38 protein-coding genes and 1 riboswitch (1 of these 39 cut by a window edge) are annotated in these 57671 nt (G+C 64.4%); of the genes, 17 read left to right on the forward strand and 21 right to left on the reverse strand.

What is annotated here, in order from left to right; all coding sequences use genetic code 11:
- Positions 1 to 109 precede the first annotated feature (109 nt).
- The gene (locus ABQU90_RS10300; RefSeq protein WP_323522211.1) at positions 110 to 781 is read right to left on the reverse strand and encodes a PA4824 family protein; all 672 of its coding nucleotides are present in this window, start codon (positions 779 to 781) and stop codon (positions 110 to 112) included.
- A 446-nt stretch (positions 782 to 1227) separates the two neighbouring features.
- Positions 1228 to 1752: a hypothetical protein gene (locus ABQU90_RS10305; protein ID WP_115513818.1), complete on the reverse strand. Its 525-nt coding sequence runs from the start codon at positions 1750 to 1752 to the stop codon at positions 1228 to 1230.
- Between the two features lie 248 nt (positions 1753 to 2000).
- On the opposite strand from ABQU90_RS10305, the gene ABQU90_RS10310 reads away from it, so the two are divergent.
- On the forward strand, positions 2001 to 4028 hold the full coding sequence (locus tag ABQU90_RS10310) for a sodium-translocating pyrophosphatase (RefSeq protein ID WP_323522210.1): 2028 nt from the start codon (positions 2001 to 2003) through the stop codon (positions 4026 to 4028).
- Between the two features lie 221 nt (positions 4029 to 4249).
- On the opposite strand, the gene ABQU90_RS10315 is transcribed toward ABQU90_RS10310, so the two are convergent.
- Complete coding sequence (locus ABQU90_RS10315; protein WP_323522209.1) at positions 4250 to 4732, reverse strand: hypothetical protein; 483 nt, start codon at positions 4730 to 4732, stop codon at positions 4250 to 4252.
- A 196-nt stretch (positions 4733 to 4928) separates the two neighbouring features.
- On the opposite strand from ABQU90_RS10315, the gene ppa reads away from it, so the two are divergent.
- Positions 4929 to 5465: an inorganic diphosphatase gene (gene ppa / locus ABQU90_RS10320; RefSeq protein WP_005990841.1), complete on the forward strand. Its 537-nt coding sequence runs from the start codon at positions 4929 to 4931 to the stop codon at positions 5463 to 5465.
- A 147-nt stretch (positions 5466 to 5612) separates the two neighbouring features.
- Positions 5613 to 6728, forward strand: a complete 1116-nt coding sequence (locus tag ABQU90_RS10325) for an HDOD domain-containing protein (protein ID WP_055848462.1) — start codon at positions 5613 to 5615, stop codon at positions 6726 to 6728.
- A gap of 297 nt (positions 6729 to 7025) precedes the next feature.
- Here the strand turns inward: ABQU90_RS10325 and ABQU90_RS10330 are convergent, their stop codons facing one another.
- From ABQU90_RS10330 to thiC, 4 genes are all read right to left on the reverse strand, one after another.
- Entirely contained in the window at positions 7026 to 9914 is a 2889-nt protein-coding gene (locus tag ABQU90_RS10330; protein ID WP_323522208.1) for a TonB-dependent receptor plug domain-containing protein, read from the reverse strand.
- Positions 9915 to 9962: 48 nt separating this feature from the next.
- On the reverse strand, positions 9963 to 10856 hold the full coding sequence (locus ABQU90_RS10335) for a helix-turn-helix domain-containing protein (RefSeq protein WP_055848457.1): 894 nt from the start codon (positions 10854 to 10856) through the stop codon (positions 9963 to 9965).
- 110 nt (positions 10857 to 10966) lie between these two features.
- Positions 10967 to 13306 (reverse strand): winged helix-turn-helix domain-containing protein, encoded by a 2340-nt coding sequence (locus ABQU90_RS10340; RefSeq protein ID WP_323522207.1) that lies wholly within the window; start codon positions 13304 to 13306, stop codon positions 10967 to 10969.
- A 418-nt stretch (positions 13307 to 13724) separates the two neighbouring features.
- Positions 13725 to 15602 carry a phosphomethylpyrimidine synthase ThiC gene (gene thiC, locus ABQU90_RS10345; RefSeq protein WP_323522206.1) on the reverse strand — a complete coding sequence of 626 codons (1878 nt, stop codon included), beginning with the start codon at positions 15600 to 15602 and terminating at the stop codon, positions 13725 to 13727.
- Positions 15603 to 15717: 115 nt separating this feature from the next.
- A riboswitch (TPP riboswitch) is annotated at positions 15718 to 15815 on the reverse strand.
- A 273-nt stretch (positions 15816 to 16088) separates the two neighbouring features.
- Here thiC and ABQU90_RS10350 point away from each other — a divergent pair.
- Entirely contained in the window at positions 16089 to 18059 is a 1971-nt protein-coding gene (locus tag ABQU90_RS10350; RefSeq protein WP_323522205.1) for a S9 family peptidase, read from the forward strand.
- A gap of 12 nt (positions 18060 to 18071) precedes the next feature.
- Here the strand turns inward: ABQU90_RS10350 and ABQU90_RS10355 are convergent, their stop codons facing one another.
- Both ABQU90_RS10355 and ggt read right to left on the reverse strand, forming a co-directional pair.
- On the reverse strand, positions 18072 to 19910 hold the full coding sequence (locus ABQU90_RS10355; protein ID WP_323522204.1) for a methyl-accepting chemotaxis protein: 1839 nt from the start codon (positions 19908 to 19910) through the stop codon (positions 18072 to 18074).
- 79 nt (positions 19911 to 19989) lie between these two features.
- Complete coding sequence (ggt, locus tag ABQU90_RS10360) at positions 19990 to 21699, reverse strand: gamma-glutamyltransferase (protein WP_323522203.1); 1710 nt, start codon at positions 21697 to 21699, stop codon at positions 19990 to 19992.
- 644 nt (positions 21700 to 22343) lie between these two features.
- Between ggt and ilvC the strand changes: the two genes are divergently transcribed.
- The 5 genes from ilvC (at position 22344) to ABQU90_RS10385 (ending at position 28120) form a co-directional block, all read left to right on the forward strand.
- On the forward strand, positions 22344 to 23345 hold the full coding sequence (gene ilvC / locus ABQU90_RS10365; protein ID WP_055848443.1) for a ketol-acid reductoisomerase: 1002 nt from the start codon (positions 22344 to 22346) through the stop codon (positions 23343 to 23345).
- Positions 23346 to 23389: 44 nt separating this feature from the next.
- Positions 23390 to 25111 carry an acetolactate synthase 2 catalytic subunit gene (gene ilvG, locus ABQU90_RS10370; protein ID WP_323522202.1) on the forward strand — a complete coding sequence of 574 codons (1722 nt, stop codon included), beginning with the start codon at positions 23390 to 23392 and terminating at the stop codon, positions 25109 to 25111.
- Complete coding sequence (locus ABQU90_RS10375) at positions 25095 to 25352, forward strand: ACT domain-containing protein (protein WP_055848439.1); 258 nt, start codon at positions 25095 to 25097, stop codon at positions 25350 to 25352. Before ilvG ends, ABQU90_RS10375 begins: the two co-directional genes overlap by 17 nt.
- 90 nt (positions 25353 to 25442) lie before the next feature.
- Entirely contained in the window at positions 25443 to 26561 is a 1119-nt protein-coding gene (locus ABQU90_RS10380; RefSeq protein ID WP_055848436.1) for a threonine dehydratase, read from the forward strand.
- Positions 26558 to 28120 carry a 2-isopropylmalate synthase gene (locus ABQU90_RS10385; RefSeq protein WP_055848434.1) on the forward strand — a complete coding sequence of 521 codons (1563 nt, stop codon included), beginning with the start codon at positions 26558 to 26560 and terminating at the stop codon, positions 28118 to 28120. Before ABQU90_RS10380 ends, ABQU90_RS10385 begins: the two co-directional genes overlap by 4 nt.
- Positions 28121 to 28746: 626 nt before the next feature.
- Here ABQU90_RS10385 and leuB read toward each other — a convergent pair.
- The 4 genes from leuB to leuC form a co-directional block, all read right to left on the reverse strand.
- Positions 28747 to 29820 carry a 3-isopropylmalate dehydrogenase gene (gene leuB / locus ABQU90_RS10390; RefSeq protein ID WP_323522201.1) on the reverse strand — a complete coding sequence of 358 codons (1074 nt, stop codon included), beginning with the start codon at positions 29818 to 29820 and terminating at the stop codon, positions 28747 to 28749.
- A gap of 37 nt (positions 29821 to 29857) precedes the next feature.
- Positions 29858 to 30643 carry a class I SAM-dependent methyltransferase gene (locus ABQU90_RS10395; protein WP_323522200.1) on the reverse strand — a complete coding sequence of 262 codons (786 nt, stop codon included), beginning with the start codon at positions 30641 to 30643 and terminating at the stop codon, positions 29858 to 29860.
- Positions 30640 to 31287: a 3-isopropylmalate dehydratase small subunit gene (gene leuD / locus ABQU90_RS10400; protein WP_115513830.1), complete on the reverse strand. Its 648-nt coding sequence runs from the start codon at positions 31285 to 31287 to the stop codon at positions 30640 to 30642. Before leuD ends, ABQU90_RS10395 begins: the two co-directional genes overlap by 4 nt.
- 66 nt (positions 31288 to 31353) lie before the next feature.
- Complete coding sequence (gene leuC / locus ABQU90_RS10405; protein ID WP_323522199.1) at positions 31354 to 32793, reverse strand: 3-isopropylmalate dehydratase large subunit; 1440 nt, start codon at positions 32791 to 32793, stop codon at positions 31354 to 31356.
- 122 nt (positions 32794 to 32915) lie between these two features.
- Here leuC and ABQU90_RS10410 point away from each other — a divergent pair, with 122 nt between their 5' ends.
- Positions 32916 to 33794, forward strand: coding sequence for a LysR family transcriptional regulator (locus ABQU90_RS10410; protein WP_055848419.1), 879 nt, complete (start codon positions 32916 to 32918; stop codon positions 33792 to 33794).
- A gap of 36 nt (positions 33795 to 33830) precedes the next feature.
- Here ABQU90_RS10410 and ABQU90_RS10415 read toward each other — a convergent pair whose 3' ends face one another.
- Together ABQU90_RS10415 and ABQU90_RS10420 are read right to left on the reverse strand one after the other, a co-directional pair.
- Positions 33831 to 34112, reverse strand: coding sequence for a hypothetical protein (locus tag ABQU90_RS10415; RefSeq protein WP_115554549.1), 282 nt, complete (start codon positions 34110 to 34112; stop codon positions 33831 to 33833).
- Between the two features lie 74 nt (positions 34113 to 34186).
- On the reverse strand, positions 34187 to 37213 hold the full coding sequence (locus ABQU90_RS10420) for a two-component regulator propeller domain-containing protein (protein WP_323522198.1): 3027 nt from the start codon (positions 37211 to 37213) through the stop codon (positions 34187 to 34189).
- Between the two features lie 335 nt (positions 37214 to 37548).
- Between ABQU90_RS10420 and ABQU90_RS10425 the strand changes: the two genes are divergently transcribed.
- The 3 genes from ABQU90_RS10425 to ABQU90_RS10435 all read left to right on the forward strand — a co-directional run bounded on the left by ABQU90_RS10425 (position 37549) and on the right by ABQU90_RS10435 (position 40390).
- Positions 37549 to 38202, forward strand: coding sequence for a TetR/AcrR family transcriptional regulator (locus ABQU90_RS10425; protein ID WP_055848412.1), 654 nt, complete (start codon positions 37549 to 37551; stop codon positions 38200 to 38202).
- Between the two features lie 128 nt (positions 38203 to 38330).
- Positions 38331 to 38987 carry a protein-L-isoaspartate O-methyltransferase family protein gene (locus ABQU90_RS10430; protein WP_323522197.1) on the forward strand — a complete coding sequence of 219 codons (657 nt, stop codon included), beginning with the start codon at positions 38331 to 38333 and terminating at the stop codon, positions 38985 to 38987.
- A gap of 20 nt (positions 38988 to 39007) precedes the next feature.
- Entirely contained in the window at positions 39008 to 40390 is a 1383-nt protein-coding gene (locus tag ABQU90_RS10435; protein ID WP_055848408.1) for a TolC family outer membrane protein, read from the forward strand.
- A gap of 560 nt (positions 40391 to 40950) precedes the next feature.
- Here the strand turns inward: ABQU90_RS10435 and waaA are convergent.
- Entirely contained in the window at positions 40951 to 42267 is a 1317-nt protein-coding gene (gene waaA / locus ABQU90_RS10440; protein WP_323522196.1) for a lipid IV(A) 3-deoxy-D-manno-octulosonic acid transferase, read from the reverse strand.
- 76 nt (positions 42268 to 42343) lie between these two features.
- Between waaA and ABQU90_RS10445 the strand changes: the two genes are divergently transcribed.
- Complete coding sequence (locus ABQU90_RS10445) at positions 42344 to 43264, forward strand: LpxL/LpxP family Kdo(2)-lipid IV(A) lauroyl/palmitoleoyl acyltransferase (protein WP_323522195.1); 921 nt, start codon at positions 42344 to 42346, stop codon at positions 43262 to 43264.
- A gap of 74 nt (positions 43265 to 43338) precedes the next feature.
- Here the strand turns inward: ABQU90_RS10445 and ABQU90_RS10450 are convergent, their stop codons facing one another.
- The 3 genes from ABQU90_RS10450 to ABQU90_RS10460 are packed head-to-tail and all read right to left on the reverse strand — an operon-like array spanning position 43339 to position 45974.
- Positions 43339 to 44673 carry an O-antigen ligase family protein gene (locus tag ABQU90_RS10450; protein ID WP_323522194.1) on the reverse strand — a complete coding sequence of 445 codons (1335 nt, stop codon included), beginning with the start codon at positions 44671 to 44673 and terminating at the stop codon, positions 43339 to 43341.
- Positions 44654 to 45766 (reverse strand): glycosyltransferase, encoded by a 1113-nt coding sequence (locus ABQU90_RS10455; protein WP_323522193.1) that lies wholly within the window; start codon positions 45764 to 45766, stop codon positions 44654 to 44656. The genes ABQU90_RS10450 and ABQU90_RS10455 overlap by 20 nt, the downstream gene beginning before the upstream one ends.
- A 10-nt stretch (positions 45767 to 45776) precedes the next feature.
- Entirely contained in the window at positions 45777 to 45974 is a 198-nt protein-coding gene (locus ABQU90_RS10460; RefSeq protein WP_055848389.1) for a zinc-finger domain-containing protein, read from the reverse strand.
- A gap of 711 nt (positions 45975 to 46685) precedes the next feature.
- Here ABQU90_RS10460 and ABQU90_RS10465 point away from each other — a divergent pair.
- The gene (locus ABQU90_RS10465; protein ID WP_323522192.1) at positions 46686 to 50027 is read left to right on the forward strand and encodes a GH92 family glycosyl hydrolase; all 3342 of its coding nucleotides are present in this window, start codon (positions 46686 to 46688) and stop codon (positions 50025 to 50027) included.
- 245 nt (positions 50028 to 50272) lie between these two features.
- Here ABQU90_RS10465 and ABQU90_RS10470 read toward each other — a convergent pair whose 3' ends face one another.
- Both ABQU90_RS10470 and ABQU90_RS10475 read right to left on the reverse strand, forming a co-directional pair.
- Positions 50273 to 52582: an NADP-dependent malic enzyme gene (locus ABQU90_RS10470; protein ID WP_055848385.1), complete on the reverse strand. Its 2310-nt coding sequence runs from the start codon at positions 52580 to 52582 to the stop codon at positions 50273 to 50275.
- Positions 52583 to 52780: 198 nt separating this feature from the next.
- Positions 52781 to 54127: a dicarboxylate/amino acid:cation symporter gene (locus ABQU90_RS10475; protein WP_055848383.1), complete on the reverse strand. Its 1347-nt coding sequence runs from the start codon at positions 54125 to 54127 to the stop codon at positions 52781 to 52783.
- A gap of 285 nt (positions 54128 to 54412) precedes the next feature.
- Here ABQU90_RS10475 and ABQU90_RS10480 point away from each other — a divergent pair, with 285 nt between their 5' ends.
- On the forward strand, positions 54413 to 55585 hold the full coding sequence (locus ABQU90_RS10480) for an OprO/OprP family phosphate-selective porin (protein WP_055848380.1): 1173 nt from the start codon (positions 54413 to 54415) through the stop codon (positions 55583 to 55585).
- Positions 55586 to 55790: 205 nt separating this feature from the next.
- On the forward strand, positions 55791 to 57671 hold the 5' portion of the coding sequence (locus ABQU90_RS10485; RefSeq protein WP_323522191.1) for a hybrid sensor histidine kinase/response regulator. Its footprint extends 759 nt past the window's final position; the window shows 1881 of its 2640 coding nt (coding positions 1-1881); it begins with the start codon at positions 55791 to 55793; the stop codon falls past the right edge of the window.

Here is a 57671-nt window from a genome sequence, read left to right on the forward strand (position 1 = left end):
CTGCTAGGTTTGCTGCGATTCGATTGCAGTCCGATTGCATGCAGATTGAAAGATGCCTAGGGCTGGAATTGGGCAGCCGCACCGGAGCGCGGCCACTGAAAGGAGAGTGTCAGGGCAACATCGCAAGGTTGATGCCAAGCGTGATCCAGCCACGTGGGGCGTTGAGGCGGTCGCGGCCGGCTACCAGGTCTATGCTGGATGCCCTGCCGACCATTCTGCGCAGTCCAAGTTGGCTACCTTCGCCGTTGTGGTCATCTCCGAATGCTTCGGCCAACAGGGTCCATGAACTGGTGATGTCGTGCTCCAAACCGATACCGACGTTTGTCGTATCCGGTTCGGCATGCGTCGCCACGGCACCGATGTTGAAGTGGATACGCGTGGAGGCATCGGCGCCCAACGACCAAGTCATGGGCAGCGTGGCGTAATAATTGCGCTGCTGCGGGTCCCGCCATGTACGCTGCGTCCCCACCGACAACGCCAGGCCCCAGGCGTGGCGTTCTGGATCGCGCAGCACCCGCTTGGCGCCCAGGTCGAGCAAGACCGGCCCGTGTCGCGAGTCGCTGAGCCCAAGCGCCAGTTCCGTACCCAAAACATTACACGCAGGTACCGCCGTGGCCGATGCACTACCTGGCGTTGCACGCCACCAGGCTTCCAGCTGGCATTGGCCACGCGGCGTGACGCCGGCGTCGTCGACCACCATGCTCGCCGCTGCGCGCACCGTTACCGGGTGCCACAGGGCGAAGAAGGCAAGCAGGCCCGAGGAACAACGCAATACCTTCATAGACGTTCTCAAAAATCAGCGTAGCTGCTGCGCGACTCGTTACAGCGCCAAGCGCAGCGGCATATCGTTGCCAGCGCCCATCAGATGCGGGCGACTGGCCTTCCGGGTCCGGAGTGTACGCGCGGCACAAGCCGATGCCGACCACTAAACCGCTAACCGGCGGCAACACGCGTTTTGGTTCGCAGTACCAGTGGTCACTCCAAATGCGCAGGGCAGTGACCATGCGTAAATGCAAGCCGGTACGACGGTGCTTCTTAAAGCTTGAGCGATGCTTGGATCACTGCGCCAATGTGGATACGCAAACAAGGCCGCGGCATCGATAGCAACACCGGCATCATTCCTCATCGATGCGTCAACTGCATGGCATGCCGCTACGAAGTCTCATGTCATGCGGATGCCCGCATCACTCAAGCAGCCGTAGTGCCCCAGCATTGATGCCGCAGAGGTTACTGGCAGGCCTTGCCTTCCATCGTCTGCTGCGCAGCAAACATCGGCACCTGCGGGATCTTGCCGGCGGCCGCTTGTTGCTTGGCATCTTCCAGGTAGATGCGTGACTGGCCTTGGCCGTCGAGCTGCGGTTTGGCATCGACTGGTTTGCGCCACACGCGCACGACCGCCTGTTGACTCGGGCAGGCCGCACTTGGGATGCGGATCACGTCGTTGAAGATCCAGCCCGACGCAACACTCGGTGTTGCCTTGGCGTAGTCCACAAAGCGCGCACGTGGCTGACAGGTGGGGCTGCTGCGCACAACCGAGAACGTGTAGGGCTGTGCAGCATTGCCGGTGAACACACCTTCCAAGCGGGCACAGGCTTCTGGAATCTGTCGCAAGGTGTGTACTGCACCGACGGCTTGCGCAGTGCCAGGCGGGCGTGCTTTCAACTCCGGCGTTGGATCTGCAGCAATTGCGCTACCGGTAAACAGCATGGCGGCCAGCACAGCGGCGTACCTGGACGCGGCATCGTTCGACATAGTTACTCCTGGATCGGCTCGGTCACGTTGACCGCAGGCTGTCATGTCGCGACTGAACGACGCGCCAAAGCCGCGGTGGTGGCACCCCTGCAAGCTGCGGCGCATACTCGATCGCGATCCGGCCACCTGAACATCGCGACGCGCATTACGGCCCTTGTGGCCGTCGAGTCCGTATTCGTTGTCACTCGTTGCGTGCGTCGCCCTTGGTTCGTCCCGACCGGATGACATCCATTCTCTTGGGAGGGGTCATGCTGGAACACTACGGGTTAGGGCTTGCGCTGGGCTGTGCGGTATTGGCAATTTTGTACGGGATCGTGTCGGCGCGCTGGGTGGTCGCGCAGCCAAGCGGTAACGCGCGCATGCAGGAGATCGCCGCGGCGATCCAGGAAGGTGCACGCGCCTATCTCAATCGGCAGTACCTCACGATTTCGATCGCCGGCGGCGTGCTGTTCGTATTGGTCGGGCTGTTTCTGAGCTGGTACACGGCGATTGGATTCGCGCTCGGCGCGGTGCTGTCGGGGTTGGCCGGCTATATCGGCATGAACGTCTCGGTACGCGCCAACGTGCGCACTGCCGAAGCCGCACGGCATGGCATCGGCCGTGCGATGGATGTGGCATTCCGGGGCGGCGCCATCACCGGCATGTTGGTGGTGGGACTGGGCTTGCTGGGCGTGGCCGGTTATTACGCCGTGCTGCAGGCCATGGGGTTGCCGCTGGAGCAGAACCTGCATGCCTTGGTCGGCCTGGCGTTTGGCTCATCGTTGATCTCGATCTTCGCGCGTCTGGGTGGCGGTATCTTCACCAAGGGGGCGGACGTGGGGGCGGATCTGGTTGGCAAGGTCGAGGCCGGCATCCCCGAGGACGACCCGCGTAATCCTGCGGTGATTGCCGACAACGTCGGCGATAACGTGGGCGACTGCGCGGGCATGGCAGCGGATCTGTTCGAGACCTACGCCGTCACCGTGATCGCCACCATGCTGCTCGGCAGCCTGACCCTGGCCGAAACCGGGCCGCATGCCGTGCTGTATCCGCTGGTGTTGGGCGGTGTCTCGATCATCGCCTCGATCGTGGGCGCGGCCTTCGTCAAGGTCAAAGCAGGCGGCTCGATCATGGGGGCGCTCTACAAAGGCGTGATCGTCTCCGGCGTGCTGGCTGCGCTGGCCTATTGGCCGATCACCCAGAGCTTGATGCGCGACAACAGCCATGGCGCGACGTCGCTCTATGCGTGCGCATTGATCGGCCTGGTGCTCACTGGCCTGATCGTGTGGATTACCGAGTACTACACCGGCACCCAATACGCACCGGTGCAGCATGTCGCCTCTGCCAGCACCACCGGACACGGCACCAACATCATCGCCGGCCTCGGTATCTCGATGAAATCCACCGCACTGCCGGTGATCGCGGTGTGCGCAGCGATCTGGGGTGCGTTTCACTTTGGCGGCCTGTATGGCATTGCGACCGCTGCCACGGCGATGCTGTCGATGGCCGGCATGATCGTGGCGCTGGATGCGTATGGCCCCATCACCGACAACGCAGGTGGCATCGCCGAAATGGCCGAACTGCCACCGGAAGTGCGCGCGATCACCGATCCCTTGGATGCCGTCGGCAACACCACCAAGGCGGTCACCAAAGGCTACGCGATCGGCTCGGCCGCTCTAGCGGCGCTGGTGCTGTTTGCCGACTACACCCACAACCTGCAGGCGGCCAATCCCACGGAGGTCTTCGCCTTCGATCTGTCGGACCACACCGTGATCATCGGTCTATTGATCGGCGGATTGATCCCCTATCTATTCGGCGCAATGGCAATGGAAGCGGTGGGCCGCGCGGCGGGCGCAGTGGTCGAAGAAGTGCGCCGTCAGTTCCGCGAGATCCCCGGCATCATGGCCGGCACCGCCAAGCCGCAATACGACCGCGCGGTGGACATGCTGACCCGCTCGGCGATCCGCGAAATGATCGTGCCCTCGCTGTTGCCGGTGGTGGTCCCGATCGTGGTCGGGCTGTTGCTGGGGCCACGGGCACTGGGTGGATTGTTGATCGGCACCATCGTGACCGGGCTGTTCCTGGCCATTTCGATGACCACCGGCGGCGGAGCCTGGGACAACGCCAAGAAGTACATCGAAGACGGCCATTTCGGCGGCAAGGGCAGCGAAGCGCACAAGGCGGCGATCACCGGCGACACCGTCGGCGACCCGTACAAAGACACTGCAGGGCCGGCAATCAATCCGTTGATCAAGATCATCAACATCGTGGCGCTGCTACTGGTGCCGCTGCTGTAGCACGGCATGCCCGCAGGGATCTCGGACCTGCGGCCATATGGCCGCAGGTCATTGCACGGGAAAGCTGGCTACCGCGCCGGACAATACTGACGTCACTGCCTCTCCAGCGAACGTATTGGCGATCGTTTGGCGTCCCTGCGGCACTGCGAACGTGCGCCGTCACAGGCGACAACGTGGCAGCAACGACACCCGCCGTTGCCATGTCTCAAAGACCGCCAATCTCAAAGACAGCCAATCAGGCCATCGTAGATCGGCGGCGCGCCGCCCGGCAGCGGCTCGAACAAGGGGTTGGTCACCGCAAGCACACGATACATCTCGTCCAGGCGCGTACCGGCTTTCAGGGGCGCCGTGCAGCGCCAGACCCGGCTGTCGGAGCGGAGATAGCCGCTACGCGGATCGACACTGATCTCGCTCGCACCGAAGGTCCAGATGCAGCTGCGCACCACGCCGGTGACGCGGTGGACCGAGCAACGAAAGCGCAGCGGCTGGTAGTCGCTGAATTCGCCTCCACAAAAGGTGTCGCCGCAAATATTGTCGAAATCACGGTCCAGGCGCTGCTCCAGATCACTGAAGGCCTCCCAGCCCTCCCCATTGGCCGGCCAGTCCACCGCGTCCACGTAGGCGGGCAGTGGCGTTGCCGCAGCGGTCACCTGGGCAGTGAGGGACAGCAGCAGTACGAGGAGCAAGCGTGCGAGCCTGAACATGGCGTTTCCCGAGCAGTGGATGAGCCTGCAGCGTGCGCCGTGTCCCCAGGCCCTACGATCAGCCGGCTGCCCGTGATGAATGCAGGCTATGCCGCATCGGACCCTCAGAAGATTGCCCATTCAGTGTCGCTGCAGCGCAACAGCCGAACGCGTAGAATCGTGCTCCACACACTGCTGACGCTTCGGAGCTACCCGCATGGGCCTTGAACTGGTCACCTCTGGCAAGAATCTGCCGGAAGAAATCAACGTCGTCATCGAAATCCCCAAGGATTCGGAGCCGGTCAAGTACGAAGTGGACAAGGCCAGCGGCGCGATCTTTGTCGACCGCATCCTGTCGACCCCGATGCGTTACCCCTGCAACTACGGCTACGTGCCCAACACCCTGTGCGGCGACGGCGATCCGGCCGATGTACTGGTGGTCCTGCCGCTGCCGCTGGTCCCGGGGTCGGTGGTGCGCTGCCGTCCGGTCGGCGTGCTGCGTATGAGCGACGAGGCCGGCAGCGACGAAAAGATCCTGGCGGTGCCGATCGAGAAGATCTTCTCCGGCTACGCGCACATCGAAGATATCAACCAGGTGTCCAGCCACTGGATGGAGCGCATCGGTCACTTCTTCGAGCATTACAAGGATCTGGAGAAGGGCAAGTGGGTCAAGCTCGACGGTTGGGGCGGTGCGGCCGAGGCCAAGCGCATCCTGGTCGAATCGGTGGAACGCTATAATTCCGACGCGCCCTGAGCCGTTGGCCGTAACACTGCTCCGCACTTGCGGAGCGACCGGGATCACGCTTTTGCCGTGATCCCGGTGACCGCCGCCGGTAGATTGGGTACATTGCCGAGTTGCGTTTGGCCGGCGTCTACCGCCGGTGACTTCTGGGGAAGTGTCTTGCGTATTCTGTTTGTTGGGGACGAAGCCAGTCTTCCGTCCGACCTGGTCGACTACGTCGCCGATCTCGGCGACCAGTGGCAGGCGCAGCAGGTGGCCGATGGAAATTCGGCGATCGAAGCTGCCGCCTTGTCGCCATTCGATGCCGTCATCGTTGCCCCGGTGTTGCCGGACCTGACTGCTGCCACGTTGCTGGGGCAGATCCGTACGCTGCGCCCGGACACCATCCGCATCGCGCTGATTGATGCCCAGGACGGCCAGCGGACGCCGCCGGCCCGCATCATCGGCGTGGCCCATCGTTTCCTGCCGATGCCGCTGGCGCCGGAAGTGCTGCTCGAAGCCGTCACCAGCCTGGAAGAACTGCGCGACCTGCTCAGCAATCCGCGCTTGCGCGCGGCGATAGGCCGCATCGAAAAACTGCCCTCGCCGCCGCATCTGTATCTGAGCCTGATGCATGCGCTGGAAGAGGACGATGGCGCCGATGCGGCCGACATCGCCAAGCTCATCGCCGGCGACCCGGCGATTGCGGCCAAGGTGCTGCAGCTGTGCAATTCGGCGTTCTTTTCCGGCGGACGCAGCATCACCGACCTGCGCACCGCGGTCACCCGCCTGGGCGTGGCGACGCTGCGCGACCTGGTGCTGGCCAGCGAAGTGTTCTCGGTACAGACGCTGACCCCGGCCGAGCGTAGCGCGATGCAGCGCCGCGCCCTGCTCTCTTCGCGACTGGCGGCGAAAGTGTTGCCCCCCACCAGCGCCGAACTCGGCTCCACCGCCGCCTTGCTGGCCGACATCGGCCTGCTGTTGCCGGGCGTGCGCGACGAGCGCGAACCGCCACTGGAAGGCGGCGACGAGCGCCTGGGCCATACCGAAGCCGGCGCGTATCTGCTGGGCCTGTGGGGCCTGCCGATGCCGATCATCGAAGCGGTGGCGTTCCACCGCCATCCGCAGCGCTCCAGCCTGCGCAGTTTCTGGGTGACCGGTGCGGTGCACGTCGCCACGGCACTGGCCAGCGGCGAGACGGTGGACGAAGAGTATCTGTCCAAGGTTGGCGTCATTTCGCGACTGCCGACCTGGCGCGAGCAGGCCGAGACGTTGCTGGGGCTTGCCGAAGCGTGAGTTGCCGCACCACTTGGTGCGAATAGCGAAACGATAGAGGCGCGAGAGATTCGCGCCTTTTTCGTTGGCGCTGCAGATAGCGCGGAGGGGTGCAGCAGCCCTTTGCAGCGTGCAGCGTTCGCATGGTTGCCCTGGACAACGGGATACACCCTTCCAGATGGCTATGCAGGTTTCTACGCAGCGCTGGCGCACGACACCACGCATGAGCGTTGTGTTCGTCGCATCCCGGCATCAGCAATGACGGACATAAAAAAAGCGGGCCTTTCGGCCCGCTTTTTCGTTACGACGCTTCGATGATCAGAAGCGCTGGTTGTACTGCACGAACAGGAAGCGGTCGTAATCCAGCATCGGATCGATCGCCGCAGTGCTGCTGTTGGTGATCGAGTAGGTCACCGGCGGCTGCTTGTTCCAGATGTTGCGGGCACCAACGGTCACGCTGCCATCCCACGGAGCCTGCCAAGTGACAGAGACGTCCTGATAGGAGATCGAGCCCTTCTTGTTGGAACCGGTACCGCCGCCCCAGCCCGGATTCGGGGTCTGGTAGTTCGGGTTGTTGCACTCGATGCCTGCCGCTGCATCCCAGCAGTAATCGCGGAAGCCGCCGTAGTAACGCAGGTTCCAGTTGGCCGACAACGCGCCCAGCGACCAGTCCAGACCCAAGGTGGCACGCACGCGCGGGAAGTTCCAGTAGCCGGCGGAGTTTGCCCACTCGGCACCAGCTTCTGCCTGCGACTTGTAGGTCGCCAGGTAGTTGGTGTCCAGGTTGACAGCGAACTTACCGTACGCGGTTTCCGGCATGCGGTAACGCACACCGAAGTTATAGCCTTCGGTTTCCAGACGGCCCAGGTTGACGTTGCCGCGGCTCAGCGTGGTGACCTGGCCGGTGACAGCGTCGCGACCGTAGTCGGCGCAGTAGCTGGCCAGATTGTTGAGGTAGCAGTTGTTCAACACATCATTGGCCGACAGGGCGGTGATGATGTTGGAGATCGAAATGCGGTACCAGTCCAGCGAGAAGTCCAGGCCCTGCACCCAATGCGGGCTGTAGACCATGCCCACGGTGCGGGTGATGCTGTACTCGGGTTCGAGTTCGGCATTGCCCACGCCAGAGTTGAACGGTGCGTTGCCCTGCACGTCGCGACGCGTGACCGCGTTGCCCGCGGTATCGGTCTGACGGAAGCCAGCCGGCAAGCCTTCGCCAGCGCAACGTGCTGCCACGCCCGCGTTGCCCAGCGAGCCGAAGGTGGCGTCGCACGGATCGGTGAAGGTATCGAACGTCTGCGAGCCGCCACCGAAGGTGTCCGACAGGGTCGGCGCACGGAAACCGGTGCCGTAGGTACCGCGCACCAGCAGGTCGTCGATCGGCTTCCAGGTGAAGCTGAACTTGCTGTTGGTGGTGTCGCCGAAGCGGCTGTAGTTGCTGTAACGGGCGGCCACGTCGAACGACAGCTCCTTGGCGCCCGGCAGATCCTTCAGCACCGGAATCAACAGCTCCAGGTAGGCTTCGTTGGTCTGGTAGCGACCTTCGGTGGCCTGTGCCGCCAGGTCGGTGGTGTAACCGGCACTGGACAGCTGATCCGGATAGTCGTAACCGCTGATTTCGCGGTGCTCGACGCCTGCGGCGAAGCCCAGCTCACCGGCCGGCAGATCGAACAGACCACCGGTGACGTTGGCGGTCCACTGCTTGCTCAGGCTCTGCTGCGTGGCCTGACCCAGTGCATTGATGTACTGCAGCGCGTTCGGCGTGGAGGCCGACGGGCCACCCAGGATGTTGAACGGGGTGCACTGGCCCAGCGCATTGCTGGTACCTAGCGCGATCGGAGCCGCTGCGGTACCGCACTGCACCTGACCCTGTGCATTGAGGAACGACGGGCCCAGTGCCTTCTGCAGCGCCAGCAAGTTGATATTGCCGCGCGAAACCTGCGTCACATCGTACTTGTTGTAGTTGAAGCCAACGTCCCAGTTCCAGCCGTGGCTGCCGACGTCGAACACGCCTTCCAGCGCTGCATCGAAATGCAGGGTCTTGACGTTGCTTTCGGTGGTGCGCGGCAATTCAACCGTACGGCGGAACCAGCTGTTGATGTCCTGGCCAACCGGGTTGTAGTAGCTGCTGCCACTGATCGCCACCGGGAACTGCGGCTGCGAAGAAGCCTGCAGCGGGTAGCCGGCGATCTGACGGTTCGAGTCGCGCTCGGAGTACATCGCGGTCGACTTGAAGGTCACGCTGTCGGTCAGGTTGTAGCTGCCGGTCGTGAAGATCGACTTGTTGCGGCTGGACTGCTGCAACATCATCTGGTCGACGGAATTGAAATAGTCGTCGGTGGTGATGTCGTTGTGGTAGTTGGCGATGTTGCGCGAATCCGCACCCACGCCACGGCCGTCGAACGAACCGGTGTGGTTGAGGATGTAGGTCTGGTCGTTGGAGGTGAAGCGACCCCACGGGCCGGTTGCACTCAGACCATCTTCGATGTGGTTCGGGCCGGCCGAGTAACGGGTCAGCGTGCGGTCCTTGGCCCACACCGGGTCTTCGTTGGTGTAGTTGACGCCGAACACCAGCGAGGCGCGGTCGGTGGTGGTGCCGGCGGTGAAGGAGTACTGCTCCTTGGAACCGTCGCCACGACCGTTCTGGCCGAAGTACGCCGAGGCTTCTGCACCGTCGTAGTTCTGACGCAGGATGATGTTGACCACACCTGCAACAGCGTCGGAGCCGTAGATCGCCGAGGCGCCGTCCTTCAGGACTTCGATGCGCTCGATCAGCGAGCTCGGGATGGTAGACATGTCGGTCAGGCCGTTCAGGCTGCTGGTCCAACGCTTGCCGTTCACCAACACCAGGGTACGGTTCTCACCCAGGTTGTAGAGGTTGACGTACTGGCCGCCCTGTTCCGGATCCGAGGTCAGCACAGCAGCCTTGCTGTAAGTCTGCGTACCGGCAATCGACAGGTTCTGGAGGATGTCACCAACGCTCACCAGGCCGGACTTCTGAATGTCCTGCTGGGAGACGGTGAAGACCGGCTGTGCGGTTTCGACGTCGACCGAGCGGATGCGCGAGCCGGTGATTTCGATGCGGTCCAGCGTCGTGGTCGACGGGGCGGACTGCTCTTGTGCGTTGGCGGCAAAAGCCGGCGTCAACGCGATCGCAATACCGGCGGGCAACAGGCCCAGCCGCACTGCGGAGGTGCGAAGGTTCATCAATCTCTCCAGGGTTCGTTAGTGGCGCGTTAAGCGCCCCCGTGCAAATTACGTTTGCGTGAACGCCGTCGCTTTGCGCGTCACGTTCCGTGGCTTTGCCGAATCTGGCGGATTGGTCGTCTGCTCGCGATAACGCGATGCGGAGACGCCAAAACGCGCACGAAATGCGCGTGCGAAGCTGCAGCAATTGTCGAAGCCGCTTGCGGCCGCAACCTCACCGATCATCATCGAGGTATCGCGCAGCAAGTCGGAGGCTCGCTCCAGCCGCAAACGTGCCGACAACGCCTGCGGGCTCTCTTCGTACAGGCTCTGGAATGTCTTGGAGACGTACCAACTGGAGAAGTTGGTCAGCTGCGCCAGTTCGCTGATACGCACCACGCGGTCGCTGTTGCCTTCCAGATAGAGCCGGGCCCGCTGCATGCGGCCGAACACTTGACGGCGGCGGCTACGCGAGCGACCCGGGCAACGCTGCTCCTGCTCGACGAAGTCGCGCTGCATCGCCGCCAGATGCAGCAACAATGGGCGCGCGGATGCGCTGCCGCTCTGCAGTGCCGCGTTACGCCACAGCCGCAACGCAATGCGCAGGTCGCTGCGCGACAACTGACTACGGCCCGGGTACAGCGTGGCGTCGGTCAACTCGGCCAAGGACTGCAAGCTGGTGCCATCCAGGCTGACGCCAACGCACAGCGCGCTGCGATCTGCCTGCACGGTGGGATGCGAATCCTTGTCGAAGGCGATCCAGTCGCCGGCGCGCAGCCGGAAACGACCTTCCTTGGACTCCACCCAGGCACGGCCACGTAACTGCACCCACAAGGTGAATGTCGCAGCGGCAGTGCGGATGCTGCCAAGACGCGAGACGGCCAGACAGGTGGTCGATGTCGAGTCGCTGGCACCGTCCAGGCAGAGTGCGAGCCCGCGATCGGCAGTGATGACCTGTTGCATGTTGGCAGCCCCTTGTACAAAAGAGGGCGTAGTGTTTTGCCGAATCTGGCGTGAGTCAGGACGTTTCGACGAAGCTCTGCCGAAATTGCCACGAAGCCTTTCCGAAGGAGTTACGAGGCTATTTTTCTCAACATCATCAACAGGTTGGAGATAAAGCCGACGGACACCGATGGCTGCTCCGGCAATGCCATGTAGGCGATCGCGCTGCCGTCTTCTTCGGCCAGCGCCACATACATCGCACCGCTGCGCTGATCCAGGCTGAAACCGTTGATGGTGGTGAACTTCGCCGCGTCCAGGCACTGCGCGCGACCGCCGCCGAGCGCACTGTCGTGCGTGGCGCAACTGTCATTGGACGACAGGTAATGCACCTGACCCTGGGTTCCCGGCGCCCAGCTGCGATAGCGCCAACGCGATGGTTGCTGCGCGTCCACCGGCTGCACTGTATCGGCAGCCAGGGTTGGCGCAACCTGCCACAGCCCTGCCCCACTCAGATGCGTGAAAAGCACCTGCCCACTGATGCGATCCAGGCGCAGTTGCGAGACATCCTGCAGCGTGGCCAAAGCGCGCCAGGGGCTGCTGCTGCGGTCGTATAGCGTGGCAAAGGTATGACCATCGTCGGCCGCGGCCACGACCAGCAACCGGTTGGGATCGGGAAGATGGATCGCCTGCAATGGCCGCGCTTGCGGGACCGGCAGGCGTACCGTCTTGCCGGTGCTCGGAGTCACTTCAAAGAGCGCAGCGTGTCCATCGGCGTCGCTGCCGCTGACCAGCACTTGCTGCGAATCGGCCGACCAATCGGCAGCCTGTCGCGCATCCGGGCGGATCCCTTCGATCAACCGCACCGAGCCAGGATTGGTGACATCGCCCCACCACAACCCATACGCACCGGAGCGATTGGACGCGAAGATGAGCTGATGCCCGTCGGGCGCAATCATTGGTTGATCGTCGCGCCCATTGGAGGGAAACAGGCGACGCCGGATGTAGCCACCATTCATGGGGTCGTGGATGACCTGATACACCCCGAATTGCGGCTTGCGCTGCACGAAGACCAGATGCCCGTGCGCCACGTCCGGCGCCTGCGCATCGTCCACGCCCAGATCGTGCAGGCTGCGAGCGACCAGATCGAGCCGATACAAACGCGCTTCGCTATCTACGCGACGCCCGAAGATCAGGCCACTGCCGTCCGGCAACCAGCTCCAACCACGGATATCGGCATTGTCGTGGGTCAATCGCTCCGCGCTGCCGCCTTGCGCGGGTATCCGCCACAGATCGCCCAGCTGCGGATTGCGCAGAAACACAATCCATTGCCCGTCCGGGGAATAGCGCGGTGCGTAGTCGAAGTCGGTCGGTTGCGCGCTGTACGTCAATCCCTGCCATTGCCCGGTCTCAAGATCCAGACGCCGGATTCGGGGCGCACCTTGCGGTCCGGTCATGCTGCCGAACAACAACGCGCGGCCGTCGGGCGACCAGCTGAAACTGAGCATGTCCGCGCCATCGCAGCGCACCACCTCGCGGGCTGCAGACTCACCTGCCGCAGCAGCGATCATGATCCTGCAACTTCCATCCGGCGATTGCCGGGAAAACGCGATTTCGCGCCCATCCGGCGACCAGGCGGGCAGTCGATCCGAGATGCCGGGCGCAGGCGCTTCCAGCACGCGCGGATACGCGTTGTCGGTCGTCTTGATCAGGATCGAGGTCCCCTGCCGATCGCTGGTCAGCGAGGCGTAGGCCACCCTGCTGCCGTCGGGCGAGAGGCTGGGCGTTAGGTCGAATCCGCCGCCTGCGGTGATGACCTGGTACGGCCGCTTGGGGCTGCCCGGAACAGCTGCCGACGTTGCGCCCTCGGTTGCCGGGGCACGCAACCACAGCGTGCGTGCCGCAAGGCCTAGTACCACCACCAGCGCCAGGCTGGCCACAGCCAGTGCCATCCAGCGACGTCGGCGCGGCGTCATTGCTGCAGCAGGCAACGGCGCTGCAGCCTGTTCCGGCGTGCGATGACTGGCCTCAGCCGCAGTGCTCACCGCATCTGTAGCGAACGGCGCGTTCTGCATGGACTGCTGCACGCCAGGCGACGCAGGCGTGGATGCGGTCTGCGCCTGCATCGCCGGCACATCCGCGTACGCCTCCCACGCCACCGGCGCCATCAGGCGGTACCCGGTCTTGGCAATCGTCTCGATGTACTCGGAACGCTGACTGCCGCTACTGGCAAACGCTTTGCGCAGCTGCGTCACCGCCTGGGTCACGACATCGTTGGTCGGCAGGGTATCCGGCCACACCTCGGCGAGCAGCTGCTCGCGCGTGACCACCTGCCCTGGCTGTCGTGCCAGGGTCAGCAGCACCGCCAACGATTTGGGAGGCAATCGCAACGCCCGCCGCGCGCCCGGTGCGTGCACTTCGCGCGAGGCAACGTCGACCACACACTGCCCGACACGCAGCCGGCCAGATGACATTGCAGTAGCAGGAGGAACACTCATCGGCAAAGACACGCATCGGCATGCAAGGACTACAAAGACGCATCGCACTGAGTGCGAAACGCCAAATTCAGCAAAGGACCACGACCAACTGTGTCATGCATCCAATTGGTGCAAATTTTACTCTATGCCTCGTTGCTTCCTATGACAGGCGGCGACGTCAGGCTCTCTCTCTCTCGCCGACGAATTCAAATAATTACGATGTTCCCTTCGCGCCTTCTGGCGCGATTTTTTTATCTGCGATTCAGCTAAAACGCCGCAAAGCCTTATCTGTTGTAACCGCTTGCAGCGCGATCGCATCGCGGCACTTGCGCGCAGCGATGCGATCTGGTCAACCAAAGCTGAATTTTTGATAAGCGGGCCGTGCGCTACGGGCAACCCAATGCAGGTCTGCGGACTAGGAGGCGCGATAGACCTGCGCGCCCTGCGCCAGAAACTGCGAGGCCTTCTCTTCCATGCCAGCCGACAAGGCGTGCTCTTCGCCCATGCCATGTTCGGCCGCGTAGTCGCGCACATCTTGGGTGATCTTCATCGAACAGAAGTGCGGCCCGCACATCGAACAGAAATGCGCCAGCTTGTGCGCGTCCTTGGGCAGGGTTTCGTCGTGAAATTCCTTGGCCTTTTCCGGATCCAGCCCGAGATGGAACTGGTCGTCCCAACGGAACTCGAAGCGCGCCTTGCTCAGCGCGTTGTCGCGCACCTGTGCGCCTGGATGTCCCTTGGCCAGATCGGCCGCATGCGCGGCAATCTTGTAGGCCATGATGCCGTCGCGCACGTCCTGCCGATTGGGCAGGCCCAGATGCTCCTTGGGCGTGACATAGCAGAGCATCGCGGTGCCGAACCAGCCGATCATCGCCGCGCCGATCGCGCTGGTGATGTGGTCGTAGCCGGGCGCGATGTCCGTGGTCAACGGCCCCAAGGTGTAGAACGGCGCTTCGCCGCATTCGCGCAGCTGCTTGTCCATGTTTTCCTTGATCAACTGCATCGGCACATGACCCGGTCCTTCGATCATGGTCTGCACGTCGTGCTTCCAGGCGAGTTTGGTCAACTCGCCCAGCGTCTCCAGCTCACCGAACTGCGCGGCGTCGTTGGCATCGGCGATGCAACCAGGACGTAACCCATCGCCCAGCGAAAACGCCACGTCGTAGGCCTTCATGATCTGGCAGATATCTTCAAAGTGCGTGTAGAGAAAGTTCTCCTTGTGGTGCGCCAGACACCACTTGGCCATGATCGATCCACCACGCGACACGATGCCCGTCACCCGCTTCGCAGTGAGCGGCACATAGCGCAACAGCACACCGGCGTGGATGGTGAAGTAGTCCACGCCCTGCTCTGCCTGCTCGATCAAGGTGTCGCGAAAGATCTCCCAGGTCAGTTCTTCCGCACGACCATCGACTTTTTCCAGCGCCTGATAGATCGGCACCGTGCCGATCGGCACCGGCGAGTTACGGATGATCCACTCGCGCGTTTCATGGATGTGCTTGCCGGTAGAAAGATCCATCACCGTGTCGCCGCCCCAGCGGATCGACCACACCAGTTTCTCCACTTCCTCGGCAATGCCAGACGACACCGCGCTGTTGCCGATATTGGCGTTGATCTTGGTCAGGAAATTGCGACCGATGATCATCGGTTCGCTTTCCGGGTGGTTGATGTTGTTGGGCAGGATCGCGCGGCCGCGGGCGATTTCGTCGCGCACGAATTCCGGCGTGATGCGTTGCTGGATCGACGCACCGAACGCTTCGCCCGGATGTTGCTTGCGCAGCATCGCATCGGTCACCGCCTCCAGGCGCTGGTTCTCGCGGATCGCCACGAACTCCATCTCCGGAGTGACGATGCCACGCCGTGCGTAATGCATCTGGGTGACATTGGCGCCAGCAAGCGCCACCCGCGGCAAGCGCCGTGTGGGGAAGCGCACCGCATCCAGCCGCGCATCGTGTTCGCGGCCGCGCCCGAAGTGCGAACTCAAGGTGTCCAGCGCCACCGTATCGCCACGTTCGGCAATCCAGTCGGCACGCAACGGCGCGAGGCCGGCAGCAAGATCGATCGCCGCCTGCGGATCGGTGTACGGCCCGGAGGTGTCGTAGACGCTGAGCGGCGCATTGTCTTCGCCGCCGAACAGCGTCGGCGTACGCGTCAATACGATCTCGCGCATCGGCACCTGCAGGTCGGCACGCGAGCCGGAAACGAAGATCTTGCGAGAGCCGGGGATCGGCTGGGTCACAGCCTCGGACAACGATTGGGCTTGTTGTTGCAAAACGGTGGGCGCGGCATTCATGGCGTTCGTCCTGTGTGCTGGAAAACCAGCACCAAGGGCGCTGGCTCTGCGAAGAAGTCGCAGTGCGGACGAAGCGGCGGCGCTCAACACTCAGGTGCCCGTGCAGTCACGGACCCTCGCATCTAACGAAGCTTCCCTACGCCGGTATGAGCCGGATCAGGTTCGAAGGGACTATCTCAACCGCAGCGCACTGCGGTACCCCCACTTCGGCGGCGATTAAACCACATCGCCGATACCGGCAGCATGCGCGGTTGCGTGGATGCCGCACTGACGCGCCGCGTGGAAGCTGCCCGATGAACGCAGGAGTGCAGTTGACATGCCCAGACATGTTCACGGCACATCGGCTGGCTAGCGTGGCCGCACAACAACCAGAAAACTGCTCTCTCTCCCTTGCCGCCGTACTCCGGCGGCATTTTTTATCGGCCACTTGCAGCCGCCGGCTACGTTTCGTTATCGTCGCGTGAAACACAGGGATGGACGACGCGAATGCAATGGATGCAACGGTGTGCGTGGATCGCAGTAGTGCTGATCGGGGCGGTGGGACCTGGCGCAGCGGCCGAGCCGCTACCGGCGGAAGCATTCGTCGAATCCGGCCCCATCTCCTCGCCCGCGATGTCGCCGGACGGCAAGCACCTGGCGGTCAGCGCCGATCTTGGGGATGGCAGCTACGCGCTGGTGGTGTATCGCATCGCCGACATGCAATCCACCACCATGCTGCGCCTGCCGCGCTACGAGTTGCCGGTGCGCATTGCCTGGGTCAGCGAGCGGCGGCTGGTGATCGGCAAGGGCCGCAAGCTTGGCTCGCTGGAAGAACCTGTGCCGATGGGCGAGATCATCGCCACCGATCTGGATGGCGGCAATCAGCGCTACGTCTACGGCTACCAGCAAAGCACGCGCAATGCGGGGCTGGAGCGCGGCTTCGGCTACATCGAAGGGCTGCCGAGCCGGCGTAATGGGCACTTCTACATGCGGCGGCTGTCGCTGGATTCGCGCCATTCGATGCTGTACGACGTGGACGCGAGCACCACCACCCACCGGCTGATGGCCGACATCGACGTGCCGCGCCTGAGGTTCGTGCTCGACAACGATGATGTGGCGCAGTACGCCTACGGCACCGATGACGACGACAATTCGCTGCTGTTCCGCCGCAACGGCAACGGCTGGACGCCACTGACGCAGGTCCAGGCCAACTGGCGCCCGATTGCGTTTGCCGAACAGCCCGGTCGTGTCTATGGCTGGTACAGCGTCTCCGGCGGCCCGGCGGCATTGGTGTCCAGCGATCCGGACGGCCAACAGCGCAGCGTACTGGCGTCCGATCCGTTCTACGACGTGGATGATCTGCAATGGAGCCCGGCACCCTATGCACCGTTCGCGGCCCGACTGGGACCGGGCCGGCCCGCGCTGCGCTATGTCGCGCCCGACAGCGCACCGGCGCAGTTGCATCGCAGCCTCAGCGAGACCTTGGCGGGTCAGTACGTGGATTTCGTCAACTTCACCGAAGATGGCAGCGCCGTGCTGTTGAAGGCCTATAGCGACCGCGATGCCGGCGCCTGGTACATCTTCAATCGCCCGACCAATACGCTCAAGCTGGTCATCAAGGCCCGTAGCGCCCTGCCCGCAGCACTGATGGGCGAGCGGCGGATGGTGAAGTTCAAGGCCCGCGACGGGCTGATGCTGGACGGCGTACTGACCGTTCCGGCAGCGGCCGGCCAGGGCGCGTCCCTGCCGATGATCCTGCTACCGCATGGCGGCCCGCATGCCGACGGCGACGGTTGGGCATTCGATACCGATGCGCAATTTCTCGCCAGCCGCGGCTACCTGGTGCTGCAGGTCAACTATCGCGGCGGCACCGGCCGCGGCAATGCCTTCGAACGCGCGGGCTACCGCCAGTGGGGAGAAAAGATCCAGGACGATCTGGTGGATGGCGTGCGTTGGGCGATCGACCAGGGCCTGGCCGATCGCTCGCGCATCTGCAGCTACGGGGCCAGTTTTGGCGCGTACGCGGCGATGATGGTGCAGGTGAAGGCGCCGGACCTGTTCCGCTGCGCGGTGGGGGTGGCCGGCATCTACGACCTGCAGATGATGTACACCAAAGGCGACATCAATCAGAGCGCGTCCGGCACCAATTACCTGCAACGCGTGATCGGCCGCGACGCAGCCGACCTTGCCGCGCACTCGCCGGTTTCGCTGGCCGAGCGCATCAAGGCACCCGTGCTGTTGGTCCACGGCGAAGAGGACGAGCGTGCGCCCTTTGCCCAGGCCAAGAGCCTGCGTGCTGCGCTCACGCGTAGCGGCAACGCGCCCGAATGGATGGCGGTGCCCAAGGAAGGCCACGGGTTTTACAAGGACGCCAATCAGATCGCCTTTTACCGCACCCTAGAAGGCTTCCTGGCCAAACAGTTGGGTAAGCCGACAACCGCAGCGGCGGGCGGCACCACGCCGACCACGCCGCAATAACGCCAGCTCACGTCACTCCAGCGTATAGCCCACCCGCAGGCCGCCCCAATGCTTGCGGCCGACGAAGATCGGGGCAGACAGATCGAACATGATCTGGCCGGTATCGCGGCGGTAGACCTGCAGGCGGTATGGGTCGGTATGTGCACCGACGCTGCGGCCAACGCGGTCGGAGAACTTGCGCTTGGTGCGGTTGCCGACCAGATCGCGCTTGGGGTCGCCGGTCAGTGGCTGGGTGAAACGGAGATTGTGGGTAGGCACATAGCCGTCGGGATTGGCGCAGATCGCAAACACGATCCACGGATGCGCATCCAGCAAGGGCTCCTGCAACGGAGGCAGCACGTGATCGCACACCGCGTCGAATTCGGTGCTGAACTTGGGCGGCTCCACACCGGCAATCGGGGTGTAGGCGCGCGCGAACAACGCCGCTTCGTCGATCTGCCCACGTGCGATGGCCTGCGCCAATGCAGTACCGATCTTGCCCGCCGTGGCGACGGCGAGTTCCTTGACGCGCGCGTGCCTGGGCACCTGCAGCGGATCGGCCGGCAGGCGGAACAGGCCCACGCAGTCGCGCAAGGTTTCGGTGCCGCGTTCCAGCGCTTCGCTGCGTTCGGCCACGTGCGCGGCGTGCTGCAGATTGCTGCGGCCCAGCGCCACCACCCCATCCACGGCACGCTCGATGCCGCGAATTTCGCCGTCCTGCGCCTGGATGCGCCCGGCCACCGTGGTCATCGCGCTACTGGCCTGCCCGAGCACGCGGGTGATGCCATCGAGCACCGCCTCGGTGCCGCGCGCAGAGGCCGCGCCCTCGCCGACCGCAGCGCTGGTTTCGGCCAGGATCGCGCGCACATCGCGCGCCGCCGCAGCGGCACGTTCGGCCAGACGGCGAATCTCGGTGGCGACCACCGCAAAGCCGCGCCCGGCAGCGCCGGCATGCGCCGCTTCGATACTGGCGTTGATCGACAGAATATTGGTCTGAAACGCCACCGAGTCGATGACTTCGATGACCTCGCCGGCACGTGCCGCGCGGCGTTCCACTTCGTGCATGGCCTGGCCCAGCGCATGTGCCGCGGCCACGCCTTGCCGCGCGCTTTCATCGGCGCTGGCGGCCAGCGCGATGACCTGGGCCAGCTCGGCATTGACGTCCTGCAGGCTAGACGACAGCCGCTCCACTGCAGTGCGTGCACCGTCCAGCGCCTCGGTTTGCGCCTGCGACTGGCGCACCATCTCGTCGTTTTCGGCCACCAACGGCGGGACTTCGGCGGCGATTTGCACCGACAGCGCCACTGCCTGGCGGATCGCTTCGGCCAGATTGCCGAAGCCGGCCTGCAGCCGGCGCCCCATGTCGGTGTCTGCCAGACCAGGCGGGAGCAGCAGTTCCAGTTCGCAGCCAGCCAACGCCTGCGCGGTGCGCTCCAGCACGGTGCGGTCTTCGTGTTCGGCCTGCAGGCGCGCCACCAAGGGCTGCAACAGCGGGGAGATCGGCACCGGGCGGCTACCGTCGGCCAGCCGCGTGGCTTCGCGCAACAAAATGGCGGTCTCGACATGCGGCAACGACAGCATCCAGCCGCCGTGCTCGCGGTCGCGGACGTAACGCACGCGCCGGGCCGGGTCGTCGCCCGGTGCAGCCCACACGCCTTCGTCACCAACCAGATCGGTGGCGCTCAATCCCCACAGCACGGATACCGGCAGACCGTCCAATTCAGTGGCGGTCTTGCCAAGCACGTCGAGGCCGGCGCGGTTGCAGGCCACCACACACGCCTCCGCCGACAGCCGCAGCAAGGCGACCGGCGCGTCGGGAAGGAGGGCCGCACGCGTGTGCGACGGCAGGTCAGGCGATTGCATCGAGCTCATGGGGATTCCTAAACCATCAGTGTCGTTAGCGGCGCGCGGCGGACAGAATTGAGCGGCGTACTCATCCGTGGCGGCTTGCTCAGTAGCCGGCGGCCTGCCCGTCCTTGCGGCTTTCCGAGGCGCCGTAATACACGCCGTTGGCCGGGTCGCGCGCGATCGCCTGATAGCCGCCATACGGGCCGTCGGCAAAGATCACCCGGTGGCCTTTGCGCATCAACGCGCGAATGGTGTCGTAGGAGAATCCGGTTTCCAGATTGACCTCACCGCCATCGCTCATCGCGGTGGCCTGCCCGGTGGGCTCGGTGGAGCCCTCGTGCTGGATGCGCGGCGCGTCGCCGGCTTCCTGCAGATTCATATGAAAGTCCACCAGGTTCATCACGATCTGCACGTGCCCCTGCGGCTGCATCGCTCCGCCCATCACGCCAAAGCTCAACCACGGCTTGCCGTCCTTGGTGACGAACGCCGGGATGATGGTCTGGAACGGCCGCTTGCCCGGCGCGTAGCCGTTGGGGTGGTCCTTCTTCAACACGAACATTTCGCCGCGGTCCTGCAGGATGAAGCCCAGCCCCGGTGGCGCCATGCCGCTGCCCATGCCGCGATAGTTGGACTGGATCAGCGACACCATCATGCCGTCGGCATCGGCCACGGTCATGTAGATGGTGTCGCCCTCTTCCAGTTGTTTGGGCGTGCCGGGCTGCACTTCCTTCAAGGCCTTGTCCATGGAAATGAGCGACCGGCGCTGGGCGGCGTACTCCTTGGACACCAGCCTGGCCAGTGGTGCCGGCTGGAAGGCAGGGTCGGCATAGAAGCGCGCACGGTCGGCAAACGCCAGCTTCTTGGCCTCGGTGAACAGATGCACATGCTCGGCCGAGCCGAACGGGATCTTGGAAAAATCGTAGCCTTCCAGGATGTTGAGCATCTGCAACGCCGCGATACCCTGGCTGTTGGGCGGCAGCTCCCACACATCAACGCCGCGGTAATTGGTGCTGACCGGCTCCACCCATTCGCCCTGATGGCTGGCCAAGTCCTCGTAGCTCAGGTAGCCGCCATTGGCCTTGAAGTAGGCGCCGATGGTGCGTGCGATCGGCCCCTTGTAGAACGCGTCGCGGCCGCCGTCGGCGATCTGCTGCAGGGTGTTGGCCAGGTTCGGGTTCTTCCACAGCTCGCCCTTGCGCGGGGCATGCCCGTCGATGGTGAACTGCTCCTTGAAGCCTGGGTATTGCGACAGCCGCGGCACCGAGCGGTCCCAGTAATAGGCAATGGTTTCGGCCACCGGGTGGCCTTCGCGCGCGTAGCGGATCGCCGGCGCCAGGTTCTGCGCCATCGGCTTGCGCCCGAAGCGCTCATGCAGTGCGAACCAGCCATCCACCGCGCCCGGTACCGACACCGGCAGCGGCCCGGTCGGCGGAATGTCCTTCAGCCCGCGCCGCTGAAACTCGGCCAGGGTCAGCGACTTGGGCGAGCGGCCCGAGCCGTTGTAGCCGTAAAGCTTGCTGGTCTTGGGATCCCACACAATGGCGAACAGATCCCCACCCACCCCATTGCCGGTCGGCTCCATCAAGCCCAACGCCGCATTGGCGGCGATTGCCGCGTCCACCGCCGAACCGCCGTTTTTCATCACATCCAACGCGATCTGGGTGGCCAGCGGTTGCGAGGTCGCCGCCATCGCATGCGGGGCGATCACTTCGGAGCGGGTGGCGAAGGCTTGCCCGGTGACACGGTCGGCGGCGCCAAGAGGCGGCGCAAGCAGCGCCAGAGCAGACACCAATAAGACGGGTACGCGACGCATGATCAAGAGCTCCCCCATGACACAACGAATGAAACACCAACCATAACAGCGGCCTCCGTCGCAGCGTTCGATCCCGGTCGCACTGAGGCGATAAAACCGCGCAGTTGGTGATGCAGGTTGGCGTTATTGACACGCCGTCGATCCGGTTTCAGCAGAAACCATGCTGCTGCCATGCGGCTTCGCGCTAAGCGCATGCTGCCAATACAGATGTTTCACCCGCAAGGGTTGACACCTCACCGGCGGCGATGGTTATCTCAGTCCATGCCGCACCGCCCCACCACCTCGAACGCTTTGATGTCCGCGCCCTTCGGCGCGTTGGCAGCGTCGCTTCTCGTGCTCGTACTTATTACCTCGCCAACCGATGCGGGACGAGACTTCGTGTAGGCAACAGACACACAAGGCTTCGATCAGACCCCGCACCGGCAACGGCGCGGGGTTTCGCGTTTCAGGGACCCCCAAAAGTTTCGAATGACATGAAGGACATCACTGACATCGCCGCACCGTCTTCCATCAGCGCAAGCCATTGCGCTGCTGCAAGCGTCTGCATGCGCAGCGTTTTCGCTCATCCCCGCTTTGCTCGGCCGACCAGCGTCTGCGCTGCCAGCTGATCTCTTTCTCACTGCCAACCCCGCAAGGATTACTTCATGAGCAACGACACCCAACCGAAAATCGCGATCATCGGCTACGGCAGCCAGGGCCGCGCGCATGCGCTGAACCTGCGCGATTCCGGTTTCGACGTCACCGTCGGCCTGCGTCCCGGTGGCCCGACCGAATCCAAGGCGCAGGCCGATGGCTTCACCGTGGTGGCGCCGTCCGACGCGGTGAAGACCGCCGACCTGGTCGCGATCCTGACCCCGGACATGGTGCAGAAGAAGCTCTACGAAGAGGTCATCGCACCGAACATGAAACAAGGCGCCTGCCTGCTGTTCGCGCATGGTTTGAACGTGCATTTCGACATGATCAAGCCGCGCGCCGATCTGGACGTGGTGCTGGTTGCGCCCAAGGGCCCGGGCGCGCTGGTGCGTCGCGAGTATGAAATCGGCCGCGGCGTGCCGTGCATCTATGCGGTGTACCAGGACACCAGCGGCAAGGCCGAGCAGTTTGCGCTGACCTATGCCGGCGGCCTGGGCGGCGCGCGTGCCAACATCATCAAGACCACGTTCAAGGAAGAGACCGAAACCGATCTGTTCGGCGAGCAGGCCGTGCTGTGCGGTGGCGCCTCGTCGCTGGTACAGGCCGGTTTCGAAGTGCTGGTGGAAGCTGGCTACCAGCCGGAAATCGCGTATTACGAAGTACTGCACGAACTGAAGTTGATCGTGGACCTGTTCTACGAAGGCGGCATCACCCGCATGCTGGAATTCGTGTCCGAAACCGCACAATACGGCGACTATGTCAGCGGCCCGCGCGTGATCGACGCCAGCACCAAGGCGCGCATGAAGGACGTGCTGACCGACATCCAGAACGGCACCTTCACCAAGAACTGGGTCGCCGAATACGAAGCCGGCCTGCCGAACTACACCAAGTTCAAGCAGGCCGATCTGGAGCACCCGATCGAGGAAGTGGGCAAGAAACTGCGCGCCAAGATGGTCTGGCTCAACGGCGAACAGCAAGCTGCTGCCACACCGGCGAATCAACAAGCGGCATAACGCCGCCGCATCCCCCACCGCTTAACACCGAAGGTTCGCAACGCATGAATACCTCCGCACACAGCACGCCCCGCAATGGCGCGCGCTGGCTGACGCAGGCCCTGGAAGCCGAGGGCGTGGAAACGCTGTTCGGTTATCCGGGCGGCACCATCATGCCGTTCTACGACGCCCTGGTGGATTCCAGGCTCAAGCACATCCTGGTCCGTCACGAACAGGGCGCCGCCCTCGCCGCCAACGGCTACGCCCGTGCCAGCGGCAAGGTGGGCGTGTGCGTGGCGACCTCCGGCCCGGGCGCGTCCAATCTGGTCACCGGCATCGCAGACGCGATGCTCGACTCAGTGCCGATGGTGTGCCTGACCGGCCAGGTCGCGACGCCCTTGCTGGGCACCGATGCGTTCCAGGAACTGGACGTGTTCGGCATGACCATGCCGATCGTCAAGCACAGCTTTCTGGTGCGCAGCGTGGATCAGTTGCCGGAGATCGTGCGCGATGCGTTTCGCATCGCGCGCGAAGGTCGCCCGGGCCCGGTGTTGATCGACTTGCCGAAGGACGTGCAGATCGCCGATGCCTCGCATCTGCCCGAGCATGTGCCGGCCGCAGTGCTGCCGCCACCGGCACCGTCGGACGCGAAACTGGCCGACGCGCTGGCAGCCATCGCCAGCGCCGAGCGCCCGGTGGTGTACGGCGGTGGCGGGATTGCACTGGCCGATGCGGTGGAAGCATTCCGGCGCTTTGTCGAAGCCACCGGCATCCCGACCGCGCTGACCTTGCGCGGGCTGGGTGCGTTGCCGCACGCGCATCCGGATTACCTGGGGATGCTGGGCATGCACGGCACGCGGGCCGCCAATATGGCGATCCAGGAATGCGATCTGTTGGTGGTGGTCGGTGCCCGTTTCGACGACCGTGCCACCGGCAAGTTGAGTGAATTCGCACCGTTCGCACGCGTCATCCATCTGGATGCCGATGCCTATGAAATTTCCAAGCTGCGCACTGCCGATATCGCCGTACCTGGCGATGTGGCAACCAGTCTCAAGGCATTGAGCGCAGCACGCGGCAACTGCCAGGCATGGCGGACGCGCTGCTTTGCCAATCGCGAAAAATTCGGTGCGCGTTACGACGCGCCCGGTACCGATATCTATGCACCGGCGCTGCTGAAGCGCCTGAGCGAAGTGGCCCCGCCCGACACCATCATCGCCTGCGATGTGGGGCAGCATCAGATGTGGGTGGCCCAGCATTGCCGCTTCAACGATCCGCGTAATCACCTCACCAGCGGCGCGCTCGGCACCATGGGCTTCGGCCTGCCAGCGGCGATGGGCGCGCAGTTCGCCTGCCCCGATCGCACCGTGGTGCTGGTCTCCGGCGACGGCAGTTTCATGATGAATGTGCAGGAGCTGGTGACCATTGCGCGCTGCAAGCTGCCGGTGAAGATCGTGCTGCTCGACAACAGCTCGCTGGGCATGGTGCGGCAGTGGCAGGAGTTGTTCTTCGCCGAGCGCTACAGCGAGATCGATCTGTCCGACAACCCGGATTTCGCCGCGCTGGCGCAAGTGTTCGGTATTCCGGCCAAGCGCATCATCGCGCGCGGCGATGTCGATGCAGCGCTGGCGGAGTTGCTGGCCCAGCCGGGCCCCGGCCTGCTGCATGTGGCCATCGACGCACGCGCCAACGTGTGGCCGCTGGTGCCGCCCAATAACGCCAACAGCACCATGCTGGACAGCAATCCCGCACACGCGGTCAAGGAGACGACACATGCGTTACCGGCTTGACCTGGTGCTGAAGCCGGCCGAAGGCGCATTGGTGCGCGTGATCGGCATGACCGAGCGCCGCGGGTTTCGCCCGTGCGCCATCCAGGGCGCCGCCGCGCCCGACGATGCCGGGCGCTGGCATTTGCAGCTGGACGTGGACAGCAGCAGGCCGCCGGAAACACTGCGCCTGCAGCTGGAAAAGGTCTACGACTGCGAGTCGGTGGTGATCACGGCGCTGGAAACGGTCGAGGCGGCCGCATGACCACCCAGACCTCGGGCATGCAGACTTCGCGCGACCATCAGACTGCCATCCGGAGGTGTCTTCTTCCGGATCGGCCGCGCGCGTGCCGCAATGCCTGATTCCGGCCGCTCCTCTTCGCAGGAACCAGACGTAAGCGACGTGGCCGTCAGCGTGGCCGACGTACTGGCCGCACAGGCGCGTCTGCGCAAGTACTTGTCGCCGACACCACTGCACTACGCCGAGCGTTTCGGCGTGTGGCTGAAGCTGGAAAACCTGCAGCGCACCGGCTCCTACAAGGTGCGCGGTGCATTGAATGCATTGCTGGCGGGACTGGAGCGCGGAGACGAGCGCCCGGTGATCTGCGCCTCGGCCGGCAACCATGCGCAAGGTGTGGCGTGGTCGGCGTATCGGCTGGGCGTGCAGGCCATCACGGTGATGCCGTACGGCGCTCCGCAAACCAAGATCGCCGGCGTCGCGCACTGGGGCGCCACCGTGCGGCAACACGGCAACAGCTACGACGAAGCGTTTGCGTTTGCACGCGAGCTGGCCGACCAGAACGGCTATCGCTTCCTGTCGGCCTTCGACGACCCGGACGTGATTGCCGGGCAAGGCACGGTCGGCATCGAACTGGCCGCGCACGCACCGGATGTGGTGATCGTGCCGATCGGTGGCGGCGGCCTGGCCTCCGGCGTGGCGCTGGCGTTGAAATCGCAAGGCGTGCGCATTGTCGGCGCGCAGGTCGAGGGCGTCGATTCGATGGCGCGTGCGGTGCGCGGCGACTTCCGTGAAATCACCCCCGTCGCCACGCTGGCTGACGGGGTCAAGGTCAAGATTCCCGGCTTCCTCACTCGCCGCCTGTGCGCGAGCCTGCTCGACGACGTAGTGATCGTGCGTGAGGCCGAACTCCGCGAAACCCTGGTGCGTCTGGCACTGGAAGAACACGTCATCGCCGAAGGCGCTGGCGCCCTGGCATTGGCCGCCGGTCGCCGTGTTGCAGGCAAACGCAAATGTGCGGTGGTCTCTGGCGGTAATATCGACGCAACCGTTTTGGCCGCACTCTTGTCCGAGGTGCGGCCGCGTCCGCCACGCAAACCGCGGCGTCGCAATACCGAGCGACTTCGCAACGAACGCAGCGTCAAGCCTCCACCCCAAACACCCGCTCTTTCCCGCCCATCCGCAGTCGCTTCAACGCCTGTCACCGCCATCGCCGTAGAGGAGTCTTCCTGGTGAACACGACCGTATCCAACCAGACCCCGCGTATCCGAATTTTCGACACCACCCTGCGCGACGGCGAGCAATCCCCCGGCTGCAGCATGACGCCCCAGCAAAAGCTGGTCATGGCGCGCGCGCTGGACGAACTCGGCGTGGACATCATCGAAACCGGGTTCCCGGCCAGCTCGCACTCAGACCGCGAAGCTATCGCGATGATCGGCCGCGAGCTGCGCCGCCCTACCCTGGCGGTGTTGTCGCGCTGCCTGCAGGCCGATATCGAAACCTCGGCAAAGGCGCTGGAAGCTGCGGCCAACCCGCGCCTGCATGTGTTCCTGTCCACCAGCCCGCTGCATCGCGAGCACAAGCTGCGCATGAGCCGCGAGCAGGTGCTGGAGTCGGTGCACAAGCACGTGACGCTGGCGCGCGGTTACATCGATGACGTCGAGTTCTCTGCCGAAGACGCCACCCGTACCGAAGAAGATTTCCTGGCCGAAGTCACCCGTGTGGCGATTGCGGCCGGGGCCACCACGATCAACCTGCCCGACACGGTGGGCTTCACCACGCCGGAAGAAATCCGCGGCATGTTCGCGCGGCTGATCGCCAGCGTGGAAGGTGCCGACAAGGTGATCTTCAGCGCGCACTGCCACAACGATCTGGGTCTGGCGGTGGCCAATTCGCTGGCGGCCATCGAAGGCGGCGCGCGTCAGGTGGAGTGCACCGTCAACGGCATCGGCGAGCGCGCCGGCAACTGTGCGCTGGAAGAAATCACCATGGCGCTGAAGGTGCGTGGTGCGTTCTACAACATCGATTCGGCGATCAACACTCCGCGCATCGTGTCGACCTCGCAGTTATTGCAGCGCCTGGTTGGCATGCCGGTGCAGCGCAACAAGGCCGTGGTCGGCGGCAACGCCTTTGCACATGAATCGGGTATCCACCAGCACGGCATGCTGCGTCACCGCGGCACCTACGAAATCATGCGCCCGGAAGATGTGGGCTGGGAATCGTCGCAGATGGTGCTGGGCCGCCACAGCGGCCGCGCAGCGGTCGAGCAGCGCCTGCGTGCGCTGGGGTATCTGCTGGAAGAGGAAGAGGTCAAGCTGGTCTTCGAACAGTTCAAGGCCCTGTGCGAGAAGCAGCGCGTGGTCACCGATGCCGATCTGCAGGCATTGATGCAAGACGCCACCGTGCAGGAAGGCTACCGTCTGGCTTCGATGACCATCAGCGACGTCGGCAGCCGCGCGAACGCGTTGGTGGAGCTATCGGATCCGGATGGCAATCGGGTGGCGGAAACCGCGCAGGGCAATGGCCCGGTTGATGCCTTGTTCGGTGCATTGGCGTCCGCCACCGGCGTGAAGCTGGAGCTGGACAGCTACCAGGTGCACAGCGTGGGCATCGGCGCGGATGCACGCGGCGAAGCCAGCCTGAGCGTGCGCCACGATGGTGTGGAGTACGAAGGCACCGGCACCAGCAAGGACATCATCGAGGCCAGCGCACTCGCTTGGCTGGATGTAGCCAACCGACTGTTGCGCCAACGCGAGCGCGGCGTGGTTGCTGGCAAGACGGCTGCGGTGGCGTAACGACGCACCGACTGACAGTTTGCAACAGACCTGACGGCCAGCGGAGCGATCTGCTGGCCGTTTTGGTTCTTGGGCTTTGGGTTTTGACTTTTGGCTTTTGGCTTTTGGCTTTTGGTTTCGTATCCAGCCTTGCCTCACTCGCTGTTAACGCTTGATGCGTGGTTGTTCAATCTTGTGCTGGCACCGACAGTCAAGGTGTTTTTGCTCTTCGATCCGCAGCATTGAAATGAAAGCGCGGTGTCGTCTCCGGGGTCGGGACCATGTGGCGGCATGGATGCCGCCACTGAGCCTCCAGGGACGGATTTACGGCGTGTCCCGACACCGGAGACGGCACCGCGCCACCGGCATATCGACACACGAAGTCTGTCAGTTCCGGGCGGAAGCAAAGATTTACTGAGGGGCGCTTGCACGCGCGCCGCCGTGGGACACGCCGCAAGTACGTCCATGTAGCAACTGTGTTGGTCAGGACCTCAATCCGCGACCTTTGATCGGTTTCCTTCGGGCGTGTCCCGACACCGGATGCGGCGCCGCTCACCGATGGACCCCGCAAAAACGAAAGCGGCCATCGCCCAAACAGGACGATGACCGCCAGTACGTTCGACAAAACGATACATCCAACCAACGCTTTACAGCGCAGTCACCACCGCATCACCCATCGCGACCGTGCCAACCTTGGTCGTGCCTTCTGACCAGATGTCGGCGGTGCGCAGACCCTGGTCGAGTACCTTGCCGACGGCCTTCTCGATCGCATCCGCAGCGGCAGCCTGCGCGAAGGTGTAGCGCAGCATCATTGCCACCGACAGGATGGTCGCGAGCGGATTGGCGATGCCCTGCCCTGCGATATCCGGCGCCGAGCCGTGACACGGCTCGTACATGCCTTTGCTGTTGGCATCCAGCGAGGCCGAAGGCAGCATGCCGATCGAGCCGGTGAGCATCGACGCCTGGTCGGACAGAATGTCGCCGAACATGTTGTCGGTCACGATCACATCGAACTGCTTGGGCGCGCGCACCAATTGCATGGCCGCGTTGTCCACGTACATATGCGATAGCGCGATGTCCGGATAGTCTTTGGCGACTTCTTCCACCACCGCGCGCCACAACTGGCTGGAGGCCAACACGTTGGCCTTGTCGACCGAGCACAGTTTCTTGCCGCGTAACCGCGCCATCTCGAAACCGGCCTTTGCGATGCGACGTATCTCGCTTTCGCTGTAGGGCAAGGTGTCGTAGGCCTGACGCTCGCCATTGTCCAGCGTGCGATTGCCGCGCGGCTGGCCGAAGTAGATGCCGCCAGTGAGCTCGCGCAGGATCAGCAGATCCAGTCCCGCAACAACTTCCGGCTTGAGCGTGGAGGCATCGGCCAACTGCGGATACAACAGCGCCGGACGCAGGTTGGCGAACAAACCCAGCTGCGAGCGGATCTTGAGCAACCCACGCTCCGGGCGCAGCGATGGATCGATGCTGTCCCATTGCGGCCCACCCACGGCGCCCAGCAGCACCGCGTCGGCAGCGCGCGCGCGCTCCAGCGTTTCGTCGGCGAGCGGGCTGCCGTACTTGTCGTAGGCCGCGCCACCCAGTTCGTCGTATACCAGGCTGAAACCCAGGCCATGTTGTGCGTCGACCCGCGTCAACACCTTGACCGCTTCGGCCATGATCTCCGGGCCGATGCCGTCGCCAGGAAGAATCAAAATCTGCTTGCTCATGCAATCCTCGTGAGTTGGTGCCGTAGCAACCTGAAAATCAACGTGCTGCCCATACCACCAGCACGTCACTGCTGAAGGAGCCATCGGCTGCAATCTGAAAGTAATCGCGTACCTCGTCTACCGCCGCGTCCTGCAACCCGCGAATGGCTGCGCGCAACACCTCGGGCGTGCGCATGCGGTCGACCCAGCTCAGATAGTCCAGCTGTAGCCGTTGGCAATGATGACGCTGCACCTGCAAGCCGGCATCGCCCAGCATCTGCAACCACTGCGCAACACTGTAGTCGCGCACGTGACTGGTATCGCGCAACACCTCGATCGCCTGCAGGTGCGTGTCCAGCAATGGCAACCCCGGCGCGACCACATCGATAAAGGCGGCAACGCCGCCGGGACGCAACACGCGCCGCACTTCGCGCAGTGCCTGTCCCACGTCGCTCCAGTGATGCGCCGAGTAGCGGCTGACCACTGCATCCAGGCTGCCGGTCTCGAACGGCAAGCGCTCGGCAACACCTTGCACAGTGCGCACTTGCGTCAGCCCACGCTCGGCGGCGGTAGCCGCCACGACGTTTAGCATATCGGCAGACAAATCGTAGGCCACCACCTCGGCCATCAGCGGCGCCAGCTGGAAACTCACATGCCCGGCCCCGCAGCCAAGATCGAGCAATCGCCCGTTGCGATGACCCGCCAGGCCAGCGCGGAGCTCGGCGAACTCAGCGCCTTGCGCATGCACGTCGCTCTGCAGATACGCGTGCGCCTGCGACCCGAACTGCGCAGCGACATGTTCGCCCAGCGCCCCCGTATCGGCGGTGTTGGCAATCGCGTTCACTGCAGTGCGCCGAACAACCACGGTTGGCGCGCGCGATGGCCTTGTTCGAAGCGGCCGATTGCATCGGCGTCCTGCAAGGTCAGGCCGATGTCGTCCAGCCCGTTGAGCAGGCAGTGTTTGCGGAATGCATCGACCTCGAAGCTGTACTCCACGCCGTCGGGGCGGCGCACGCGTTGTGCGGCCAGGTCCACGGTGAGTTGATAGCCCTCGGTGGAAAAGCATTGCTCAAACAAGGCGTCGACTTCTGCTTCGGTCAGCACAATCGGCAGCAGCCCGTTCTTGAAACTGTTGTTGAAGAAGATGTCGGCAAAGCTCGGGGCAATCACCGCGCGAAACCCATATTCGTCCAACGCCCAAGGCGCATGTTCACGCGAGGAACCGCAGCCGAAATTCTTGCGTGTCAGCAACACGCTGGCGCCTTGATAGCGCGGAAAATTGAGCACGAACTCCGGGTTGATCGGCCGCTGGCTGTTATCGCGCCCAGGCTCGCCGATATCCAGATAACGCCACTCGTCGAACAGGTTCGGACCGAAGCCGGTGCGTTTGATCGACTTGAGGAATTGCTTGGGAATGATCTGGTCGGTATCGACATTGGCGCGATCCAGCGGCGCCACCAGTCCGGTGTGTTGCGTGAAAGGAGTCATAGAAAGGCCGGGAATTGGGAGTGGGAAATAGGGAATAGGCAGAGCGGAACGGGGCGTGGCGATTCCCTATTCCCGATTCTCGATTCCCTGCAGCTCACGCACATCGACAAAGTGGCCGCTCACCGCCGCCGCTGCAGCCATTGCCGGGCTGACCAGGTGGGTGCGGCCGCCGGCGCCCTGGCGGCCTTCGAAATTGCGATTGGAGGTGGAAGCGCAATGCTCGCCGCTGCCGAGCTTGTCCGGGTTCATCGCCAGACACATCGAGCAACCCGGCTCGCGCCATTCGAAACCGGCCTCCAGAAAGATCTTGTCCAGGCCTTCGGACTCGGCTTGGGCCTTGACCAGACCCGAGCCCGGCACCACCAGCGCCTGCTTGATCGTGGACGCCACCTTGCGGCCCTTGGCCACTGCGGCGGCGGCGCGCAGGTCTTCGATGCGCGAGTTGGTGCACGAGCCGATGAACACTCGATCCAGGTGGATGTCGGTGATCGACTGATTGGCCTTCAGGCCCATGTATTTGAGCGCGCGCTCGATCGAGTCGCGCTTGGTCGGATCTTGTTCGGCTGCCGGGTCAGGTATCTGCTGATCCACCGCCAGCACCATTTCCGGCGAGGTGCCCCAGCTCACTTGCGGCTTGATGTCTTCGGCACGCATCTCCACCACGGTGTCGAAGTGCGCCCCCGGGTCGGAGACCAGCGTCTTCCACAGTGCAACGGCGGCATCCCAGTTCGCATCCTTGGGCGCGAACGGGCGACCTTTGACGTACGAAATCGTCTTGTCGTCCACCGCCACCATGCCCACGCGCGCACCGGCTTCGATGGACATGTTGCAGATGGTCATGCGCCCTTCCATCGACAGCGCTTCAATAGCGCTCCCGGCAAATTCCAGGGCGTGCCCGTTGCCACCGGCCGTGCCGATCTTTCCGATCACCGCCAGCACAATGTCTTTGGCAGTCACGCCGAACGGTAGCGTGCCGTCGACACGCACCTGCATGTTCTTCATCTTCTGGGCGATCAGGCATTGCGTGGCGAGCACATGCTCGACCTCGGAGGTACCGATGCCGTGCGCCAGCGCGCCGAACGCGCCATGCGTGGAGGTATGCGAATCGCCGCAGACCACGGTCATGCCCGGCAAGGTGGCGCCCTGCTCGGGGCCGACCACATGCACGATGCCCTGGCGCGCATCGTTCATTTTGAACTCGAGGATGCCGAAGTCGTCGCAGTTCTCGTCCAGGGTCTGTACCTGCAGGCGCGAGACTTCATCGCTGATCGACTCCAGGCCGCCCTGCCGCTCGGCGCGCGTGGTCGGCACGTTGTGGTCGGGTGTGGCGATGTTGGCGTCGATGCGCCACGGCTTGCGGCCGGCCAGACGCAGTCCTTCGAAGGCTTGCGGCGAGGTCACTTCATGCAGGATGTGGCGGTCGATATAGATCAGCGACGAACCGTCGTCGCGGCGCGTGACCTCATGCAGGTCCCACAATTTGTCGTACAGGGTCTTGGCAGTCATCGCGGCGATCCGGTGAAGTGGCGGTTGGTGGGTGCACCATTTGGCTGCATTCGATGCTAGGAGCTTGCCTTCGATAACGCAAATTCATATTGTTTATTCAACAAATGAAATTCAGGAATGGCATGGATCTGGCGAGTCTCAGCGCTTTCGTCGCAATTGCTGACAGCGGCAGCTTTTCGGCGGCCGGTGAAGCGCTGCATCTCACCCAGCCCGCGGTGAGCAAACGCATCGCCTTGCTGGAGGGGCAATTGTCGGCTCGGCTGTTCGACCGCCTGGGCCGCCAGGTGGTGCTGACCGAGGCCGGCCAAGCCTTGTTGCCGCGCGCCCAACGCATCCTTGCCGAACTGGAAGACACGCGCCGTGTGCTGGAGCACCTGGGCGCGTCGGTTGGCGGGCGCTTGAGTCTAGCCACCAGCCACCACGTCGGCCTGCATCGGCTTCCTGCATTGCTACGCAACTTCGCCGCGCAACACCCGCAGGCCGCACTAGACATCCAGTTTCTGGATTCTGAACTGGCCTATGCGGCGGTGCTGCGCGGCGAGGTGGAACTGGCGGTGACCACGTTGGCGCCGGACACGCGTGCACCGCTGCGTGCGCAACCGATCTGGCACGACCGTCTGCAATGCGTGGTGGCCCCCGACCACCCGTTGGCCGCATTGCGCAAGGTGACGCTGGACGATGTGGTGGCGCATCCGGCGGTGCTACCCGACCCCGGCACGTTTACCCATCGCATCGTCGCCGGCCTGTTTGCCGAGCGCGGCCTGGTGCCGCACCTGCGCATGACTACCAACTATCTGGAGACGATCAAGATGCTGGTCTCGGTGGGGCTGGCGTGGAGCGTCCTGCCCGAACGCATGATCGATCACCAGATCGTGGCGCTACCGCTGGCCGATGTGGCGTTATCGCGCGAACTGGGATGCGTCACGCATGGCGGACGCACCTTGTCGCGTGCGGCGCAGGCGTTTGTTGCGTTGTTGCAGTTGCAGGCGGAGCGGCCTTAGGGCGCCCGAAACAACCTTGAATGGGTTGTTGAACGCTCAATCATTGCGCGGCAATAGCCCGGCCTTTTGGTACCAACGAATGCAAGCACCCTCCAACACAGCCCCGACAATTAAGACAGGAAGAAACAGTGCGCCATGCCAAAAAATCGTGCCGACGCAGAGCGGAATCACACCGAACCAGCAACACCACTTGTCAGGCAGTGGCAACACTTTGTAACGCTCACCCTTTTGCGGACTCCGTCGAAAATCCGTGTTGTTGAGCACAGCGTTCAGACCCAAGATTGCGAAATAAGTAAGCACCATCCATAGCAGCAACATAAGTTCTCTAGCCTTTACGATTCGATACACCACCACGCGCCTGAAACTTACGCACCGGGGTCACAGCGCGGTCTTCAACGCACCACCGTGCCATCGCACGACCGATCGACCAATCGATCGCGCCCCTGCCGCTTGGCTTGATATAGCCGACGGTCTGCCAACGCGAGCAGTTCGCGTCGGGTCGGCGCTTCATCGCTCATCGCCATACCCATGCTGGCGGTGCACCGCACCGTGATGCCTTGCGCATCGACGTCGATTGCCGCAAGACGTTGCCGCATGCGTTCGAACAGCGCGCGCGCCTGCACGGCATCCAGTCCCGTAGCCGCCAGCAGAAACTCTTCGCCGCCATGGCGCGCAGCGAAGCACTGCGCCTGATCCTGGTCGCTCAATGCCTCGCCCAGCGCGCTCAATACCGCATCGCCGACGTCATGGCCGTACTCGTCGTTGATGTGCTTGAAGTGGTCGATATCCATCAAGGCCAGCGCCAGCGCGGCACCACCGCTACGCGCATCGTCGAACCATTGCTGCAGCACGCGCTCGGCTTCGCGCCGGTTGGGCAATGCGGTCAGCACATCGTGGCTGGCGCGGTATTCCAGCTGGCGCATCAAGGCTTCGCGCTCCTGGCTGGCCTGTTGCAGCGCGAGATTCTTGTCGCTCAGTTCGCGGGTGCGCTTATCGATCACGGTATTGAGTTGGCGCTGGCTGCGCCGATAGCTGGCCGTGCGCCACAGATAAAATCCGTAGATCAGGCTCGCCAGCGCAAGGATGCCCAATGCGATCACTTCGCCACGGCGCCACCAGGGCGGCGCCAACGCGATGACCAGGCTGGACTCCCCCAGCAGCGCGGTCTGACGCCAATCCACCGGTAGCGACATCGCCTGCACGCGGAAGCGAAAACGGCCCGGCGGCAGGTTGGTGTACACCGCCTCGGTTGCGTTGTCGGCATCCACCCAGTCCGGGTCGAAGCCGTCCAGGCGATAGCGGTAACGCACCTTGTCCGGGCCACGGAAATTCAGGCCGGCATAGGTGATTGCAATGCGGCGGGTCTCTGCGCCGAGCTGGTGCGGGCCGCTCAACGGTTGCACCATGCCGTCGACCAGCAAGCGCTCGAACACGATCGGCACGCGATGGCCTTGCAAGGTGCCGACACGCGCCGGATCGATCACGCCCAGCCCGGCCGAGGTGGGAAACAACAACTGCCCGGCCTGTGTCAGCCAGCCAGCGGGGGCGCTGCTGCCGTTGCCTTGATTGCTGGGCATGCCATCGCTGCGGTCCACCACCTCCACACTCAATTGTTCGCGGGTACCGGCATCGATCTGGTCGAAGTCGTTGCGCGCGATGCGGAAGACGCCGTGGTTGCTGGATAACCACAGATAGCCGTGGCCATCGTCGATCACGCGGAACACCTTGTCGCGTGGCAATCCGACGCGATGGTCGTAGACGCGGAAGTGGTCGCCCTGAAGGCGCAGCAAGCCGCGATCGCTGGCGATCCAGAGATCGCCACCGACATCGCGCAAAAAGTCGAAGGCGTTCTGCCCGGGGAAATCCTGTTCGCCCAGCCACGCACGCGTGCTGCCGCCCGGCGACAGCCCGGTCATACCGCGATCGGTGCCGATCCAGATGATGCCCTGCGTGTCGCGATACAGCGCCTGCACCGAGCCGTCGGGCACGCCATCGGCGGCGCTGTAGCGGCGCGCCTTGCCATGCCGCCAGCGCACCAATCCGCCGGTGGTGCCGATCCACAGATCGTCGCCATCGGGCAACACCGCGCGTACCGACAACGACGGCAGGCCATCGCCCGCGCCGATGCGCACCAGCACCTTTCCTTGCGCATCCAGCCGCAGCACGCCCTGACTGTAGGTACCGGCCCAGACCCCGCCGTCACCGGCATCGGCCAGCGACAACACCGACTGCTCCAGCACACGGCCGCCTTCGGCCGGCGCCAGCGATATGCGACTGATCTGATCGTCGCGCCAACGGTCCAGACCCACCGCGCTGCCCACCCACACCGTGCCGTTGCTGGTCTGCAACACGGTGCGCACGTAATCGGAGGCAAGGCCGTCCTCATGGGTCACGCCGTGCGCGGCGCCTTCGGCAATCCGGAACAGGCCATGCGTGCTGCCGACCCAGATCAGGCCTTCGGCATCTTCCAGCAATGCCGGGCTGGCGACGCCGGTGATCGAAATCTGCTCGTCCGGCACAGCCACCCCGCTGTGCACCACCAACGTACCGGTGGGCATGCTCATCCATAGATGCCCGCGCCGATCCAGTAGCAGCGCATCGACCCGCTGCCCCTGGCGAAACCGCTGCAGCCCACCGCCGCGACTCCACCACCACACACCGTCATCGCCGGCGACCAGCAATCCGCCCTGGCGATCGCTGGCAAGCCGGCGCACCGGCACCGCCTGCATGCCATGCATTGTTCCCCAGGCCTCGGCGGCGGCGCCATTGCGGGGCAGACGGTACAACCCGACCTCCGTGCCCACCCACAGATCGCCAGTGTCGTCGGCCGACAACGCGGTGATGCGTGCGCGTGGCAGGTCGGTCTGACGCCCGACGTCGACCAGGCGCCCATCGGCTTCGAGCCGATACAGCGTCTGCGGCGTGCCCACCCACAGGGCGCCGTCGGCACGACGCAATAGCGCGCTGACCGCCAGATGGCGCGCCGTAGCGTCCCCCAGCTGCTGCCAGTGGCCGTCCTGATAGTGATAGACCCCGTCGAACGCGGTGCCGAACAACATGCCGCCGGTGCTGTCGCGCACCACCACGAACACGCCGCCCAATTCGGCGCCCGGCGTGTTCTGGCGGTCGTAGACGGTGAAATCGCGTCCGTTGAAGCGCGCCACGCCTTCCCAGGTGCCCAACCAGATCAGCCCGTCTTCGCCCTGGGCCACGGCGTGCACCAGGTTGTGCGGCAGGCCGTCGTCCATGTTCCAGCGCGTGACGGTGTGATAGGCGGTGTGATCGAGCGCCTGTGCGCCAGCCTGGGACAGTCCCAGAACCCCGCAACACAGCCCAAACCACAGCCACACAAGGGCCGCCCGCAGCACGCGTGTGCTGCGAACGCAGCTTGCATGCGTCTGCGCCCCGACCCTGTCCACGCTCCCCCGTCCCCTCGTCCGTGCCGTTGACCATGCGTGCCGGTATGTACCGACAGGCCTGAGGCAATCTATCACCGGGGTTTTCGGGCCGCCCTAGGTGGATTCCCCACAGCTGCCGGGCCAACCATGACACCGGGAGCATTCAACTGAAACAATGAATGCCCATCATCATCATCGGCATGGCGTTTGGGCATTGTGCCCACAGTGTCGTCGCTTCGCTGCGGCTAGTCCGTTGCCTCGGTCGCTCCCAGGTTCGACCAGTTGAAGCACCTGCGCGCTGATGCACTCAGGCCGTCGAGTATAAATATAGAACCCGATGGTCTAGTATTGACCGTATGTCCAGCTCGCCCCCCCTCAAGTCCAAGGCCAAGAGCAACGGCCCTGGGCGTCCCAAGGATCTTGGGAAACGTGCCGCCATCCTGGGTGCTGCCCGCGCCCTGTTCATGGAGCTAGGCTATGCCGGGGTCAGCATGGATGGCATCGCTGCCCAGGCCGGCGTCTCCAAGCTCACCGTCTATAGCCACTTTGGCGACAAGGAGAGCCTGTTTTCCGAGGCGATCCGTGCGCAATGCCAGCAGATGATGCCGGACGACCTGTTCGACCACGCGCCCGAGGGTGCGCTGCGCGACCAGTTGGTCGAAATCGCGCATGCGTTCTTTGCCATGGTCAGCACCGAGTCGGCCATTTCCACCCACCGCATGATGATGGCGCCCGGCACCGGCGATGTGCATGTGCGCGAAATGTTCTGGGAAGCCGGCCCCAAGCGAACCCAACAGGCATTGGCGGATTTCCTGTCGGCGCGTGTTGCCGACGGCCAGCTCGACATTGCCGATCTGGCGCGGGCGGCTTCGCAATTCTTCTGCCTGCTCAAGGGCGAGCTGTATGCCTTGATGATGTGCGGCCTGCACGGCCAGCCCACCCGCGCGCAGGTGGATGAGCACATTCAGTCCAGCGTGGACTTCTTTTTGAGGGCGTATGCGCCCCGTTGATCGCCCCGGGCCTTTGGTGGCGATGACTTCCGGCACTGCGCCAGCGGCCGGCGCGCAGCGATGCTAGATGCGCCAGTTGCCCCGTGCACCGGTAAAATGTTCGCCCCACCGCGTTGGATAACCGCACCATGACGATCGATTTCACCCAGGCCCGCGAAAAGATGGTCGAACAGCAGATCCGGCCGTGGGACGTGCTGGACCTGCGCGTGCTCGACGTGCTGGCGCGCCTGCCGCGCGAAGCCTTCGTGCCGGAGGCCTACAAGACCCTGGCCTATGTCGACGTGGAAATTCCGCTGTCGGCCGGTCACAAGATGATGAAGCCGGTAGTCGAAGGCCGGATGTTGCAGGCGCTGGATCTGCAGCCGGGCGAAGACGTGTTGGAAATCGGCACCGGCAGCGGGTTTTCCACCGCCTGCCTGGCTGCACTCGCGCGCGAGGTGGTCAGCCTGGAGATCGATCCGGCACTGGCAGCGGCAGCACGCGCCAATCTGGAAAGCACCGGTGCGGGCAGCAATGTGCGCATCGAAACCGCCGACGTGTTCGGCTGGCAGAGCGAGCGTCGTTTCGATGCCATCTGCGTGACCGGCGCGGTCGATACGCTGCCGACGCAGTGGCTGCAGTGGTTGCGCCCGAACGGCCGGTTGTTTGTGGTGCGCGGTCACGCACCGGTGATGGAAGCGGTCCTGGTGCGTGGCGACGTCAACGCCCCGCGCATCGAATCGTTGTTCGAAACCGATCTCGCTTATCTCCAGGGCGCCGCACCGACGCCCCGATTCCAATTCTGATTCCCAAGGAAGCTTCCCCGATGATCCGCCGATCCCTCGCCCTGGCCCTGGCCGCCGCCCTGTCACCGATGGCAGCGCATGCCACCGATCTGCTGCAGGTCTATGAAATGGCCCGCAACGGCGACCCGCAGCTAGCCGTGGCCGAGTCCACGCGCCTGGTGAATCGGGAGGGACAGGTGCAGGCGCGTGCGGCGCTGTTGCCGCAGCTGGACGGTAGCGCCGGCTACACCCAGGCACATCGCGAGCTGGAAGGCGTGGATGGTCGCTCCACCACCAAGCAGCGGCAGTACACGGTTCAGGGCAGCCAGACCATCTTCAACTGGGCGCAGTTCGCCAACCTGCGTGCGCAGCGCGAAGTGGCCAAGGCCGCAGACTTCACGCTGGCATCGGCCAACAACGACCTGATCACCCGCACCTCAGCGGCGTATTTCCAGGTGCTGGTCGGTATCGAGTCGCTGGCGGCGGCAGAAACCAACGAAGCGGCGGCCAAGAAGCAGTTCGACTACGCCGACAAGCGCCTGGAAGTAGGCCTGGCGCCGATCACCGACGTGCACGAAGCGCGCGCGCAGTACGACCAGGCGCGTGCGGACAGCATCAACGCACGCAATACGCTAAAGGATTACTACCAGGCGTTGACCGAACTGACCGGCCAACCGGTAGTCGGCCTGCGTGCGCTGCCGGAAGACTTCCGCCCGGAAGTGCCGGCTGCTTACAGCAACGTCGATCAGCTGGTATCCGCCGCCATCGCCGACAACCCGGCGCTGAAGGCACAGCAGCTGCAGGTCAGTGCAGCCGAGGCGCAGGTCAATGCGGCGCGTGCCGGCCATTACCCCACCTTGAGCCTGGGCGCCAATATCGGTCGCAGCAATAGTTGGGGCGGCCAGGGCACGGTCGATCAGGCCGCAGGTAACTTCACCACCGCGGGCCGCGATATCGATACCGATTCGGTCGGCATCACGCTGTCGATCCCGATCTTCGCCGGCGGTGCGACGCAGTCGGCCGTGCGTCAGGCACTGTCGCGTCGCGATATCCAACAGGACACCTACGAGCAGCAGAAGCGTGCGCTGGACCGCAATACGCGCAATGCCTATCAGACCGTGGTCGCCGGTATCAGCGAAGTGGAAGCGCGCCGTTTGGCAGTGGTCTCCGCGCAAGCCGCCTACGATGCCTCGCAGGTCGGCCTGGAAGTCGGCACGCGGACCGTGCTGGACGTGGTGCAGAACCAGCGCACCCTGTTCCAGGCGCAGCTGAACTACGCGCAGTCGCGCTACACCTTTTTGCAGAATCGCCTGCTGCTCGGCCAGGCCATCGGCAAGCTCGACATCACCGACCTGCAGGATGTGAATCGCCTGCTGTCGCAGGATGCCGAAGCCAGGCTGCAGGGAAGCGGCTCGCTGCAGTAAAGCGAGCGGATAGGTCACTAAAAAGGCGGGCGAAGGCCCGCCTTTTTTATGTCCGATGCAAGCGCGTACCTGGCTGCGTGCGATACCTGCGATGACTGCCGCATCAGCGGGTGATCTGACGCTTGGCTGGAGGGCCCTTGCCGCCCGCCATCGCGGGACACGCCGCAAGTAGGTCCTTGTAGCGGCATCCATGCCGCGTAAGAACCCGCGACGGTGGGCGGGCAAGGACCAATCAAGATAGTCGGTGTGCGTAGCTCTTCTCAAAGCAACCCACACCTTGTCTGGTGCGGTGTCCTCGCCGCTTGCGTGACCGTGTGGAGGCATGGATGCCGCCACCGAGCCCCCACGGACGGAGTCACGGCGTGTCCCGCGAGCGGTGAGGGCACCGCGCCCTCGACCAATGCGGCTTGAGACTCTCCAGATGACGCCAAAAAGCGGCTAACAAAACGACCGTGCGATCGCCACGTTTGATTGGTCGCGCCAAGACCGTTTGATGATGTGACTTGGCATGCCTGCAACAGGTTCTCTGCAACGATGCAGCACGCACGCAGTTAGATTTTTCAAGACGCCACACCATCACCAACCACCTGCGGCAAATCAGGCGCGATCTGCACCAGCGTGCGGGCCACTGCGCCCTTGCCGTTGGCGACCAATGCCAGGCCAGCGGCGGCCATCGCGTCGCGCTGCGCAGGGTCGGCAAGTAAACGTGCGAGATCACGATAAACGCAGTCGGCATCCTCGCAGATGGTCACCGCATCGGCCTCGCGCATGCGCCGCGAAATTTCCGAGAAATTATGCAGATGCGGGCCGGTCACTGCCGGCGTGCCAACCGCCGCAGGTTCAAGCAAATTGTGCCCGCCGATCGGCTGCAGGCTGCCACCGACGAAAGCGACCTGCGCGCATGCATAAAAACTCATCAGCTCGCCCAAGGTATCGATGACGAAGACCGTATCGTGCGCTTGTGGCCACTGCTGCGCTTTGCGTGTCGCCACGCGCCAGCCGCGCTCGCGCGCCAACGCCTCGACCTTCGGAAACCGCTCGGGATGGCGTGGCGCCCACAGCAGCAGCAGGTCCGGAAACTGCACCAGCAACTGCGCATGGATATCGGCCACCGCCGCCTCTTCGCCCTCATGCGTGCTGGCGGCAATCCACACCGGCCGCGTTGCCGGCACATGGGTACGGAACTGCGCGACCAGGGCCTGTAACTGTTCGGGGGCGGCGATATCGAATTTGAGATTGCCCAGCGCCACCACTTGGTCCGGACGCGCGCCAAGAGTGATGAAGCGCTCCGCATCGTCCTGCGACTGCGCCGCCACGCAGGTCACCGTGCGCAGCGCGCGGCTGATCAAGGGCGCCAGCACGCGGTAACCGCGTAACGAGCGCGCTGACAAGCGGGCGTTGAGGATGTACAGCGGAATCTGGCGGTCGCGGCAACCGAACAACATGTTCGGCCATAGCTCGGTTTCCAGAATCAGCGCCAGCCGCGGGCGAAAATGTTCCAGAAACCGCCCCACGCTGCCGGGCACGTCGTACGGCAGATACACATGGTCGACCGCATCGCCCCACACCGCGCGCACCCGCTCGGAACCGGTGGGCGTGATGGTGGTGATGACCCAGCGGATATCCGGGCGCTGCGCGCGCAAGGCGTTGACCAGCGGCGCGGCCGCATTGACCTCGCCCACCGACACCGCATGCACCCACACCCGCGGGCGGCCGCAGGCATGCGTGTACGACGCATAGCGCTCGTTCCAGCGGTTGAAGTATTCGCGCACGCGAAAACCGCGCCACACCAGGTGGTACACCGTGACCGGCAACAACAGGTAGAGCAGCGCCGAGTACAGCCCGCGCAACAGCCATTCGATCGGGTCTTTCCGCATGTGTGCAGGATACGGGAGCGCCTGCACGTGCGCATGTGCACGCTGCCGGATGCGCCCGATCCCTTAGAATCGCACCATGTCCGAGTCCGCCAACGTCGCCGTCCGCCCCTCCCTGCGCAACCCCAAGCATTGGCCCATGTACCTGGGCCTTGCGGTGATGGTGCTGGCCGGGCGCCTGCCCTGGACGCTGCAACGCGCGGTGGGCCGTGGCGTGGGCTGGATCGCGATGCGCGTGGCGGGCACGCGTCGGCGTGCTGCCGAGGTCAACCTCAAATTGTGCTTTCCCGAGCAGGACGATGTATGGCGAGCGCGACTGCTGCGGGATAGTTTCGATGCGCTGGGCGTGGGCCTGTTCGAATTTGCGCGTGCGTGGTGGGGCAGCATCGACGCCATTCGCCCAGGCGTGCAGATCGAAGGACTGGAGCATCTGCAGCAGCTGCAGGAACAAAAGCGCGGCGTGTTGTTGGTGTCCGGCCACTTCATGACACTGGAAATGTGCGGGCGGCTACTGTGCGACCACATACCGCTGGCCGGCATGTACCGCAAGCACCGAAACCCGGTGTTCGAATGGGCGGTCAAGCGCGGCCGCTTGCGCTATGCCACGCACATGTTCGCCAACGAGGATCTGCGCGCCACCATCAAGCACCTCAAGCGCGGCGGTTTTCTGTGGTATGCGCCGGACCAGGACATGCGCGGCAAGGACACCGTGTTCGTGCCATTTTTCGGGCACCCGGCCTCGACCATCACGGCTACCCATCAGCTGGCACGGCTGACCGGTTGCGCGGTGGTGCCGTATTTCCATCGCCGCGAAGGCGGCCGCTACATCCTCAAGATTGCGCCGCCGCTGGCAGGCATTCCGTCGGAGGATGTGATCGCCGATACCACGCAGGTCAATGCGGCGATTGAGGACATGGTGCGCGAAGCGCCGGATCAATACCTGTGGATCCATCGCCGCTTCAAGCGTCAGCCGGGTGGGCGCAGCGCGTTCTATCAGTGAGCTGCGAGCCGATGATGGCGCGTGGCGCGCAGGTCTCCCCTGCCCGACACACCCGCGATCACGATGCCAGCGGCTCAGTCCAGCGGTGGCTGATCCGCGTCGTCGTTGAGCAACGCGCCGGCATACAACCCGGCCAGCATCAGACTCAAGCCGCCCCAGAAGCTGGAATAGAACGCCAGATGGGTATTGAGCGGGAAGACGGTGGCCACCAACGCGATCATCGCCGGCCGCGCCTGCTCGCGTGCGGCTAGACTCGAATAGCGCCACGCACGCCAGGCCTGCGCCGCACCGGCCAGCCATAGCAGCAAGCCGATCACACCGGTTTCGGCCAGGATTTCCAACACGATCTGATGCGCGTGGAAAGCCGGACCATCGCCCCAGGCCGGCGCCTGTGCAGGGGCCGGATTGCAGGCTGGATATGCCTGTCGAAACCCGCGCGCGCCCACCCCATTGAGCGGATGCGCGCGGATCATGCACAGCGCTGCGCCCCAGATCTGGCCGCGCCCGGACAAGGCCTGATCCACGCCCTGCTCGCCATTGCCAAACGCCAGAGTGGTGCGCTGGATGCGCTCGCGTGCCTGTGGTGCCACCGCTACAACGCCACCAGCCAGCAGCACGCCGGCCACCGCCACTGCCAGCAGGCGCCGGCCGCCCAATAGTTGCCAGCCGGACAGCAGCACGATCACGCCGTAGGTGATCCACGAGGCGCGCGACCCTGCCAACACCAGCACCACGCCGACCGCGGCCGCCGCGACTGCCCAGGCCCAGACGTTGCGCCGCCCCAGTGCCAGCAACAGAAAGGGCGACAGGCTAGCCAGGGTCTGCCCGAACTTGAGATTGCACGGCCCCAGCACGCCGCTGAGGCGGTCGGCCAGCGCCAGCTCCTGCGGCGTGCACAGCCCGTGGCCGCTGATCAGCTGCTTGAGTTGATCCAGCGCGAAGAACAATGGGCTGCTGCCGATGGCAGCCTGCAATAGCGCGTCCAGCGTCCAGACCCCGCCGATCACCGCCAGGCCGATAAAGGTGCGGCGTCGCCGCTGCGCATTGGCCACCGCAATCGCGCACAGCCACATGAAAGGCAGATAGCGCAGATCGGTGGCTGATTTGCGCAGGGCGCGACCGACATCCATCGCATCAAACGCGGACAGCATCTGCGGCAGCCAGTACGCAAAGAACAACACGCTGGTCAGTGCCCAGGCCGCACCGCTGAGCAGGCGTGTGCCACCGCGAAAACGTGCGTGCAGCAAGCGATACGCCGCAAACAGTGCGCCCAGCGACAGCACGGTTTCGGCCAAGCCTGGCGTGGGCCACAGCGCGACAAACAGGAGCACCCATAGCGGCGCCCAGCGCCCGGCATCGGGCGTCAATGCGGGCGCGCTTATTGGAACGTCAGCGGCGGAGTTCGTCATAGACCTTCAAGGTGGCCGATTGCATGGCCTGCAACGTATAGGGGAGGACCGCCGGCGGTGTGGGCGGGTGCTGCAGAAGCTGCAGTGCCTGAGCGCATAGCGCGTCGGCATTGAAGGCCGGCACCGCGCCGCCGGGCTGCAGCTCGGCAAGCAATTCGCCAACGCCGCCATGCTGCCAGCCCAGGACCGGCCGGCCCACCGACAAAGCCTCGACCACGGTACGGCCGAAGGCTTCGGGCTTGCGCGACAGCTGCAGCACCAGATCGCTGGCGGCATAGGCATCGGCAATGCGCGTGGTGGGCTCGGTAAAGGCGACCGCCTCGGCCACCCCCAACCGCGCTGCTTCGGCTTCCAGCTCGCGCACATACGCCTCGCGCCCGGGTTCGCGCGCACCTGGCAGCCACAGCCAGGCCGGCACGCCGGCAGCGCGCACATCGGCCAGCAGTTGCAGACCATCGGCATGGCCCTTCAAGCGCGTGCCGCGCCCCGGCAGCAGCAACAGCGGTGCGTCGGACGGCAGCCCAGGCAGCAGGGTCTGCGCCCAGCTACGCGCACGCCGATCCGGTCGCAAGCGGCGCGGAAACTGGGCGATGTCGACGCCACGCGGAATCGTGCGCAGATGCGCCGGATCGGTCTGCGGATAGTGCGTGCAGACATAGTCGCGCACGGTTTGCGAGACGCAGATGACGCGTTCGCCATAGGTCATGACCGCGCTGTAGCGGCTGGGCGAATTGAGCCCGTGCACGGTGGTGACGAAGCGCGGGCGCGTGGCTGCGGGCATCCCGCGCAGCGCGTACCACCCCAGCCAGGCCGGCAGCCGCGAACGCGCGTGCACGATGTCGGCACCGAGTTCGGCAAACAGACGACGCAGGCCGACCACGTGGCGCAGGGTCAGCAGCGACTTGCGGCCGATGTCCAGGGTGAGGTGCTCACCGCCGGCTTCCAGCAACTGCGGGACCAGGCGCCCGCCAGCCGATACGACCACGGCGCGATGGCCGGCGCGCACCAGCGCAGCAGTCACTTCCAGGGTGGAGCGTTCCACGCCGCCGGACTGCAGCGCCGGCAGCAATTGCACCACGGTCAGGCGGTGCATGCAGCCAGAATCAGTCGGCGAGTACGAACAGCGAGCCGCAATACGGGCACTTGGCTTCGCCGTTGGGTTCGTCTTCGATCGGCAGATACACGCGCGGATGCGAGTTCCACAGCGCCATCTGCGGCGTCGGGCAGCTCAGCGGCAGGTCTGCCCGCTGCACGGTGTAACGCTTTTCGGCATTGGCGGGCGCGGTGGCGGTCTGGCTCATGGCGGTGCGATCGGTAAACGAAGACAGAGCCCGGATTCTAGCAGCCTGCCTGCATGCGCAGGGCCGCGCCGTTGCGGGCGTTTTGCTTGCGCATGCGATTGGCAGCCGGGAAGACGGGCGTGGCCCACATGAATGAGCGTGAGTTGCCGAGCCAGGGGGGCATCGGGATCGTGGGGTTGGGAGCGCTAACAAAGCGCACCGGAGGGCGCCGCCAGGGAACGGATGAGCGAATCGGGATGCCCAAAGGGCGCTGGCCGGTGCCGCGTACCAATGCACCTCGCTGCCAGACGTGCAGCGCGATTGATGGTCGCTCGCGTTGATGCAAGGCAGAACTGCTTGCCAACCACGGAGTCGTTACGCAGGTCTCGCCGTTGTCGGTAGCAACCGGAGCGATCGAGATGTGCGGTGCCTTGCATGGTGAACGGCCATCGGTGAGCGCTCATCGAGGTGACTGCGCAAACGTCGATATGGAAGAGCGGCATTTGGATGACTCTCACCTCCCGCATGCCCAGCGGCGCAGCATCCAGCGCACAGCTCGCTTGCGTGCGCTCGGTGTTTTGTCCACGATCGGCCGGCACCCGAATCTGTGCGGATCGAACAGCACGCATCCCTCTCGCCCGCTGCCAGCATTGCAGCGCAGCGTCCATGCGACGCAACCTGGGCGGCGATGAACGCGCTGCTGCTGGTCCGCCATCAAGGAGACACCACCACGTGAGTCTGTCGGTCGTTGTGCGGCGTTTGCCGTTGGTTGTTGCGTTGGCACTCGCATCTGCGCATGCAGGTGCGGCAGGCAGGTTTGCCAGTTCCTTCGATCAAGGGCAGCCCATGCCGGTCCAAGCGATGCCTGGCGATGTGCGGATCGCGGTCGGCAGCGGCCCTGCCGCGCCCTACGCGGCCAAGCCCAGTGCCGGCTACAGCGGCGCGCATGCGCTGCGTTACGACAGCAGCGGCACGGGAAGGCGCACCTTGTTTGCCACCGACATCGTGATCGATGCGCAGACCACCTTGTCGTGGATGGTGCTGCCGGAGAGCGTCGGCACCGATCATGTCGCCTCGACCTATGTGTCGCTGGATCTGGTCTTTGACGATGGCACGCGGTTGTCGGCGAGCCAGGCGCACGACCAGCATGGCGTGGCGATAGGCGCGCGTGCGCAAGGGCAGTCGAAGACCTTGTACCCGCAGCAGTGGGCACGCAAGGAAGTGCGACTGGGCGAGGTGGCCGGCCTGCGTGGGCGACGCGTGCGGGCGATCGAGCTGGAGCTCGCGCCGCCTGCGGGCGCAGCCGCTGCCGGCTGGATCGACGATATCGCGCTGGGCGATGTGCCGCTGCTGACGCCGGCACGCCCATCGGATTGGGTATTGACCACGCGTGGCACGCAGTCCAACGGCACGTTCTCGCGCGGCAACAATTTCCCCGCCACGGCGGTGCCGCATGGATTCAACTTCTGGACGCCGGTAACCGATGCGGGAACGCTGACCTGGCTGTACCGCTGGAACGAGCAGAACGGTGCCGACAACCGGCCACGCCTGCAGGCGCTGGCGCTGAGTCATCAACCCAGTCCGTGGATGGGCGACCGGCAGACCTTTCAAGTCATGCCCTCAGTCGGCGCGGGCGTGCCCGAAGCCGATCGCGGCAAGCGTGCACTGGCGTTTTCGCATGCCAATGAAATAGCGCGCCCGTACCGCTACGCGGTACAGTTCGACAATGGCCTGCACGCCGAGATCGCACCGACCGACCATGCGGCGCTGTTCCGCTTTCGCTTCCCGGATCACGGCGATGCCAATCTGTTGTTCGACAATGTAGATGCGCGCGGCGGACTGCGTCTGGATGCCGCGACGCAGACGCTGTCCGGTTACACCGATGTGCGCAGCGGGCTGTCGACCGGTGCGACACGCATGTATGTGGTTGCGAGCTTCGATCGGCCGTGGAAAGCCAGCGGCCGCGTCGATACCGGGCGGCCCACCGGCTGGATCAAGTTCGATGCAGGCGATGCGCGCCAGGTGCAGATGCGCATCGCCACCTCGTTGATCTCGCTGGAACAGGCCAGACACAACCTGGCCTTGGAAATCGCACCGCAAGCATCCTTTGAGCAGATCGCCGCGCAAGCGCAGGACGCGTGGGACGCATTGCTGGGGCGGTTCGATGTGCCCGATGCGAGTGCCGACCAGAAAACCACGCTGTATTCCAATCTCTATCGGCTGCATCTGTACCCGAACTCGGCGCATGAAAACGCAGGGAATGCAGACGCACCCGACTGGCGTTACGCAAGCCAGAACAGCTGGTCGGACGACAACATCGACGGCAGCGCGGTGCGCAGTTTTGCACCGATCCGCGACGGCCGGGTTTACGTCAACAATGGGCTTTGGGACACCTTTCGCACCGCGTGGCCGGCCTATGCGCTGTTTGCGCCCGACGCTGCCGGAACCTTTGTGCAAGGCTTTATCGAGCAAGCACGTGCGGGGGGATGGATTGCGCGTTGGTCTTCGCCCGGCTACGCCGACCTGATGGTCGGTACCAGTTCGGATGTGGCGTTTGCCGATGCCTGGCTCAAGGGCGTACAAGGCTTCGATCCGGCCGAGGCCTACACCGCTGCGCTCAAGAACGCCACCGTGGTGGCACCGGATCGTCACGTAGGCCGCAAGGGCATGGCGCGCTCGACCTTCCGCGGCTACGCCGATACCGATACGCACGAAGGCATGTCGTGGTCGATGGAAGGTGCGCTCAACGACTTCGGCATCGCCAACATGGCCGATGGATTAGCCAGGCAGGCGACCAACGCGAAGGTGCGCGAGCGCTATGCGACCGAGGCGATGTATTTCCGCCAGCGTGCGGCCGGGTATTCGGCACTATTCGATCCGGCAATCGGGTTTTTTCAGGGGCGAAACGCGGAGGGGCGCTGGCGGGTGGATGCGGCGCACTACGACCCGCGCGTCTGGGGCAACGACTACACCGAATCCAGCGGCTGGACGTTCGCGTTCACCGCGCCGCACGATGGCGAAGGGTTGGCCTCGCTCTACGGCGGGCGCGCCGCATTGGCGGCAAAACTGGATACTTTCTTTGCCACCCCGGAAACCGCCGAGGCAAAATTCGCCGGCTCTTACGGCGACACCATCCACGAAATGACCGAGGCGCGCGACGTGCGCTTGGGCATGTATGCGCACAGCAACCAGACCGCGCACCATATTCCGTGGATGTATCTGTTCACTGGCCAGCCGTGGAAAACCCAGCAGCTGACGCGCGAGATTCTGTCGCGCCTGTATCTGGGGAGCGAGATCGGCCAGGGCTATGCCGGCGATGAAGACAACGGCGAGATGTCGGCGTGGTATCTGTTCGCAGCGCTGGGGCTGTACCCGTTGCGCATGGGCGCACCGGAGTATGTGATCGGCTCGCCGCTGTTCAAGCATGCGCAGGTGCGCTTGCCCCATGGCGGCACGCTTGTGGTCAATGCGCCGCAGAACTCGCCGCAAAATGTGTATGTGCAATCGCTGATGCTCAACGGCAAGCCGTGGCACAAGACCTGGTTGGCGCATGCGGACATTGCCAACGGCGCGACGCTGGAGTTCGTGATGGGCCCCACGCCATCGCGCTGGGGGAGCGGACCGAAGGATGTGCCGCCATCGTTGACGCCGGCCGGGCAGCGCCCTGCCCCGCTGCACGATCTGCTGGGTGCTACCGCGCGCATTGTGATGGACGATGGCCGCGATATCGCGGCGCTGCATGATGACGATGCAGGCACGGTCGGTGCGCTATCGGCCGTATCGACGTTGACGCTGAGTGGGCTGGAACCTGGCAAGGCGACGCTGTACACCTTGACCAATGGCAGTGCGGCGATTGCTGCAGCTAGCTGGACATTGGAAGCGCGCAGTGCAGATGGTGCGTGGCGCGTGGTCGATCAACGTAGCGACGAGCGTTTTCAGTGGTCGTTGCAGACGCGCCCGTTTCGCATTGCGACGCCAGGGGCGTATGTGGAGTACCGGCTGCGGCTGACGATGCCTGCGCGCGCGCAGTTGGCCGAAATCGAGCTATTGGGTGCTGTTCCGGATGCGCGTTGAGAAGGGATGCTTGCTGGCGTGATCGTTTTTGAGTGATGCGGGATCGCTAGTGTTGTTACTTGCGTCGTTGATCATCGTTTCAGTGGGTGGCAACGCTGATTCGCTGCTGAGGGTGGATCGTACCCTCACCCCAACCCCTCTCCCGAGGGGAGAGGGGCTTTCAGGCAGTGACTGCACGCTTGCGATCAACCAATGCCCCGTTGATCGAATGCTTGCCACCCCAGCCCAATCGTTACCGCATCAACTCAAGCGTTGCCCTTTTCAGCCGCCGCCTTTTCCGCATCGCGTTGCCTGCGGATCTGCGCATCTACCGCGGCGATCGCGGTCATGTTCATCACCCGGCGCGAGGTGGCGCTGGTGGTGAGGATGTGCACCGGCTTGGAGATGCCCATCAGGATCGGGCCGATCGCCACGCCGTCGGTGAACACGCGCACCAAGTTGTAGGCGATGTTGGCCGCTTCCAGGTTCGGCAGCACGAACAGGTTGGCGCGGCCCTTCAAGGTGCTGTTGGGCATGATCTGCTTGCGCAGCGCTTCGTCCCAGGCGGTGTCGCCCTGCATTTCGCCGTCGATGTTGAGCTCGGGCTTGCGCTTGAGCAGTGCTTCGCGCACCTGGCGCATCTTCAGCGCGTCGCGCGAGTCGTGGCTGCCGAAGTTGGAGTGCGACAGCAGCGCGATGTTGGGTTCGATACCGAACAACTTGAGGCGATAGGCAGCCTGCAGGGTGGCTTCGACCACCTGTTCGACAGTGGGGTCTTCCTGCACGTGCGTGTCCAGGAAGAAGAACACGCCCAGCTGGTTGATCACTCCGGTCATCGCCGAGGTGGAACTCACGCGCGGCTCCAGCGGGATCACGCTGCGGGCGTAGCCCAGCTTCTTGTGGAAGCGCCCCACCACGCCGGACAGCATCGCATCGGCTTCGCCGCGCGCCACCATCACCGCGGCGATCAGGGTCGGGCGTGAGCGCATCAGCTCCTTGGCGGCAGTGACGGTGACGCCGCGACGCTCGGTGAGCGCGTGGTAGTACTGCCAGTATTCGTTGAAGCGGGGGTCGTCGAGAATATTGGTGATCTCGAAGTCCACGCCAGCGGTCAGGCGCAGGCCCATCCGTTCGATGCGCGCTTCGATCACGTCCGGGCGGCCGATCAGGATCGGGAAGGCCAGGCCTTCGTCGACCACGTTCTGCACCGCGCGCAACACCACTTCTTCTTCGCCTTCGGCATACACAACACGCTGCTTGTCGGCACGCGCGCGGTCGTAGACCGGCTTCATCATCAGGCTGGTGCGGTAGACGAACTGGCTGAGCTTGTCGCGATAAGCCTCCATGTCGGCGATCGGGCGCGTGGCCACGCCCGAGTCCATCGCCGCCTGCGCAACCGCCGACGACAGCTCTACCAGCAGACGCGGGTCCAGCGGCCGCGGGATCAGATACTCCGGGCCAAAGCTCGGGGTCTCGCCGCCATAGGCCGCGCCCAGGTCGGAGGCCTCGCGCCGCGCCATCGCCGCAATCGCCTTGACGCAGGCGATCTTCATCTCTTCGTTGATGCCGGTGGCACCCACGTCCAGCGCGCCGCGGAACAGATAGGGGAAGCACAGCACGTTGTTGATCTGGTTCGGATAGTCCGAACGGCCGGTGCCGATGATGCAATCAGGACGCACCGCCTTGGCCGCTTCCGGGGTGATCTCCGGGTTGGGATTGGCCAACGCGAAGATCACCGGCTGGCGTGCCATCGTGGCGACCATTTCCGGCTTGAGGATGCCGGCCGCCGACAGACCCAGGAAAATATCCGCACCTTCGACGATCTCGGCCAGCGTGCGCTTGTCGGTGTCGCGTGCGTAGCGCTGCTTGTCCGGATCCAGATCGGTGCGGCCGGTGTGGATCACGCCGTCGCGGTCCAGCGCCAGGATGTTCTCCGGCTTCAGGCCCAGCGAGACCAGCATGTTGACGCAGGAAATACCGGCCGCGCCCATCCCGGTAGTGGCCAGCTTGACCTCTTCGATCTTCTTGCCGGTGACCACCAGCGCGTTGAGTACTGCGGCGCCGACGATGATCGCAGTGCCGTGCTGATCGTCATGGAACACCGGGATGTTCATGCGCTCGCGCAGCTTGCGCTCGACGATGAAGCATTCCGGCGCCTTGATGTCTTCCAGATTGATGCCGCCGAAGGTCGGCTCCAGGCTGGCGATGATGTCCACCAGCTTGTCCGGGTCGTTCTCGTTGATTTCGATGTCGAACACATCGATGCCGGCGAACTTCTGGAACAGCACGCCCTTGCCTTCCATCACCGGCTTGGACGCCAGCGGGCCGATGTTGCCCAGGCCCAGCACGGCGGTGCCGTTGGTGATGACCGCCACCAGATTGCCGCGCGCGGTGAGCTCGCTGGCCTGGGTGGGTTCTTCGACGATCGCCTCGCAGGCGAAGGCCACGCCCGGCGAATACGCCAGCGACAGATCGCGCTGGGTCAGCATCGGCTTGGTCGCGGTGACCTTGATCTTGCCGGCCGGCTGCTGGCGGTGATAGTCGAGGGCGGCCTGTTTGAAGTCGTCGTTGGACATCGGCTGTGTGAGTCTCGAAGGCGCAGGAGGGCTGAATTCTACCCTCCTGCCTGAACAAGGGCCTGTCGCGCAGCTGTCAGCGCGGCAGGGAGATTGCATGCTGCGGCGCGGCGTGCGCGGCGGCCGGTGTTGGCTGGAACCGAAAACGGCCCTGCACCCCGCCGGATACACCGACGGAGAACAGGGCCGTAGGAAGCATCAGCGCGCGCTGATCGGGGCGACGACGCCGGCGGAGGCCACCGGCGCCTGCAACGGCGGCTCGCCGCCATCCAGCACCAGCTTGAGCTGGTCGCGGTCCAGCGCGTTCTCCCAGCGCGACACCACCACCGTGGCCACCGCATTACCGATGAAGTTGGTCAGCGAGCGGCACTCGCTCATGAAGCGGTCCACGCCCAGGATCAGCGCCATGCCGGCCACCGGCACGTCCGGCACCACCGACAGCGTGGCCGCCAGGGTGATGAAGCCGGCACCGGTCACGCCAGCCGCGCCCTTGGAGCTGAGCATCGCCACCGCCAGCAAGGTGATCTGCTGGCCCAGGGTGAGGTCCACGTTGGTGGCCTGGGCGATGAACAGCGCCGCCAGGGTCATGTAGATATTGGTGCCGTCCAGATTGAACGAATAGCCGGTCGGCACCACCAGGCCCACCACCGACTTCTCGCAGCCGGCCTTTTCCATCTTTTCCATCAGCGACGGCAGCGCCGACTCCGACGAAGAGGTGCCGAGCACCAGCAGCAACTCGGCCTTGAGGTAGCGGATCAGCTTGAGCACGGAGAAGCCGCACAGACGGCAGACGATGCCCAGGATCACCAGCACGAAGAACAGCGAGGTCAGGTAAAACGAACCCACCAGCCAGGCCAGATTGACCAGCGATTCCACACCGTACTTGCCGATGGTGAAGGCGATCGCACCAAACGCACCGATCGGCGCGGCCTTCATCAGCATGTGCACCAGGCGGAACACCGGGGCGGTCAACGCTTCCAGGAAGCTCAGCACCGGGCGGCCACGTTCGCCCACCAGCGCCAGCGCGATACCGAACAGCACCGCCACGAACAGCACCTGCAGGATGTTGCCATCGACGAACGCGCTGATCAGCGTGGCCGGGATGATGTCCATCAGGAAGCCGACCAGGCTCAGCTCGTGCGATTTCTGCACGTAGGTGTTGACCGCACTCTGGTCCAGCTCGGCCGGGTTGATGTTCATGCCGGCGCCGGGCTGCACCACGTGCGCGACGATCATGCCGACGATCAGCGCCAGCGTGGAGAAGAATAGGAAGTAGGTCATCGACTTGGCGAAGACCCGGCCCACCGTCTTGAGGTGGGTCATGCCAGCGATGCCGGTAACGATGGTCAGGAAGATCACCGGGGCGATGATCATCTTCACCAGCTTGATGAAGGCGTCGCCCAGCGGCTTGAGGCTTTCGGCGAAGGCCGGCTCGAAGTGGCCCAACAGGGCGCCGAGGACGATCGCCACCACCACCTGGAAATACAGCTGGCGGTAGAAGGGCACGGACGCCGGCACCGGGCCGGCAGGCTTGCTGATGTGCATGACACCACTCCGAAGGAACTGGAGGGTGCCTGAGCAGGCACCCGGTGCAGGCATTCTGGGCGCACGTCACAGGCAGGGCCGATAACCCATTGGTACTACGCACTGTCGGCGGGCTGAACGTCGCCTTACACTTCAGCCGCGCCGCCGCCGGCCGTTAATTCCATTTAACGCAGACACCGACGTTTCTGTGCAGTCGCCGCCCGGACCTGCGCGCTTGCTGAAGCCGTTCACCGCGATCGCCATGGCAGGACGCCCGACCCCTTTCATTGCCGAAGACCATTCCCTATGCGCCTCAATCTGCTTGTTCTGGCGTTGGCTATCGCCATCGTCCCCGCCGCTGCCAATGCAGCCACCTCGATCGAAAACTGGCCGACCAAGTACACCTTCGGTGATGGCACCGAGCTGGGTCTGACCGGCAACTACGCCTACGACGACAACAACTTCTCCGGCGACGACCGCCTGGAAGACCGCAACGATTTCCGCCGCAAGGAATTCGGCGCCACCATCAAGAAGAAGGGCGTTTATGACGCCATGGTGTATTTCGACTTCGAAGCCAAGCTGTGGCTGGACGTGTTCTTCCGCGTCGAGACCAAGGCGCTGCTGGGCCAGGATTACGGCCGCGTGCGCCTGGGCTACATGAAGGTGCCGGTGGGTCTGGAAGCGGTGCAGAGCTCGCGCGCGGGCAGCTTCATGGAACTGGGCCTGCCGGTGCAGGCAGTGTTCCAGGGCCGCCGGACCGGCGTGGAATGGACCCTGGAGCGTCCGCAGTACCTGTTGCAGGCCGGCGCGTACGGCGGCAAGGATCTGCAGGGCGACAACCCGGGCACCACCCAGGCCGTGCATGCGGCATGGACCCCGTTCAAGGCCGAAGGCGACGTGCTGCACCTGGGCATCGCCGGCTCGGTCGAAAACCCGCGCGGTTTCAGCGATGGCCGCGGCGTGTCCTTCAGCCCGCGCGTGCGTCTGCGTGCCCGCCCGGAAGCCGGCCTGACCGACGTGCGCCTGATCGACACCGGCACCATCCTCGATGTGGACCACGTGATCCGCACCGGTGTGGAAGCGGTCTGGATCCATGGCCCGTTCTCGCTGCAGAGCGAAGCGCTGCGTGCCGAAGTGGCGCGTAATGCCGGCCAGCCGCACTTCATCGCACAGGGCCAGTACGTGTACGGCACCTGGTCACTGACCGGCGAGTCGCGCAGCTATGCCGGCGGCGTGCCGGGCAACATCAAGCCTGCACACGACTACGGCGCGGTCGAACTGACTGCCCGCTACAGCCGCCTGAATCTGGAAGACAACAACATCCACGGCGGCCGTCAGCACGACACCACCATCGGCGCCAACTGGTACCTCACCAGCCACTTCAAGTTCCAGGCCAACTACAGCTGGGTGGATTCCTCGCGCAATGGCGTGCATGAAACCCCGCACGTGATGGAGCTGCGCGCACAGGTGCAGTTCTAAGCATCGCTGACGCAACCCAGCGCGCGGGCAATCTACTGCCGCGCACTGGTGTGATCCACGCGCTGCTGTCGTCTTAGACGGCAGCCGATTTTCAGATACGGCCGCATCCTGTCACGGGTGCGGCCGTTGTCGTTTTTGGGGCGCGTGTCTGTCGCGCGATCGGGCGATGGCTGCGCGTGCGGGAGCGGAACGCCATACTTGCCGCATGTATGTCTCGCATCGCCGCCGTCTGCTGCTCACCCTGGTCATCGTGCTGGGCGGGATGGTCGTGGCCATGCTGGCGGCCAGGCACTTTGTCGAACAGAACGCACTGCGCGAGGAAAGCGCCACCGTGCGCCGGCAGCTGCGTCTGTATGCGCAAGCGCTGCAACAACGCATCGACCGCTATCGCACGCTGCCGCAGATTCTGGCGCTGGACCCGGAGCTGCGCGCCGCAGTCTCCGGCCCGCTGTCGCCCGCGCAGGTGCAGCAGCTCAATCGCAAACTCGAACGTGCCAACAATGTCACCCAGTCGTCCACGCTGACGTTGATCGACCGCAGCGGCATTGCGCTGGCAGCCAGCAACTGGCGCGCGGTGCGCAGCAATGTCGGGGTGGATTACGCCTTCCGCCCGTATTACCAGCAGGCGCTGGCCACCGGCAGCGGCAGTTTTTACGGCATCGGCATGACCACCAGCGAGCCAGGCTATTTCCTGTCGCAGGCCATCGTCGATGCTGCCGGCCAGGTGCAGGGCGTGGTGGTGATCAAGATTGCGCTGGCCGCACTGGAGCGCGAATGGCTGCAGACGCCGGACATCGTGCTGGCCTCCGATGCGCATGGCGTGGTGTTTCTGGCCAGCCGCGCCAGCTGGCGCTACCGCATGCTGGCGCCGCTCACCCCGCGCGACCGCACCGAACTGCAGACCACCCGCCAATACGCCAATCAAGGGCTGCTGCCGCTGCGTCGGCGTTTGATCGAGCAGACCGGCAACGGTGGCGTCCTGGCCGAGGTGCGCGACCCGCCACTCGGCGCGCCAGTGCTGTGGCAAACGCTGGAAGTCCCGGACAGCGGCTGGCGCCTGCATCTGCTGCACGACACCCGCGCCAGCGCCGCCGCCGGGCGCGCCGCAGCCATCGCCGCTGCGGGTGCCTGGCTGGCATTGGCATTGCTGTGGTTGTTCGTGCAACAACGCCGGCGGCTGTCGGCACTGCGTCAGCGCAGCCGGCATGAGCTGGAAACCCTGCTGCAACAGCATGCCGAAGAACTGCGCACCGCCCAGGACGGCGTGGTTACCGCCGCGCAACAGTCCAACGCCGGCCTGAGCCGCAGCCTGGAACATCTGCCGCAAGGCGTGGTAGTGATCGACGAGGCGCTCAATCTGGTGGCGTGGAATTCTCGCTATGTGGAGCTGTTCCGCTTCCCGCCGGAGTTGCTCAAGATCGGCCGCCCGATCGAAGACCTGTTCCGCTTCAATGCCCGCCGTGGGCTGCTGGGGCCGGGGCCGATCGAGGCGGCCATCGAGCGACGGCTCAATCACCTGCGCAGCGGCAAGCCGCACATGCGCGAAAGCGAGAAAGAAGACGGCACGGTGCTGGAAATCCGCGGCAATCCGCTGCCCGATGGCGGGTTCGTCACCAGCTACGCCGACATCACCAGCTACAAGAACGCCGCCCGCGAACTGCGCTCGCTGGCCGATGCACTGGAACATCGCGTGGCCGAGCGCACCCGCGATCTGGCCGCCGCCAAACGCGAGGCCGAAAGCGCCAACCGCTACAAGACCCGCTTTGTCGCCTCGGCGGTGCACGACCTGCTGCAGCCGCTCAATGCCGCGCGCATGTTCGTGTCGGTGTTGCGCGGGCAGGTGCGCGAGCCCGGCAGTGCGCGCGTGGTCGACAACATCGACGGCGCACTCGCTGCGCAGGACGCCATCCTCAACAGCCTGCTCGACATCTCGCGCCTGGAAGCCGGTAGCCTGAAGACGCAGGTGCGCGACTTCGCACTGGCTCCCTTGCTGGAAACGCTGGCGCGCGAGTTCGGCATCCTGGCCGAAGACCGAGGCCTGGTGCTGGAGTGGGTGCCGACATCGGTGGTGGTGTTGAGCGATGCA

This window comes from Xanthomonas sp. WHRI 10207, assembly GCF_040202975.1.
Taxonomy (GTDB): Bacteria; Pseudomonadota; Gammaproteobacteria; order Xanthomonadales; family Xanthomonadaceae; genus Xanthomonas.

Excerpts from the sequence above, each read along its gene's own strand:
- ABQU90_RS10300 (WP_323522211.1), bottom strand. The coding sequence starts at position 781 with ATGAAGGTATTGCGTTGTTCCTCGGGCCTGCTTGCCTTCTTCGCCCTG.
- ABQU90_RS10305 (WP_115513818.1), bottom strand. The coding sequence starts at position 1,752 with ATGTCGAACGATGCCGCGTCCAGGTACGCCGCTGTGCTGGCCGCCATG.
- ABQU90_RS10310 (WP_323522210.1), top strand. The coding sequence starts at position 2,001 with ATGCTGGAACACTACGGGTTAGGGCTTGCGCTGGGCTGTGCGGTATTG.
- ABQU90_RS10315 (WP_323522209.1), bottom strand. The coding sequence starts at position 4,732 with ATGTTCAGGCTCGCACGCTTGCTCCTCGTACTGCTGCTGTCCCTCACT.
- ppa (WP_005990841.1), top strand. The coding sequence starts at position 4,929 with ATGGGCCTTGAACTGGTCACCTCTGGCAAGAATCTGCCGGAAGAAATC.
- ABQU90_RS10330 (WP_323522208.1), bottom strand. The coding sequence starts at position 9,914 with ATGAACCTTCGCACCTCCGCAGTGCGGCTGGGCCTGTTGCCCGCCGGT.
- ABQU90_RS10335 (WP_055848457.1), bottom strand. The coding sequence starts at position 10,856 with ATGCAACAGGTCATCACTGCCGATCGCGGGCTCGCACTCTGCCTGGAC.
- ABQU90_RS10340 (WP_323522207.1), bottom strand. The coding sequence starts at position 13,306 with ATGTCATCTGGCCGGCTGCGTGTCGGGCAGTGTGTGGTCGACGTTGCC.
- thiC (WP_323522206.1), bottom strand. The coding sequence starts at position 15,602 with ATGAATGCCGCGCCCACCGTTTTGCAACAACAAGCCCAATCGTTGTCC.
- ABQU90_RS10350 (WP_323522205.1), top strand. The coding sequence starts at position 16,089 with ATGCAATGGATGCAACGGTGTGCGTGGATCGCAGTAGTGCTGATCGGG.
- ABQU90_RS10355 (WP_323522204.1), bottom strand. The coding sequence starts at position 19,910 with ATGAGCTCGATGCAATCGCCTGACCTGCCGTCGCACACGCGTGCGGCC.
- ggt (WP_323522203.1), bottom strand. The coding sequence starts at position 21,699 with ATGCGTCGCGTACCCGTCTTATTGGTGTCTGCTCTGGCGCTGCTTGCG.
- ilvC (WP_055848443.1), top strand. The coding sequence starts at position 22,344 with ATGAGCAACGACACCCAACCGAAAATCGCGATCATCGGCTACGGCAGC.
- ilvG (WP_323522202.1), top strand. The coding sequence starts at position 23,390 with ATGAATACCTCCGCACACAGCACGCCCCGCAATGGCGCGCGCTGGCTG.
- ABQU90_RS10375 (WP_055848439.1), top strand. The coding sequence starts at position 25,095 with ATGCGTTACCGGCTTGACCTGGTGCTGAAGCCGGCCGAAGGCGCATTG.
- ABQU90_RS10380 (WP_055848436.1), top strand. The coding sequence starts at position 25,443 with ATGCCTGATTCCGGCCGCTCCTCTTCGCAGGAACCAGACGTAAGCGAC.
- leuB (WP_323522201.1), bottom strand. The coding sequence starts at position 29,820 with ATGAGCAAGCAGATTTTGATTCTTCCTGGCGACGGCATCGGCCCGGAG.
- leuD (WP_115513830.1), bottom strand. The coding sequence starts at position 31,287 with ATGACTCCTTTCACGCAACACACCGGACTGGTGGCGCCGCTGGATCGC.
- leuC (WP_323522199.1), bottom strand. The coding sequence starts at position 32,793 with ATGACTGCCAAGACCCTGTACGACAAATTGTGGGACCTGCATGAGGTC.
- ABQU90_RS10410 (WP_055848419.1), top strand. The coding sequence starts at position 32,916 with ATGGATCTGGCGAGTCTCAGCGCTTTCGTCGCAATTGCTGACAGCGGC.
- ABQU90_RS10415 (WP_115554549.1), bottom strand. The coding sequence starts at position 34,112 with ATGTTGCTGCTATGGATGGTGCTTACTTATTTCGCAATCTTGGGTCTG.
- ABQU90_RS10425 (WP_055848412.1), top strand. The coding sequence starts at position 37,549 with ATGTCCAGCTCGCCCCCCCTCAAGTCCAAGGCCAAGAGCAACGGCCCT.
- ABQU90_RS10430 (WP_323522197.1), top strand. The coding sequence starts at position 38,331 with ATGACGATCGATTTCACCCAGGCCCGCGAAAAGATGGTCGAACAGCAG.
- ABQU90_RS10435 (WP_055848408.1), top strand. The coding sequence starts at position 39,008 with ATGATCCGCCGATCCCTCGCCCTGGCCCTGGCCGCCGCCCTGTCACCG.
- waaA (WP_323522196.1), bottom strand. The coding sequence starts at position 42,267 with ATGCGGAAAGACCCGATCGAATGGCTGTTGCGCGGGCTGTACTCGGCG.
- ABQU90_RS10445 (WP_323522195.1), top strand. The coding sequence starts at position 42,344 with ATGTCCGAGTCCGCCAACGTCGCCGTCCGCCCCTCCCTGCGCAACCCC.
- ABQU90_RS10450 (WP_323522194.1), bottom strand. The coding sequence starts at position 44,673 with ATGACGAACTCCGCCGCTGACGTTCCAATAAGCGCGCCCGCATTGACG.
- ABQU90_RS10455 (WP_323522193.1), bottom strand. The coding sequence starts at position 45,766 with ATGCACCGCCTGACCGTGGTGCAATTGCTGCCGGCGCTGCAGTCCGGC.
- ABQU90_RS10460 (WP_055848389.1), bottom strand. The coding sequence starts at position 45,974 with ATGAGCCAGACCGCCACCGCGCCCGCCAATGCCGAAAAGCGTTACACC.
- ABQU90_RS10470 (WP_055848385.1), bottom strand. The coding sequence starts at position 52,582 with ATGTCCAACGACGACTTCAAACAGGCCGCCCTCGACTATCACCGCCAG.
- ABQU90_RS10475 (WP_055848383.1), bottom strand. The coding sequence starts at position 54,127 with ATGCACATCAGCAAGCCTGCCGGCCCGGTGCCGGCGTCCGTGCCCTTC.
- ABQU90_RS10480 (WP_055848380.1), top strand. The coding sequence starts at position 54,413 with ATGCGCCTCAATCTGCTTGTTCTGGCGTTGGCTATCGCCATCGTCCCC.